A 57671-nucleotide genomic window follows, 5' to 3' on the forward strand; every position below is an offset into this window, starting at 1 on the left:
GGGCGTATTGACTTCGTTGAAGAGCCATACGTCAAAGCGGCGATTATCGTACCGAATGACTATGTAGGTGCGATTATGGAGCTATGTCAGGGTAAACGCGGTGAATTTATTAATATGGAATATCTCGATACAAACCGTGTTACGATTACGTATGATATGCCGCTGGCTGAGATCGTCTATGATTTCTTCGATCAACTGAAATCAAGTACGAAAGGGTATGCCTCCTTCGACTATGAAGTTTCTGGCTACCGTAAATCGAACCTGGTGAAGATGGATATCATGTTGAACGGTGAGCAGGTCGATGCCTTGTCCTTCATCGTACACAAAGACCGAGCTTATAATCGCGGACGTATCATTTGTGAGAAGTTGCGCGAGTTGATTCCAAGACAGATGTTTGAGGTACCTATTCAAGCTTCTGTAGGAACTAAGATTGTTGCTCGTGAGACCGTTAAAGCGATGCGTAAGAACGTCCTTGCAAAATGTTACGGGGGCGATATCTCACGTAAACGGAAATTGCTCGACAAACAAAAAGAAGGTAAGAAACGGATGAAGCAAGTCGGCAGCGTTGAAGTGCCGCAGGAAGCGTTCATGGCCGTTCTTCGAATCGACGAATAGCGTTAAGGATGAAGGGGAGCCTCGTGCTTCCCTTTTTGCAAGTTCAAACCAAGTGAGACATGAAAGGAAGGTGAATCAACATGACGATGATTCCCTCAACAGGGGTGCAGCATGCTGCGCCCAAGGCGCTATATATCCACATTCCTTTTTGTACGAATAAATGCTTCTATTGTGATTTCAATTCTTACGTGCTCAAAGGCCAGCCGGTTATGGAATACTTAGAGGCGATGGAAGCAGAGATGGCGCTTACGACGCAGATGCAGCCGCCCGAAATGATTGAGACCATCTTCGTGGGGGGCGGAACACCGACCGTACTAACGCCCGAGCAGATGGACTATTTCCTAGCATCTGTTCATCGCGCTTTTCCACACATGCATCCGAATCTTGAATTCTCTATGGAGGCGAACCCGGGAACGACGGATTTGGAGAAATTAAAGGTGATGCGAGCAGGCGGTGTGAATCGGATCAGCTTCGGTGTGCAATCGTTTAACAATCATCTTTTATCAGAAATCGGTCGTATTCATAATACGGATGATGTCTATCGCAGTATCGAGAACGCGCGTGCGGCAGGATTTGATAATATGTCGATCGATTTGATGTTCGGATTGCCGAACCAGACGCTTGAGATGCTGGATGACAGTATTACGAAGGCACTTGAGCTGGATCTTCCCCATTATTCGATTTACAGCCTGAAGGTGGAAGAGAATACGTTGTTCCATACGATGTATCAGAAGAATCAGCTGCCGCTTCCGGATGAGGATGTGGAGCTCGAGATGTATCTGCTCTTAATGAAGCGAATGAAAGAAGCCGGCTACGAGCAATATGAGATTAGTAATTTCGCGAAGCCCGGGAAAGCCAGTCGGCACAATATGAAATATTGGCTCAATGAGAGCTACTATGGCATCGGCGCCGGGGCGCATGGGTATGTGAATCGTCAGCGACACGTGAATATTAAAGGGGTTCAGGCTTATAACGATGCGGCGCGCAAAGGGCTCCCAAGGCTCGATCAGTTCGCAGTCAGCAGCGAGGAAGCAATGGAAGACTTCATGATGGTGGGTCTTCGTATGATGCAGGGGGTTGCACGTTCACACTTCCGCGAGCAATTCGGTGCGGAGCTGGATGAGGTCTATGCACCCCAGTTGAGCAAGCTGCTTCAAGCAGGACTGATCGAAGCGACAGCAGATGGATATAAGCTGAGCGATCGCGGCGTTCTCTTCGGGAATGATGTTTTCGCCGAATTTATCGACGCCAAATCCTAAGATAAAATATGGCAATTTCCTTCTTGCGTATTTATACCTTGTGATGTATATTTATTCTTATCATGTTAGGAATATATAAATTCAGGGTACATGAATTGTACTTTCCGATGAATTACATCCGGGATGGCGTAAGGGGGAGAACGCGATGCCTGCGGTTTGCAGAAAAGCGACGACAGACGATATAGAGACGTTATATGAATTAATTAAGGGATATGCAGAGAAAGGAATTATGCTGCCGCGTACGCGTGAAATGCTGCTAGATCAGCTGGAGTGGTTCATCGTTGCCGAGATCGAAGGCGATATTGTGGGTTGCGGGTCCCTCTGCAGGTTAGGTCAGGATCTAGTCGAAATCCGGTCACTCGGGATATCGGATGGTCACAAAGGCCAAGGCATCGGCTCGAAGATGGTCGACTATCTAGTAGAAGAAGCACGGCAGCTGGAGATTCCGAAAGTCATGGCGCTGACGTATGAGGCGAAGTTCTTCCAGAAGAACGGATTCGATATCGTGCAGAAAGAAATTTTCCCAGAGAAGGTCTGGAAGGATTGCATCCATTGCAAGAAGCTTCATTGTTGCGATGAGATTGCTGTGTTAAAAATGTTGGGCTAAATATGCCATGGATTGTATGGATATGCATTAAAGAATGAATAAACCAAAAGTTGAAGCTCGGTGACCGTACCTCCATTTCGGAGCGTGGTTACCGAGCTTTTGTTGTGCTTTTGCAACGTTTGACAATATTCAACATTTGCACTTAAAATACTACAAGGAAAATTGTGGAATTGGTGAAAGGTGTTGGATGAAGTGCGCGTGATAAAGACCACACAGAATACGGGCAATTTGGCCACTTCGAAAGGAGGGGGGTATGATGGAATATTCACCTGAGACATTATCTCCACAAGGCAAGAAGCGCAGCTATTACAAGCGACTTCTATGGATTGGCGTGTCGGTATTGATCGTGCTTGGCATCTTCGGTAATCTTTCGCACCGCAAACAGGAAGCCGAGCAGCAGGACAAACGTTTTCAGTCTACTATTGTAGAACTGATGGCCGAAATGACGCAAGGGACGACCATTACGCCTCGCACATTTACGGAGCAGGAATATGGCAAGTACTATGAAGTATTGAAGGCGTTTCAAACGTTCGCTACAGAGATGTCAGTCGCTATCATGGCGAATAATGAATGGATGGAAGAAGCGGTACCGGAAGGATTTTTTACGGAGAAGCTGTTGAAGGATGCGACAGGCTTAGCGGAATACAATGCGCTTGTCGATATGTATGACATACGGATGGACGTTTTTTTCACCCTCCGAAATGAGGCTAGGGACAAACTGCTCGCATCTATACAATATGGTTCCGAGCTGTCTAAGCAGGAGAAGGATGCATTTGTCAAACGATTCATGGCTTCGTATAAACAGGGGGCGAAGAAAACCGAAGAGGGGACGCGTGAATTGATTGCTCACCTCCGTGCTGTCCACGCCCTGCTGCTGCAGGCCGAAGGGCATTATGGTATCGAAGAGGGTGAAATTCAATTTGAAGAGCAGTCTATGGTTGATCAATATCAGAAACATATGGATCGGATCAATGCAATTTCCGAATCGTTTGAATCGAACTTGAACCAAGCATTGGATCAACTGCCCAAGTAGTTGGCTTAAAATTAATAAATGGGCGCGGGCTCGCGCGATAAAGGTACTGAACTGACTTGACAATTATCTTGTCAGTTTGGTATTTTTGTATTATTGGTTAGCACTCAATAGAGAGGAGTGCTAACGAGAGCGGAATCATCGATAAAGGGGAGGGGTTAGCATGTTAACGGAGCGTCAACGAATGATATTGAATGCCATTGTAGATGATTATATTCGTTCTGCCGAGCCCGTAGGGTCCCGTAGTATTTCGAAGCGTGGAGAAGTTTCCTACAGTCCTGCGACGATTCGCAATGAAATGTCTGACTTAGAAGAGCTTGGATTTCTCGAACAGCCGCATACGTCGGCGGGACGGATTCCATCTCACAAGGGTTATCGTTATTATGTTGATCATCTTGTACAGTTTGGCACATTACAGCCGTATGACTTGATGCAGATGAAGAATTTTTTCGCTGAGAAGCTAACGGCAACCGAGCAAGTGATCCAGCATGCCGCGACGATCCTGGCCAATATGACGAATTATACATCGATTGTATTAGGGCCTGAAATGTTCAACACGTCGCTCCGGCACTTTCAATTGCTGCCGCTAACGGAGACGACGGCAGTTGCCATTATCGTAACAAATACAGGGCATGTAGAGAATAAAACGGTGACATTGCCGGAAGGTGTATCGCCATCCGAATTAGAACAGATGGTTCATGTGCTGAATCACAAATTAGCAGGTGTCCCTCTATATAAATTAAAATCACAGCTCTTCAGTGAAGTTGGCGATGAGATGAAGCGCCATGTTAACCAATATGAAGAACTGATGGGCATCGTTGAGAATGTGCTGCAAGGGGAATCGGAGAATCGTGTCTTCTTGAGCGGTGCGACAAATATGCTGACGCAGCCAGAGTTCAAGGATGTTGATAAAGTGAAGACGATTCTGGATTTGCTGGATGAGACACCAACGCTTCTGAAGATGATCTCCTCGACGCAGAACCAGAACGGCATTCAGGTACGAATCGGTACTGAAAATAATCACCAAGCGATTAATAATTGCAGTCTCATCACAGCAACCTATTCGATTGAAGGGCAAGCGGTAGGGACGATTGGAATTCTCGGACCAACGCGAATGGAATATGGGAAAGTGATTGGACTATTGGATTTCTTAAGTAAGAATCTAACTCCCGTTCTTGAACGATGGAATAAATAAGTGGCACAACTCGCGTGGGTGCGGGCGAGAGAGGATCTGTGAAGCATGACGCAAGGCAATTCAAATCTGCTAGAAGGCGATGAACGTCATGCGACGCTCATCAATAATGCGAATGCCATTCGCGCAATATGTTCATCGGTTGAAGGAACGCTCGGTCCAAAAGGATTGGATGCGATGCTGGTCAGCCCCCAGGGCGACGTCATCATTACGAATGACGGCGTGACGATTCTGGAGAAGATGGATGTGACGCATCCTGCAGCGAAACTGCTCATTCAAGTTGCCCGTTCGCAGCAGCGGGTTGTAGGCGATGGTACGACAACGGCGACGGTGCTCGCGGGGGCGCTTGTGCAGGAAGGTGTCGCACAAGTCCTCCGGGGCGTGCCGGCTTCCAAGGTTGTAACAGGGATGCAGCAAGGGATCGCCTGGGTGAAACAGGCGATCGCGCAGCGTGCGATTCGCGTGACAGGGATTGACGATCCATTGCTTCGCCAAACGGCATTCATCGCAGGGCGTGAACAACAGGATATTGTAGACTTGGTGATGGAAGCGGCTGCCCGTGTCGGGCTAGAGCGATTACTGGATCCAGATTACAGCTTGTCTGAGTCCGTATTTGCACATGAGAAGGCAACGAGTGAAGTGTGGCATGGACTGCTGCTGAGACAACAACCGATTTATCGGCATGGGGCTGTTGAACGCAGGCATGCGCGGATTCTGGTCCTGCAAGATGCGTTGGAGCCGGAACAGCTCGATGAGGAGCTTCTCACAACAGAAGCTGGATTCGGCCAATACATGGAGCATCGTGCTCGGTTCATGCAGCAGCTCGAAGGCTTATCCAGATTGGATGTTGCTCTGATTGTGCTGGAGCGGGGGATCCATCCGGATGCCGAACAATTCTGTGCGGATCATAATATGATGGTGGTGCAGCGCGTCAGTCGGGAAGAAATACGGCGGATTTGCAATTCAACCGGAGCTATCCCAATCAAACGTGCTGCATTACATAAGCCGGAGGAGCAGTTGAAGCAGACCCTTGGCTATTCTGAGTATGTAAGGTATGATGAAAGGCTTGAACGCGTGCGTGTTGCTTGTGAATCAGCTGTCTCGATTATTATCGGCGCGAGTACAGCGGAAGTCGTCGGGGAACGTGCAAGAATTGCCGCTGACGCCGCTTCTGCGGTACAGACGGCAGTCCGTGGCGGGATTCTTCCTGGCGGCGGAACGACCGAGCTTGCTGTCTCTTATGAACTAGAGCGATTCCGGGAATCCTTGAGAGGAATGGAATCCTTCGGAGCTGCCGCGGTGTCTGCAGCACTCCGTAAACCGATGTCGCAGATTATTCAGAATGCCGGCTTTAATCCGCTTGAGAAGGTCGAACAAGCAAGGGCCGCGCAGCAGGAATGCGGGACAGACGCAATGGGGATCGACTGCGATACAGGGGCATTCATTGATTATATTCAGCAAGGCATCATAGATCCGGCAAATGTGAAGATCCATGCGATCCATGCGGCAGGTGAAGTTGCTGCTGCGATTCTAAGAATCCATACTGTAATCAAAATGCGATAGTCTATTTAAGGAGGTGAACGAATCGTGGAAGAGAGAGAGAATACGACGGAAGTGAGGGATGAACAGGACATGACTGATCATCAAGAACAAGAAACGATGTCATCACATACAGAAGCTGTTGAAGCAGAGCAAGAGACAGTTGAGAACACGGCTGCTGAACAAACCATTGAGCAACTTACCGCACTTGCGGAAGAGAACAATAATAGATACTTAAGAGCACAAGCGGATTTCGACAACTTCCGCCGTCGTACGGCGAAGGAGAGAGAAGAGCTTGCGAAATACGCATCGCTGAAACTCGTCGAGCAGCTTGTGCCGGTACTGGACAACTTCGAACGCGCCATTCAAGCGAGCGGCGAGAATCAAGACTTCGAATCCTTCTCGAAGGGCGTGCAAATGATTTTCCGCCAATTGTCCCAAGTATTGGATCAGGAAGGTCTGCAACAGATGAATACTGTAGGCCAGCCGTTCAATCCGGAATACCATCAAGCCATCATGCAGGTGGAATCGGATGAGTATGAGGAAGGCATCGTCGTAGAGGAAGTTCAGAAGGGCTATATGCTCAAAGACAAAGTGCTTCGCCCTGCGATGGTTAAAGTGAGCATGTAATATCCGCATTTTATGCGGTTTGATGATTGATAAATGGCAAGTTATTTCCGACAGGAAGAATTTAAGGAGGTTTACTCATGAGTAAAGTAATCGGTATTGACTTAGGAACAACAAACTCTTGCGTTGCAGTAATGGAGGGCGGCGAAGCTGTCGTTATCCCGAATCCAGAAGGTAACCGCACAACGCCATCTGTTGTCGGCTTCAAGAAAGACGGCGAGCGTATCGTTGGTGAGACGGCGAAACGTCAAGCGATCACGAATCCTGATCGTACGATCAGCTCGATCAAACGCCACATGGGTACGAACCATAAAGAATCGATCGACGGCAAAGACTACACGCCACAAGAAATCTCAGCAATCATTTTGCAAAAATTGAAAGCTGACGCAGAAGCGTACCTTGGTCAGACAGTAACGCAAGCGGTTATTACCGTTCCAGCTTACTTCAATGACAGCCAACGTCAAGCGACAAAAGATGCGGGTAAAATTGCAGGTCTTGAAGTCCTTCGTATTGTCAATGAGCCAACAGCAGCGGCGCTTGCATATGGTATGGAGAAAACAGAAGATCACACGATTCTCGTATTTGACCTTGGCGGCGGTACGTTCGACGTATCGATCCTTGAGCTCGGCGATGGCTTCTTCGAAGTAAAAGCAACAAGCGGTGACAACAACCTTGGCGGTGACGACTTCGACCAAGTGATCATTGACTATCTTGTCGCTGAATTCAAGAAAGAGCACAGCATTGATCTAAGTAAAGACAAAGCTGCTGTACAACGTCTGAAAGATGCAGCAGAAAAGCGAAAAAAGAATTGTCTGGCGTTCTTACGACAACAATCTCCTTGCCGTTCATCACGGTTGTTGACGGCGTACCTCAGCATTTGGAGCTTAACTTGACTCGCGCGAAATTCGAAGAAATTTCTGCAAACCTAGTAGAGCGTACTTTAGGCCCAACACGTCAAGCATTGAGCGATGCAGGGTTGTCTGCTAACGAGATAAACCGTGTTGTATTGGTTGGTGGTTCGACGCGTATCCCAGCGGTTCAAGAAGCGGTTAAGCGTTTGATCGGTAAAGAGCCACACAAAGGTGTTAACCCAGATGAAGTGGTTGCGCTTGGTGCAGCGGTTCAAGCAGGCGTATTGACAGGCGATGTGAAAGACGTTGTATTGCTCGACGTAACACCATTGTCCCTAGGTATCGAAACAGCAGGTGGCGTGTTCACGAAGATGATCGAGCGCAACACGACAATTCCTACAAGTAAGTCCCAAGTGTTCTCGACTTATGCAGATAACCAACCAAGCGTAGAAATTCACGTCTTGCAAGGTGAGCGTTCGATGGCTGCTGGCAACAAAACACTCGGTCGCTTTACGTTAGGTGAAATTCCTTTGGCACCACGCGGCGTACCGCAAATCGAAGTTACATTTGATATCGATGCGAACGGGATCGTTAACGTATCGGCAACCGATAAAGGTACGAACAAAACACAAAAAATTACGATCACTTCCTCCAGCGGCTTGAGCGATGAAGAAGTTGAACGTATGATGAAAGATGCAGAATTGCACGCGGAAGAAGACCGCAACCGTAAAGAATTGGTTGAAGCGAAAAACAACGCGGACCAGTTGGTATACCAAGTTGACAAGACGATCAAAGATCTTGGCGACAAAGTAGATCAAGCGGAAATCGATAAAGCAAATGCTGCGAAAGAAAAAGTGACTGCAGCTCTTGCAACAGACAACTTGGAAGAAATTAAATCCACAACGGAAGCTTTGACTGAAATCGTACAGCAGCTTTCTGTGAAATTGTATGAGCAAGCGGCTCAAGCACAGCAAGGTGCTGAAGGCGCAGCGCAAGAGAACGCAGCTCCGGGCAGAGACAACGTCGTGGATGCAGATTACGAAGTTGTGGATGACAACGAGAAGAAGTAATCATTCGTGAATGATGAACGTTTCACAATGTGAAACAACAGGTCAAAGAGAGGGGATTTCCCTCCCTTTGACTTTCCTTTTGTTGTCGAACACAGTACAATGTATACCAGCATGGGGGTGGAATAGTGGCGAATAAGCGGGATTATTATGAGGTTCTCGGTGTAGACAAGGGGGCGTCTGATGAAGAAGTCAAGAAAGCTTATCGAAAGCTAGCAAGGCAATATCATCCAGACGTGAACAAGGCTGCGGATGCCGAAGACAAGTTCAAAGAAGTGAAAGAAGCTTATGAAGTATTAAGCGATGATCAGAAACGCGCCACCTATGATCAATATGGTCATGTCGATCCGAATCAAGGATTTGGCGGCGGCGGAGCCGATTTCAGCGGCGGGTTCGGAGATATCTTCGACATGTTCTTCGGCGGCGGTGGAAGAAGGGATCCGAATGCGCCACAGCGCGGTAACGATCTTCAATATTCCATGACGATCGAGTTCAAGGAAGCTGTATTCGGTAAAGAAACGGATATTACGATTCCTCGTACGGAAAATTGTGATACGTGCCATGGATCAGGCGCAAAACCTGGTACGAAGCCGGATACATGTTCGACATGTCATGGGACGGGTCAGCAAGAAGTGGTTCAGAATACGCCATTTGGTCGTATGGTGAATCGCCGTGCTTGTCAGACATGCGGCGGTAAAGGTCAGATTATTCGTGAGCGCTGCTCGACGTGTAACGGTCAAGGAAAAGTGAAGAAGCAGCGTAAGATTCATGTTAAGATTCCTGCGGGTGTAGACGATGGCGCGCAATTACGGATGTCCGGCGAAGGCGAAGGCGGCCTGCGCGGCGGTCCAGCCGGCGATTTGTACATCGTGATTCGCGTGAAATCGCATGAGTTCTTCGAACGCGAGAACGACGATATTTATTGCGAAATTCCTTTAACTTTTGCGCAGGCAGCGCTTGGCGATGAGATTGAAATCCCGACGTTAACGGAGAAAGTGAAGCTGAAAATTCCTGCTGGTACGCAGACAGGCACTTACTTCCGTTTGAAAGGCAAAGGGGTTCCGCGCCTTCGTGGGATCGGCCAAGGGGATCAGCATGTTAAAGTGGTCGTTGTCACACCAACGAAGCTAACGGATGAACAGCGTGAATTGATGCGCCAGTTCGCAGGTTTAAGCGGCGAACAGACACATGAGCAGCAGCAGTCGTTCTTCGATCGGATGAAAAAAGCATTCCGCGGAGATTAATGCGCTAAAATAAAACGAGTGAAAAGATATAGAGCCTGAGTAGTTACGGTCCCTTCGTGCTATTCAGGCTCTTTGTCGTCCAGGTACGAATAGGTTCTATCGTTTACGCCGATCCTATAGCTGCAGATATCTAAGAAGGAGTGACTCGAAGTGAACAACAATCGAGATAACCAAAAGAAAGCGAACAACTTGCCTATCGCGAAAAATGAGGATGTTGAATTTGCTATGGATGAAGCAGATCAGGCAGATTTGGATGCTTTAGCGCGTGCAGAAGCAGCAGATGCGCGACAAGAGAATTCGTAGAGGTGGGTTGAGTAGCTATGCAGACGATAGAGATCAAGGCTAACTTTACGAGATCTTCTGACGCTGAAGCAGCACAGAATAAATTGCGGGCCCTCCGGATCGAGAATACGGCAATCAACGAGAAGACGCAAGGGGATGGGGGATTTCTGAATTACAATGGAGATCCGGCCTGGTTCAACTTGGGCAATTTGAGCACGATGTCGATGATGTCGTATTCAACCTCCATGATGACGGGGCTGTATGCAGCGGGGTATAACGCGATGAATGAAGCATCGCGTCAATTTCTACTCACTGCAGTTGTACCAGATTCCGTCTATGCACAGGCGAAGATGGTTATTGAAGCCGCGGGTGGATCGCTACAGTAGTTCGAAGGAGATCCGATGATGCAATTCCACTAAAAATGCAAGCCTCGATCCGATGGATCGAGGTTTTTTATATGGGTCAGCTGAATAAAGTCAATAAATCGGCTCTTATCGCGATCCCTATAAATCTTCTTTTCATATAAATAAAGTAGCTTGAACTAAGGAGGGAAGTCTGTCATTTGATTGTACCGGTCGTCGTTATTGCATAACAAATCTAATAAAAAAAGAAAGGAGGTGTCCGGAATGCAGAATAATAAAGTTAAAAATATGGAAGTTGAAATTATTGAATGTACCTGTGATGAGCATAAGGGCCATCATCAATGTGTGCCGAGAAAAGGTGAGTTGATCGTCAATGGCGGCTTTGAGGATCCAATAACTTTTTTTGGATGGCAGATTGATCCGAGTAATGACGGAGTTGACCAAGCTGCTCCCGATGAAGTTCATTCCGGCCTAAAGGCGTCTCGCCTAGGATTTAGTGATCTTGCGGGTAACCTTGAAGGCGATGGGGTTCTTCTTCAAGATGTATCAGGCGTGTGCCCTGGCAGACATTATGAATTACAATTTGAAATGAACGGTGAAGTCCAGAAAGGCAATGCTCCTGTTGATGTTCGTGTAATCTGGCTTGATGAAGATAAAAATGTAATAGGTCTAGGTCTTCTAATTACGGTAACGGCGAACTCTCTTCCCGACGATAATATTGGAGCCTGGACGACGTTCCAAGGCATTACGAGTGAATCCCCGAACGGCGTTCGATTCGCCCGGGTGAGATTCGAAATTCATGCAGCCAATCCAGAAACGCAACATGTTCATTTAGATGATGTATCCTTTGCTTAAAATGAAGTATGGGGTTAGTAAATTTATTATCTTGGACAAGTTAAGTATTGATATAGCAGGTGGCAAGAAAAACAAAAGCTGTTCTTTGCGATGTTCGGCGGCGGAGAATGGCTCTTTTTCTTTTGACGGTAAGGTCGTTCCTTTTCATTCTTGTCATTTCCTTTTTGCATATAGTATATTGAGGGGATACAAATGTTCATTGGGGAGGAAGCAAATCATGCAAGTGAAAGAAATCGTTCCATTCGGAGATCCGGTCCTACGCAAAGTAGCAAAGCCGGTAACTGAAATCAATGCCAAAATCATTCGTCTATTGGATGATATGAAGGCAACGTTGATGGATTCCGAATATGGGGCAGGTCTGGCAGCACCTCAAATCGGTATGCTGCGCAGAGTGATTGTCATGAATATTGACGATACGTATTATGAACTCATTAATCCGGAGATTGTTGAGATGTCGGGAGAACAAGTCGGCTATGAAGGATGCTTGTCCCTGCCAAGATATATTGGGGTTGTTAAACGATACAATGAAGTGAAGATTACGACCATGAATCGAGACGGAGAAACGGTGGAACTCAAAGCTTCCGGTTTCCTCGCACGCTGCATCCAACACGAAATCGACCATCTGAACGGCGTGTTGTTCATTGACCATGTTCAAGATAATTACCTCGTGCATGAGGATACCAATAAGAAGATGTCCTTGATCGACGCGTTGAAGCTTGCAGGAACGAAATAGAGGAGTGGAAATGGGCGTACAGGCGGATGATGCTTGTACGTCATTTCTTTTTTTGTGAAAAAAGTCTCCTTATAGTACAATAGATCGTAAACGATTTTTTTGGGAGGATATTCGATCAATGTTATGGCATGAATTAACGATACATACAACAGAAGAAGCGGTAGAAATGATCTCGAACTTTCTGCATGAGATGGGGGCGGATGGGGTCTCCATCGAAGAAACGGGTTCGCTGAATCGAGAGCGAGATACGACCTACGGGCAGCTATATGATAAACCATTCAACGATATCCCAGAAGGAGAAGCGGTCATTAAGGGATATTTCGCCGACGTAACGAATCCGGGGAACTTGATCGACGAGATTAAGCCGCGTATTGAAGAGCTTCGTACGTTCGATATTGATCCGGGTTCATACACAATGGAGACGCGAATTGTTAACGAAGACGAATGGGCGAATGCATGGAAGCAATATTTCAAACCGATCCGCGTATCGGAGAGATTGACGATCAAGCCGACGTGGGAGCCTTATGAAGCGGGTCCGGGTGAACAGATTATCGAAATCGATCCTGGCATGGCCTTCGGTACGGGTACGCATCCGACGACCTCCTTGTGCCTTCGTGCGTTAGAATCTGTAATTCAAGGCGGGGAAGAAATTATTGATGTCGGCACCGGTTCCGGGATTCTCGCCATCGGGGCAGTGAAGTTAGGGGCGAAGCACGTACTAGCGCTGGATCTGGATCCTGTAGCCGTAACCATCGCGGAAGAGAATACGCAGCTCAATCAGTTGGAGAACGACATTACAGTTCATCTTAGCGACTTGCTCCAAGTCATTAATCGGAACGAGGAAGAGAATGCTTCGACGCCGCTTGGCGTAACACTTCCAGTACAAATTGTGGTCGCGAACATTCTTGCAGAAGTCATTTTGTTGTTCATTGATGATGTATATAATGCCTTAGCGGACGGCGGCACGTATATTACTTCCGGCATTTATAAGAACAAGGAAGAAGTGGTGGAGCAGGCGCTGCTTGCGGCCAAATTTACAATCGTAGACCGCTATCGCGAGGATGACTGGGTTGCCTTCGTAGCGAGAAAGTTGTAGGTGACGAATGGATTTTTTGGATAAACTGATCGTTTTTCCTGTTGCGCATTTACCGTTTGTTCTTCTCGTCTTATTAATCTCTTTTACGGTGCATGAGTTTGCGCATGCGTATTTTGCGAATAAGTTCGGTGATCCGACGGCGAAGCTGCTCGGGCGCGTGACATTGAACCCTAGCCGCCATTTGGATGTATTCGGAACACTGCTGTTCTTGATCGCCGGATTCGGTTGGGCTCGTCCCGTTCCCGTGAATCGCGAGAATTTCCGTAACCCGCGGGCGATGGGGATCGTGGTCTCTGCAGTCGGGCCGCTGAGTAACTTGCTCGTAGCCTTTGTGGGGGCGCTTATCTACATTATTTTGTTGAAATACCATGTACAGGGCGCATTTACCAATGAGCGGGTTGGCGAAGCAATCAATATCTTCTTCGAATATTTAATCAATTATAATATTCTGCTGTTCCTCTTCAACTTAATTCCATTGCCGCCATTAGACGGGTACCGAATTATTGAGGACTTAGCGCCAAGAAGCCTTCGGATCAAGCTGCAGCAGTTCGAGAAGTGGTCGATCTTCATTTTCTTGCTGATCGTGTTCCTACCACCTGTTCGTGCGGTTACGATCAAGCCGTTGTTCGATCTGATTAGTCCGATGTATATCAGCTTTATGAAGTTCTGGGCGAATGTGATCGGCATCGGATAATCCATGGAAAATTCGATCAAATGTAGATTTTATGCGGTAAAAGAGGTATGATGTTTTCTGGACTATAAGAGTTTATAAGTTAAACTGATAAACGGATTAGGAACGATGAGATATGCAGAGATATTTTATTGCGCCGGAGCAATTTGGCGAACATTCAGTTATGATTACGGGCGATGATGCCCATCATATTAGCAAAGTTATGCGTGCTCGCGTTGGCGAGAAGTTTATTGTAAGCGACGGCGTGAGTCAAGAAGCCTTGGTCGAGGTGACAGATATTGAAGTGAGCGGGGTAACGGCGGTAATTGTGGAGCGAATCGAGCTCACGCAGGAGCCCCAGCTGCAAGTGACCGTAGCTCAAAGTCTACCTAAAGGCGACAAGATGGAGACCGTCATTCAGAAATGTACGGAGATTGGCGCGGTGCGATTCATTCCGTATATGTCAGAGCGTACAATTGTCCAATACGATGCTAAGAAAGAAGCGAAGCGGGTCGAACGCTGGGGCAAAATTGCGAAGGAAGCTGCTGAGCAAGCCCATCGCAATCGCGTGCCTGAAGTCGAGTCTGCGAGCACATGGAAGCAGATGCTAGGTCGATTGGCGTCGTATGATTTAGTGTTGTTCTGTTATGAGAAGGAAGAAGGGCTTCAGCTACGCGATGTGGTACAGCCATTCGTTGCAGACATCAGCCGGGACCGTGCCGTACAGGTCATGGTGATGGTCGGTCCTGAGGGCGGTTTTACCGTGCAGGAGATGGAGGCTGCCGAAGCGGCGGGCGCGAAGTCTGTTGGACTTGGAAGACGTATATTACGCACGGAGACGGCTGCTATGGTCGCGCTCACGTGCCTTTTCTATGAATCTGGAGAGATGGGAGGCGTGTAGAGAATGCCATCTGTAGCATTTTACACCCTGGGCTGTAAAGTTAACTTCTATGATACGGAAGCGATCTGGCAACTGTTCAAGAATGAAGGTTATGAACAAGTTGATTTTGAGACACAGACTGCTGACGTATACCTCATTAATACATGTACCGTAACGAATACCGGCGATAAGAAGAGCCGTCAAATTATTCGCCGTGCGGTACGCCGTAACCCGGATGCGATCATTGCGGTAACAGGCTGCTACGCGCAGACCTCGCCAGCAGAGATCCTGGATATTCCGGGCGTAGACCTCGTCATTGGGACACAAGATCGGGATAAAATTATGCCGTACATTGAACAGCTTCAACAAGAACGTCAGCCAATTAATGCGGTACGCAACATTATGAAGACGCGTGAGTTCGAAGAACTGGATGTACCGGATTTCGCAGAACGCACACGCGCATTCCTCAAAATTCAAGAAGGATGCAATAACTTCTGTACTTTCTGCATTATTCCATGGTCTCGCGGGTTGTCCCGCAGCCGTGCGCCGGAAAGTGTCGTTGAGCAAGCGAAGCAACTGGTCGCGGCAGGCTACAAAGAAATCGTCCTTACAGGCATTCACACGGGTGGGTACGGAGATGATTTAGAGAACTATCGTCTTGCTAATCTGCTGTGGGATCTGGACAAAGTCGAAGGACTTGAGCGTATCCGAATCAGTTCGATTGAAGCGAGCCAGATTACGGAAGAAGTGCTTGAAGTGCTGAAGAAGTCTTCCAAAATGTGCCGTCATCTGCATATTCCGCTGCAAGCAGGCGATAACGATGTCTTGAAGCGCATGCGCCGTAAATACACGGTCGAAGAGTTCGCGACCAAAATTGCTCGCATTCAAGAAGCGATGCCGGATGTTGCAATCACGACGGACGTCATCGTAGGGTTCCCTGGCGAGACGGACGAGCAGTTCCGTAAAGGTTATGAGTTCATGGAGAAGATCAAATTCTCGGAAATGCACGTCTTCCCTTATTCGAAGCGTACAGGTACGCCTGCAGCGCGGATGGAGGATCAAGTGGATGAGGAAGTGAAGCACGCACGCGTGCATGAACTGATCGACTTGTCTGAGAAAATGCAGTTTGCTTACGCCGAGCAATTCGTCGGCCAAGTGCTTGACATTATTCCTGAGCGTGATTATAAAGGCGCGCCAGGTACAGGAAAAGTTATGGGTTACTCTGATAATTACCTGCAAGTCATCTTCGAGGGTGACGAGTCCTTGATCGGTAAACTCTGCCGAGTAAAAGTGACCGAAGCGGGCGTGAACGAGTGCATGGGTGCGCTCGTACGTGTGATCGAGGAGCAGCAAGTGGGATAAATAATATCCACCCCCTAAATCCCCCTTATGCTTACGATGCCAGCTTTCTTTCAGAAAGCTCTTAGGAGGACCCCAGAGGGCTTGCCCTCTGGACTCCTGAAATTGAGTGTGGGATTTAGGGACGTGGTTGTGAGTCAATATGTGCAAGGATCGCTATCGTTTAGCCGAGATTCCCTCCGGGAACCTCGGCTAAACACGCTTTATGGCGTGCGTGCTTATTTCAGGGTAAAATAGTTAATGTGCTTTATTGCCTAGGAAATATCTTAGTCTGACCCGTAGATAGGTCCTTGTACAGTACAGCGTGACTCATGCGGTTTGACACTAGGGTCAAACCACATGAGTCGATAGCGCTCAATCTACAGACTCATCTAGATACATATAGCAGTACCTCCTTCGCCCCTTTCGGGAGTCCAGAGGGGTACCCTCTGGGGTCCCTCTCCTCTGGAGGGGGATTTAGGGGGAGGCAACAGTTTATTTTAGATAAAGAAACCAGAGAGGAAGTTATGCCATGCAAGAGATCAGCGCAGGCGGTGTCGTCTACCGCAAAAGCCCAGCAGGATTGGAAATTCAATTAATTCGAGATCGGTTCGGTAAAATTTCGCTTGCGAAAGGCAAGATGGAGCCCGGCGAGACGATCGAAGAGACAGCTCTTCGTGAGATTCAAGAAGAGACGGGCATGATCGGTCGTATCGTGGCACCGATCGATCAAATTTCTTATGTCTATACCCATCCTGTCCACGGGGAGACGGAGAAAATCGTTCATTATTATGTCGTGGAAGCGTTAGAGGGAGATCTGCAAGCGCAGGTCGAAGAGATCGACGGCGTATCTTGGTTCTCTCCGCAAGAGGCGTGGTTACAACAGAAACAGCAAGGATACGATAATAACGATCGCATTTTACAAAAAGCGTTGGAATGGTTGCAGGTAGAGGTGGATTTCGCATGATCAATGCTGTACAGCTAGCTCAATATGTAGATCATACCTTATTAAAACCGGATGCCAATGAGACGGACATCGTGAAGCTTTGCGAGGAAGCCAAACAATATCAATTTTACAGCGTATGCGTGAATGGTGTATGGGTTGCGAAATGCCGCGAGCTGCTAGAGGGCACGAATGTCCGTATCGCTGCGGTTGTCGGTTTCCCGCTTGGCGCGAATTCAAGTATCGTGAAGGCATTTGAAGCAGCGAAAGCGGTGGAAGACGGTGCGGCGGAGATTGACATGGTCCTACAGGTTGGATTGCTTCGAGCAGGTAAGCTTGAGGCGGTGCAAGAGGACATTGCCCAAGTCGTTCGGATGGTACAGGGCAAGGCAATTGTGAAAGTCATCTTCGAGACAGGCATGCTTACGGACGATGAGAAGATTTCGGCTTGCAGATGCGCTGAGCAGGCGGGGGCGCATTATGTGAAGACTTCGACTGGTTTTGGTAAAGGCGGAGCAACGGTTGAGGATATTCGGTTAATGCGTGCGCATGTATCGCCGCATATTGGTGTGAAGGCATCTGGCGGCGTTCGAGATCAAGAAACCGCGTTGCGGATGATCGAAGCTGGAGCAACGCGGATTGGCGCGAGTGCAGGTATTCAGATCGTGACAGGGAACAAGCCGGCAGAAGGCGGCACGTACTAGATTCATGCGTGCGTTAGATCTCTGAACGCATGCGTTGCCAGACGGGCAGGTAACATAGCGGCAGGGCAACGAGGGAGCTTACGACATTGAAAATAGTCTGGGCGTGCGCAACTTGAGCGGCCGGATCAGGTGTCATCCAGCTGGAGACGGTGTGAAGTTGTTCAAGAAAAGGATAGAAGAGGATCGCACCACCGACGTTTAATACAACATGTGTCCATGCGACTTGACGGCCCGAGCGGCTTCCTCCTAGCGATGCGATCAGAGCCGTGACGCAAGTCCCGATATTCGAGCCGATGACGATAGCGATCCCGAGTTCCACAGGAATCGCGTTCATAGAAGCTAAACCCATCGTCAGCCCGATCATCGCTGCGCTGCTATGAATTAAGGCTGTGATACAGGCGCCTGCTGCAAGCCCCCAGAGTAGACTTTGTGCCGACTGTTCCAGAAACCAGTTGAAGAGGCCTCGAGCTTGTAAGGCTGGAGCGATGGATTTCATTTTTTCGATACCGATGAGGATGAGAGAGAATCCAACGACGGCAAGGGACAAATATTGCGAGGTCCGAATCCAGGACGCAATTGAATGCAGTGTCCTCCATTTATATTCTCCCAGGGTTACCGCTAAGGCCCAAATGCCTAAGGATACGAGCAGCAGGGGCAGTGCATATTGATTGAGGTTAAGACCAATGAGCTCTGTCGTTAGACAGGTGCCGATATTGCTGCCGAGTATAATGCCTAGCGAGCTGGCGAACGGTAAGAGTCCCGCGTTGACGAGCCCGATGGTGATGACCGTGATTGCCGTGCTGCTCTGCAGGAGTGCGGTTATTCCGGTACTGAATAGTAAGCCGCGTAGCGGCGTTTTGGTCGAGACGGCGATGGCTTTGGTAAGGTATGGGCCAGCCCAGATGTGCAGTGCCAGCTCCATCAACTTCATGCCGAAGAGGAACATGGCGAATCCGTAACAAAGTGGAATAATAATCGATGTGAACATAAAAAGACTCCTTTAGAGAAGATAGGCATAACGCACTCTATATATAGGTCTTCTAAAAAGGTATGAATAGAATAGGACGACCATGACAAGCATTTTTGTCTGGGAGAGGAGAACAAACGAATGGCAGCAGTCATATTACAGAAAAATCGCAAGAAAAGGGTGGAGCAAGGCCATCCTTGGATTTATAATAACGAAATCGATCGAGTCGAAGGTGAAGCAAAGCCGGGCGATCTCGTGCAAATCATCAGCGAGAAGGGCAAGTTCCTCGCGGTAGGCTACTTTAACCCCGCATCGACGATTACTGTGCGCGTCGTATCCTATCAGCCGCTTACGACGATGGATCACGCGTTTTTCGTGAAACAATTTACCCAATGTCTAACGCACCGGGAACGGTTTCTTGGGGAAGCAAATGCCTATCGTCTTGTCTATGGCGAAGCAGATTTCCTACCCGGCTTGATCGTGGATCGGTTCGCAGATGTACTTGTCGTGCAGATTCTGACGCTTGGGATGGATGTGCATCGCGAAGCAATTGTCTCCGCCTTGGTCGAAGTGATGCATCCGCAAGGCATCTATGAGCGCAGCGATGTGCCTATCCGTGAATTGGAAGGACTAGAACAGACGACGGGGCTGTTGTACGGCGAATGTCCAAGACATGTGCAGGTCCGTGAGAATGATCTGATCGTCGAAGTGGATATTGTCCATGGGCAGAAGACGGGTTATTTCTTCGATCAACGCGAGAACCGCGCTTCGATTGAGCCGCTGATGAGAGGCTGGGGCCGCCGCAGCGGTATACACATGCAAGAGGTTGACGTGGACGGCGTGATGGAACGCAAACCCGTGAATGCTAACGGCAAAGTCGTTACCTTCCCATATTGGGACGGCGCGTCGGTGCTGGAATGTTTCTCGCATACCGGCAGCTTTACGCTAAATGCGTGCAAATACGGTGCCAAGAAAGTGACTTGTCTGGATATTTCGGAGCACGCCATTGAAAGTGCGAAAAAAAATGTGGAGCTGAACGGCTTTACGGATCGCGTCGAATTCGTCGTTGCCGATGCGTTTGATTACTTGCGTTCGCAGGTCAAAGGCGCCGAAGAACGTTCAGCCAGAGCGCAGCAGGATGTGAAGGTGGATACTTCGGTGAAGCTGAATGCACAGACGGGCCGCACATGGGACGTTGTCATTCTGGACCCGCCGGCCTTTGCGAAGACGCGCAGCGCAGTCGCAGGCGCATGCCGCGGATACAAGGATATTAATTTGCACGGCATGAAATTAGTAAATGAAGGCGGATATCTCGTCACGGCAAGTTGTTCGTACCATATGCGACCGGATTTGTTCCTGGAGACGATACAAGAAGCGGCGAAGGACGCAGGCAAAATTCTACGACTGGTGGAATGGCGTGCCGCAGGTAAAGATCATCCGCAGATTCTCGGTGTTTCGGAAGGGCATTATTTGAAGTTCGCCGTGTTCGAAGTACGCAGCAAGTAATAGATCAACCATTGGGAGGGGAAGACGAAGTGCAGCCAGAGTTAAAAGCCACACAGCCGAAAAGCATACTCACGGCGACGGGCGGGTTCCTGAAAGGATATTCACACTCTTTGAACCCTTACACGGGCTGCGCTTTCGCTTGCTCTTTTTGTTATGTGCGAAAGCTGCCCGTGTCTATATTTCGTAGTCAGCCTTGGGGTACCTGGGTTGATATGAAGCAGGGGGCAGCCGAGCTTCTTCGCAAAGAATTGATCCGTGCTAAGAAGAAAGGGCCGGTGACGATTTTTATGTCATCGAGCACAGATCCGTATCAACCAGTTGAATATGAAGCGCGCATCACACGCTCACTGCTTGAAGTCATGGCGGTAGAGAAACCGGATTTTCTATTCGTTCAGACACGCAGTCCGCTTGTAACGCGGGATATGGACTTATTCGAACAGCTACAGGATCGCATTCGGATCAGCATGACGATCGAGACGGACTTGGAGGCTGTGCGGAAGCAGTTCACGCCATCGGCACCGCCGATTATGGCGCGTTACAACGCATTACGTCAGTTGACCGAAGCAGGATTGCCAACACAAGCAACGGTGGCCCCCGTCTTACCAAGCTCGGAAGCATTTGGGGCATGGTTGTCACAGGCATCTCGCCGTGTCTGTGTAGACGATTATTTTATGGGTGATGGCAATCAAGGGAAACGTACCAAGGCGCTAGGTATTTCCAAGCTATATACGGAAGATCAAGCCGGATGGTATGATCCTGAGGCTTATCTCCGCGTGATCGCAACGCTTAAACCTCATTTTGATGAAGATCAGATATTCGTTAGCGAACAAGGTTTTGCTCCTACGTGTTAACCCTCGATTTTCCACTTCATTCGACATCTTCTTCCACAGCACAACAAATCGTCCAAATATGTTAATATAGATAGATAAAGCAGAACGGACGTTTGTAACTAAGGGGGAGCTGCATGTCAATTCAATTCGTAATCGGCCGCTCGGGCAGCGGCAAGACGCACTATATCCTGAACGAGGTCAAGGAGAAGCTGCGGCAGCAGCCGGACGGCGCGCCACTCATGATCTTGGTGCCAGAACAGGGGACATTTCAAGTCGAGCATGCTATCGTGAACTCGCCGGATGTGCAGGGAATGATTCGAGGTCAAGTCCTTAGCTTCAGGCGGCTTGCCTTTCGGGTCATGCAAGAAATTGGCGGTACAGCCTTGCTTCCGATTAATGATGAAGGCAAGAAAATGCTGCTCTATACTATTATCCACCGTCATCAGAAGGAGCTTCGTCTGTTCGGGAAATCGGCGGATCAGCTCGGTTTTGTCGATAAACTGAATGAACTCTACAACGAATTCAAGCGGTATTGCCTTGATGTCACGCAGCTCGAAGAGCATGAAGCATTCGCTGCACAGCATATGAGCAGTCAGACAATTGTGCAGGACAAGCTTCATGATATTACGCTGATCTATCGGGAGTTCGAGCAATCGCTTGCGAATCGTTATGTCGATTCGGAGCATTATCTTGCTCTCCTCGCTGAGGGGTTGCCGCAGATCGCGTCCATCGCGAATACGGAGATTTGGATTGACGGATTCCATGGGTTTACGCCGCAAGAATACCAGGTCTTGGAACAAATCGTAAAGTATGCGGCACGTGTAACGATCACTTGCTGTGTGGATAAGCCCTATGACGATGGAGTGCCGCCTCATGAACTCGAGCTGTTCCATCCTGCTGCGACGACCTATATGCAGATTCGTGCGCTAGCCGAGCAGCTGTCTGTTCCCGTGGAACCTTCGATTGTGCTCGAGGATTCGCCTCTTCCGCGCTACCTTCACAGTCCGATGCTATCCCATCTCGAACGGGCGTATGATCGCCGTACTCCCATGCGCATGGTTGATACAACGATCGTGCAGCCGGATAACCCTGCATGCGGGGTTACCCTGTATGGCGCTGTGAATCGCCGGGCAGAGGTTGAGGGTGTCGTTCGCGAGATGCTGAGACTATCTAGAGAACGCGGCGTCCGTTGGCGTGAGATGGCGATTATGGTACGTAATATTGCGGATTATGAAGAGCTGGTTACGACCATTTTTACGGACCATGATATTCCTTACTTCCTTGATCAGAAGAGAAAAGTACTGCATCATCCGTTAGTTGAATTCATTCGGTCCTCCCTTGAAATCGTGTCGAATCATTGGCGTTATGACGCTGTGTTTCGCGCGATCAAAACGGATTTTCTCTTGCCGGCAGATGGAAGCGTTGGCCGACATGAGATGGATAAACTAGAAAATTATGTCCTTGCAACGGGAATTCAAGGCTCGCGGTGGACCGATGGCCGGCCTTGGCGGAAGATGCATGCAGTCTCGCTGGATCCAAATGAGGATGCGAGCGCAACGGAATTAGAACTCGAGATGGATTCGAACGATGAGCTTGAACAATGCCGTGAACGAATTGTGCAGCCGCTGCATGCTTTTGAGAAGGCACTCAAAAATGCGCGTAACGTACGCGGTATGTGTGAAGCGGTGTATAGTCTGCTCGTTCGTGTTGAGGCGGCTAATCGGCTTGATCGCATGAGCCATGAGCAGGTGCTCGCAGGGCAGCCGCAGCGGGCCAAGGAACATCGGCAATTATGGGGCAATGTGATCGATATGCTCGATCAAATCGTTGAGATGATGGGTGACGAAGAACTAAGCATCGAGCTGTTCGCCGGCGTGGTGGAGACAGGCCTTGAGAGCATGAAGCTCGCCCTCGTCCCGGCTGCGCTGGATCAAGTCCTCATAGGCAGCATGGATCGTACACGTTCAGGTCAGATCAAACACTGCTTCATGCTGGGTGTAAATGACGGCGTCATACCGGCAAGGGCGATCGAAGATGGTGTCTTGACTGAGCAGGAGAGGGAGCGACTGGAAGAGATCGGGCTGCGACTTGCGCCCGGCATTCGTCGCAAATTGCTGGATGAGCGTTTTATTATTTATCAAGCCTTGACGACGCCTAGCGAGCATTTATGGGTGAGTTATCCGCTTGCCGATGAGGAAGGCAGAACGCTGCTTCCATCCGAGTTGATGCGTCATTTACGGACGATTTTCCCAGGAATTCAGGAACGGCTGCTCACAGGTGAACCGCATCCGCTTCAGTCTACGGAAGAGCAGCTCCGTTACATTGCTCATCCGGAACGGACATTGTCGTACCTGATCGTACAACTTCGCCAATGGCGACGCGGACTTGATATTGCGGAGTTCTGGTGGCAAGTATTCGATTGGTTCGCGAATCAAGAAGCGTGGCAGCCGAAGCTTCAGATGCTGCTGCAGTCGTTATTCTATCGCAATGACGTCGCTTCGCTGGGAGCCGAGACCAGTAGAAAATTGTATGGCGCGCATTTGAAATCGAGTGTATCGCGGATGGAGAAGTATGTCTCTTGTCCTTTCGCTCATTTTGCATCGCATGGGCTCAAACTGAAGGAACGGCAGTTATTCCGACTAGAAGCGCCGGACATCGGGCAGTTGTTTCATGCGGCGCTCAGCCAGATGGCCGTACAGTTCAAAGAAGAGAATCGCCATTGGGGCGATTTAACGCCGGAAGAATGCCGATTTGAAGCAGAGAAGATTGTGGATGCGCTGACGCCGCGCCTGCAAGGGGAAATATTGCTCAGCTCCAAACGGTTTGGATATATCGCACGCAAATTAAAAGAAATCGTGGGGCGTGCCGCAGCGATCTTAGGGGAGCATGCTCGACGAGGGTCGTTCGAGCCGATTGGTCTGGAGCTTGATTTTGGACCGGATAAGCCGCTCCCTTCACTGCAATTTACGCTGGATAACGGCTGTACGATGGAGATCGTCGGACGGATTGACCGCGTGGATAAGGCGGAAGGCGACAAAGGCGTCATGCTGCGCGTCATCGATTATAAGTCGAGTCAAACGGATCTCAAGCTGCATGAGGTGTATTATGGTCTATCCCTTCAAATGCTGACGTACCTCGACGTGCTCCTCACAAATGCGGAAGTGTGGCTAGGCGAGAAAGCATTGCCGGCAGGGACGTTGTACTTCCATGTACACAACCCGTTACTGCAAGCCTCGAACGGGCTGTCGCGCGAACAAGCGCATGAACAGACGCTCAAACGATTCAAGATGAAGGGGCTCGTGCTGGCAGATCGGGAGGCTGTGTCCTTAATGGATGCATCGCTCGACAAAGGCTATTCGCAGGTGCTGCCCGTTGCTGTGAAGGCAGACGGAGGCTTCTACAGCAATGCTTCAGTCGCGTCGATGGATCAGTGGGACACGCTGCGGACGGCGGTGAGATCTACGATCCGCCGTATCGGTACAGATATTACGAATGGTGAAGTAGCGATAGAACCTTACAAAATTGCGCAGACGACGGCTTGCGATCATTGCTCCTATAAGCCGGTCTGCCAATTCGATGAGTTAGTCGAAGGGAATCACTTCAAGAAGCTTGCGAAGCCGAAGAAAGATGACGTGTGGAATTTATTAGAGCAGAAGGGAGGGGCAAGCGATGACGATGAACAATAATGTTGTGCCGAAGCCGGAAGGCAGTCAGTGGACTGATGATCAATGGAGCGCGATCGTGCGGGGCGGGGAGAATATTCTTGTTGCTGCTGCAGCGGGTTCAGGAAAAACCGCGGTACTGGTTGAACGGATCATACGAAAGATTGCTTCTGAGGAAGAGCCGCTGAATGTCGATCAACTGCTTGTCGCAACCTTTACGAAGGCTGCGGCGGCGGAAATGCGTGAACGGATTCGGGAAGCGCTCGAGAAAGAACTGGATAAAAATCCGGACTCCGAGCACTTGCGGCGCCAGCTTGCCCTGATGAACCGGGCATCGATTACGACATTGCACTCCTTTTGCTTGGAAGTGATTCAGCGGTATTTTCAGTTGATTCCACTCGATCCGGCTTTTCGGATTGCCAATGAGACGGAGGCTGACTTCATTCGTCAGGAAGTGCTCGAGGATCTATTCGAAGCGCATTATGCGGAAGATGCCGAGGATAGCGATTTCCGTAAGCTTGTGGATTGGTTCAGCGGTGAACGCAGCGATGAGGCGATGGTACGACTTGTCCAGTCGCTCTATGATTTCTCTCGAAGTCATCCGTGGCCTCGTGAGTGGCTCTACACGATGGCAGATGCGTTCGCTGTTGAGGATGTATCGATGCTCGGACAGAGTGCTTGGGCGCAGAGCGTGGTTGCGGATGTGCGGCTGCAGTTGAACGGGATCGTTGGTGTTCTTCGGCAAGCCATGATGTTGATCGAGCAGCCTGGCGGGCCGGTGCCTTATCGGGATACGTTGATGGAAGACATGAGTATGGTACTATCGCTTCGTGATGCGGCAGAGGAAGCGCCATGGGAGATGCTCTATGAGCATTTTGCGTCGATGGCATTCGGGAAATTGAAGGCTTGCCGCGGAGAGCAATACAACAAGGAATTGCAGGATCAGGTCAAAGGGCTGCGAGATCAAGTGAAGAAGCTGTTAACAGCAATGCAGGAAGAATTATTCCGCAGGCCTCCTGAACTCTTCTTAGGAGAGATGCAGACACTTGCACCGCTCATGCGTACGTTGGCTGAGTTCGTCTTAAGCTTCGGCGAGAAGTACGAGCAGGCCAAACGGGCGAAAGGACTCGTTGACTTCTCGGATTTGGAGCATTATTGCTTGCAAATTCTAAGGCATCCAGCTTCTACGCTCGAAGAGACGTATCCTTCGGGCGCTGCGCTGGAGTACCAGACACAGTTCGCTGAAGTGCTGCTCGACGAATACCAAGATACGAATATGGTACAGGAAGCAATCGTATCCTTAATATCCAGGCCAGGAGCGGGTAACCGGTTCATGGTCGGCGACGTGAAGCAAAGTATTTATCGATTCCGTCTGGCAGAACCAGGCTTATTCTTGAACAAATATAAGTCCTACCCAGCCATGAGCAAGGGACAGGGACTACGTATTGATCTAGCGCGGAATTTCCGCAGCCGCCAAGAGATTGTAGATGCGGTCAACACGATTTTCCGCCAAATTATGAATGCCTCTGTTGCAGAGATCGATTACGACGAACGTGCTGAGCTTGTGTGCGGAGCAAAATATCCCGTAGGAGAAGAGGCGTTCGGACAGGAATACCCGGCAGAGCTGTGGTTAATTGATCGCGGCAATGGAGCGGGTACGCAAGGCGTTGAGCCGCTTGATGATGAGTCAGCTGATACAGAAGTCTCCAATGGCGAAGAAGAGGGTGGAGCGTCCATGCACCGTGCAGCGCAGCTGGATGCTGAGGAACTCATGACAGCTCAGCTTGAAGCGCGGTTGATTGCGACCCAAATTCGGCAGCTGATGGGTGAATACGGCACGCCGTTCCAAGTCTATGACAAGTTTCTGAAAGGCATGCGCAGCGTTACGTATCGCGACATCGTTATTCTGCTGCGGGCAACGCAGCAATGGGCACCTCTGATGATTGAGCAGCTGAGGTTGGAAGGGATCCCAGCCTATGCAGAATTGAATACGGGTTATTTTGAAGCGACGGAAGTGGAAGTGATGATCTCCTTGTTGAAGGTCATCGACAATCCGGTGCAAGACATCCCGCTCGCGGGCGTGCTTCGGTCTCCGATCGTGAATCTGACCGCAGAGGAGCTTGCGCAAATTCGTCTGCATGGCAAAGGACTTACTTTCTATGAAGCCATGGTGAAGCTGACGATGGAGGATGAGGTCAGGAGGGACGATCTGTCTGTCGAACGAGGGTTGCTTACGAAGCTGCGGCGCTTCATGGACCGGCTTGCGTATTGGCGAGATGAAGCGCGCCAAGGATCGCTGTCTGAGCTGCTGTGGCGAATCTATCGCGAGACAGGCTATTACGACTGGGTCGGCGGTTTACCGGGTGGAACGCAGCGCCAAGCGAACTTGCGTGCGTTATATGATCGGGCTCGTCAGTATGAGTCGACATCTCTCCGCGGATTGTTCCGTTTCCTTCGTTTTATTGAACGAATGCAGGACAATGGAGGGGATCTTGGTACAGCAAGGGCGCTCGGGGAGCAAGAGGATGTCGTGCGCATCATGACGATTCATAAGAGCAAAGGGCTGGAGTTCCCGGTCGTCTTCGTAGCAGGCTTATCCAAAATGTTCAATCAGCAGGATCTGAGCGCATCGTTCCTCATGCACAAGCAGCTTGGCTTCGGTCCGAGGTATATGGATCAGGAGCTGCGCGTGGCCTATCCGACGCTGCCGAGCCTTGCGATCAAACGGCAGATCAAGATGGAATTGCTCGCGGAAGAAATGCGGGTACTGTACGTTGCATTGACACGTCCGAAGGAGAAACTCTATCTCATCGGCTCGGTTCGTAATGTTGAGAAGCAATTGCAGACCTGGGGACAAGCGGTCGATCAAACGGATTTGCTGCTGCCTGATTATATGCTGGCACGTGGGCGGAGTTATTTGGATTGGATAGCACCGTCATTGATGCGGCATCGCGACGGCTCTGAACTACGGCGCTTAGGAGGGCTGCCGAACCGTGCAGGCGATTGTCTGGCGGATGATCCGTCGAAGTGGTACATCTCCGTCGTACCGGCGGAGGAAGTCCAGCAGTGGGCAGCCGTCGGACTTGAGACGGTCGATCAAGATGATGCATACATGGCGAAGTTAAATCTCGTCAGACAGATGGCGGAGGGTCAGGTGGCAGGACTGCAATCAGCGGTGTCAAACGCCTCTGCCTCAGTATCTGAAGAGACTGCACTCCAAGAAATTGTTGATGGACAGCTTGAATTGTGGTTGGACGAGCCAACAGCGGAGCCTTCAGATGTGGATGTAGATTCGAACGTGCTTATAGGCATTGAAGCTGTTGCACGCAACTTGATCTCGAAGCGGCTCGAATGGCGCTATCCCCATCATCTGGCAAGCGGCGTGGCGGCGAAGACGACGGTGACTGAGATGAAACGGATGCTGCAAATGCAGGAAGAGGATCCTGCGGAGGAGCTGTACCAAGAGATATTTACGAATGATGATGAGGACGAAGGGCAGTTAGAAATGCGTCAGACGTCGGAGGATGAATCGATCTTGTCGCTCCATCTTCGTCGTCCGAGGTTCATGGAGAAGAAAAAGCTAACGCCTACGGAGCGAGGAACGGTCTATCACTTAGTTATGCAGCATGTCCCCATCGGATCTGATCTGGGAATCGATGCGGACGGTGTGAGTTCTTTGTTGAACCAAATGGTGGAGCGTCGCTTGATTTCGGATGAACAGCGAAGAGCGGTTGATCCGGCAAGCGTCGCAGCCTTCTATGCAAGCGAGATCGGTTCAGAGTTAACGGCTGCGAAATGGGTCAAACGTGAGATACCTTTCAGCTTCGGGCTGCAAGCGACGGAGGCGATCCCCCATTTGAGGAAGATGCAAGAAGAAGCGGTGGTGCATCCGGACATGGATCGTCTTCAGGTTGAGGCGATGGATTTGTCATCGCTTGATGGGGAAACCGTCTTAATTCAAGGGGTGATCGACTGTCTATATGAACGTGAGGACGGCGCTCTGGTGTTGCTCGATTACAAGACGGACCGTATTCCCCCAGGGGAAAAGGGTTTGATGGAAGTGGCGGAGCGTTATCGATTCCAATTGGAGCTATACAAGTCGGCGATTGAGCGGATGTGGAGACGTCCCGTGGATGCCTTGGTGTTATATTTCTTTGATGGATGTCATGTCGTGCACTTATAGAGGTTGTTCAAAAAGTCATCATTTGATCACGAAGTGATTCGAGAAGTGTAATCGACATCGAATCTTGCGTTCACCTTCGAAGAGCATATGCTTACGGAGTATGTTTCCTTTGGAAACATTTCAGGTACTCATTTAGGTTTTGCCTAAACTCCGTTCCTCTAAAAGTTTTTTCGAAGAAAAACTCGCTACGGAAGCATGGCCACTTCAGGTTCTCGCAACCTTCTCGGTGCTGAAATGCCGACTTTTTGAACATGCACTTATAGAAACCCCGGCTGTTACTGATACAGTTCCGTGGTCGTAATAGGAAGTAGGAAGGTAGAGGAGGAACGCAGGATGCGGATATTGCATACGGCGGATTGGCATTTTGGCCGAACGCTGGAAGGCCGAAGCCGATTGGAAGAGCAGGCGGCATTCGTGGACGAATTGGTGCGGCTTACGGAGGAACAGCAAATTGATCTTATATTGCTCGCGGGAGATATTTATGACTCCGTCAATCCGCCCGCGGGTGCGGAGCAGCTCTTCTACGAAGCGATGGCACGCTTGTCCGCGGGCGGCAGCAGACCGATTGCCGTTATTGCAGGCAATCACGATCAACCCGAGCGGCTCGCGGCCGTAGGCCCGCTCGTCGCGCGAGCAGGCATCACGATCGCCGGTCTCCCGACCGGCGATGTGATGCGCTTCGCGGCGCCGCGCACGGGCGAGCGCGCGGTCGTTGCCGCGCTGCCCTACCCGTCAGAAGCTCGGCTCGCCGAGCTTCTGACGGGGGAGGATGCCGACGAATCCGGCATCCGCAGCGCGTACAGCGCGCGCGTTGGGCGTCTGCTGCGCCAGCAAGCGCAGCAGTTCGCCAAGGACACGGTAAATGTGGCGATGAGTCACATTTACGTGCTTGGGGGCGTGGAATCAGACTCGGAACGTCCGATTCAGGTGGGCGGTGCCTACACAGTAGACACCGCTGCACTTGCGACCGGCGCCCAGTACACGGCGCTCGGTCACCTTCACCGCCCGCAGATGGTGAAGGGCGAAGGGATGATTCGCTACAGCGGATCGCCGCTGGCTTACAGCTTCTCGGAAGCCGGACAAGCCAAATCCGTGACGATATTGGATATCGCACCGGGACAGGCTGCCTCCCCGCAAGAGATCTTCTTAAGCAGCGGACGCTCGCTGGTTCGCTGGCAGGCGCGGGGTGGCATGGAGGAAGTCTATCGCTGGCTTGACGAGGGCCGCGATGCACGGGCATGGATCGATCTCGAGATCCGATTGACGGAAGCGATGACGATGGAGCAAATCCAGCATCTTCGCAAGATGCACGATGGTATTGTGAATATTCGTCCCATCTATCCGGAAATGGAGTCTTCTGAGCTGCTCTTAGCAAATCGATCCGAGATGCCTATCGATGAATTGTTCCGTCGTTTCTATGAGCGGCAGACCGGGGGAGCGGAGCCGAATCCAGAGCTCGTGCAATTGTTCTTAGAGCTTATTCATCATTCGAATCCCTTAGAGAACGGAGGGGAATCGGCATGAAGCCAATCCATTTGAAATTATCTGGCCTTCAGAGTTACCGTGACGCGCAGGAGATCGATTTTACGGCGCTGTGCGAGACGGGATTGTTTGGGATTTTCGGGCCTACGGGCAGCGGTAAGTCGACGGTGCTCGATGCAATCACACTTGCGATGTATGGGAAGGTGGAACGCGCTGCGAATGGAACGCAAGGGATCATGAACCTGAACGAGAACCAGCTTGCAGTGTCCTTTACCTTTGAATTGTTGTCCGTAGACGGGCCGAAGCGGTACCGCGTTGAACGTCGATTCAAACGAATGAACGAGATTTCGATTAGTAATACGGTAAGTCGCTTCGTTGAGATTACGGCGGAAGGAGAAGCCGTTCTCGCCGACAAGTTGGCAGATGTGACGCGATGTGTCGAGGAGATTATCGGTCTGACCATTACGGATTTCACGCGTGCTGTTGTGCTGCCGCAAGGGAAGTTCGCCGAGTTCCTTGCTCTGAAGGGCAGTGAACGCCGACAGATGCTTCAGCGTCTATTCCATTTGGAGAAGTATGGCGATGAGTTAATGTTCGGGCTAAGCCGTCGTCTGAAGGAGACCGACGTACGTCTGAAGGAAGTTGCCGCAGAGCAGCAGGGACTAGGGGATGCTTCTGAAGCAACGGTAAGCCAAGCCTCGGAGACGCTTGAGCAGGCACGCCAGCAAGCAGAGGAACAACGGATGAAACGCAAGAAGTTAGAGACTGAAGTTGATCGCGTGAAGGCGACGCGGGACCAAGGTTTAGAATTATCGGGGCTTTTGCATAAGCAAGCTGAATTGACAACAAAGGATCCACACATCGCGGAGCTTGAGCAAATGTTGACTCGTGCGGATGCAGCAAGACGTCTTATTCCTTTTCTCCACGAATATGAACAGTCTGCGCTTCAATTGGCGGAACGCAAGGCAGTACTTGCAACGGTTACGCAGAAGGAACAGCATGCGCGCGAAGCTGCTGAACGGGCTGCAACGACATTTGATGAGAGACAACGACAGTTATCGGAACAGGAGCCCAAGCTGCTCCTGCGTCTGGACCATCTAGAACAAGCTCGTTCTTTAGAACAAGAATGCAAGCAACTGAAACAAGAGACAGCCGAGCTTGCGCAGCGGAACGCACAAAATGCAGAACAACAAGCTGGCGTAACCGAACAGCTCGCGAAGCTGCAACTTCAGCGTGAGAAGGCGCTCAAACGTCAAGCGGAGCTAACTGAAGCGCTAAAAGCGAATGAAGTGCGTCCGGAATGGCGCGAGCAGGTTCAACGCGCGGATCGTCTTCATCAATCCATCGAAGCTTTAGATCGCCAATGGCAGGGGGCAACATCGGAACTCGAAGCGATTGCTGAGCGGATGAAGCAAGCCGAACAAGCGCATCAAGCACAAGAAGCCTTAGAGCGGGAGATATATGATGAGAATCTTCGTACGTTGGATCGGATTCATAGCCTGTACGTGTCCTTGCATCGCGAACAGAAGCGGCACGCAAACCTACAACAGGTGCTCACGGATGAGATTACTCGGCTGCGGCGTGTAGAGCGAGAGCAAGAGATTGAGATGTTATCCGCCAAGCTTGCCGAACAATTGGTCCAAGGGGAGCCGTGTCCCGTGTGCGGTTCGACGGCGCACCAGAGCCACTCGCGAGATAAGCAGGATAAGGTGCTGCGAGATAATAAGTCTGCAGATATCTCCGCACAACTTACTGCGGCAGAGCCTCTAGTCCAAGCGCTGCATGAAATGAAAGCGGCGAGTTTGCAGCTTATCTCCAGATTGCATGCTCTTCCAACTGCGCTTGAAATGGAAGGGACAGGCATATCATCGCAGCTAGAAGCGGCTGTGACGCTGCAGGGAGAGCAAGGATCTCTCGAACAGGAGGAAGCCTCGCAGTCTATGACGGCCGAGCTAGATGGTCTGCAAGCAGCATATGCAAGCCAACGTACAGCGCAGAAAGAGTACAGCACGGAGGTTGAACAATTAGAGCAATTCGCAAAGCAGCATCGTGCACGTGTATCAGGGCTTCAGCGTCAGTCTTCTCAGCTTCGTGCAGATCGTCAAGCATTGGAAGAACTGCATCATAGCCAGCAGCGAATGATTCAATCGATTACGAACGAACGAGCTGTCTTGCTTGAACAGTGGGAGAAGCAAATTCCTACCGCTATTGCGCGGGTATCCATCGAATCGATCTTGCTGGAATTGAAGAACAAAGATGAGCAGCTGCATGATATTCAGGATCGATTGGAACGCAGCGTCCCTTTTATTGATGAGATGAATGCACAGCTGCTGGCGAAGAGTCAAGAACTTGCAGCGCTAGAGAAGGACGGCGTCTTGATCATGGCTCAACTCGAAGGGAAATCACAGCTAGTCCTTGAAAAAGAAGTCAGACTTCAACAACTTATCGGTCTGGATGCAGCTGTGCAGACAGTAGCAGGCTTAATTCTTGAGACAGAAGCGAAGTTGTCAACGCTTCGTGCCGATGCTCTATCCGCTAAGTCTCTAAGAGACCAAGCGAATACACTGCTCCAGACGTTATCAGCAGAAGCCGTTCAAGCCCAGCAGTCCGCATTATCCGCCGAAGAACGCGCGGCACAAGCGGAACGAATCTGGATTCAGCAAAGGTCGGATTCGATATTCACGCCGCAAGAGGATGTGCGTCGAGCGACATTGACGCAGGAGCAGATGGCTGATTATCAACAGGCCATTTCGTTACACCGACAACTTCAACAACAGTTTGCTTCTCAGATTCAGCGGCTTGAAGAGAAACTTCAAGGCGAGCGAGTCTCGGAAGACGCATGGGAGCAATTGATGCAATCTATGCAGCAGCAGCTGGCTCAGGATGAAGAGGCTGTACGTGCGAAAGCGAAGGCAGAACGAGATCTCGAAGAACTGACGCGAAGAGCAGAGCGATGGTCTGTATTAGAACAGCAGCGTATTGTCGAACAAGCGCTGCTCGAACGGTTATCACAGCTTCAGGCGGTCTTCCGCGGCAATGCCTTCGTTGAATTCATCGCGGAAGAGCAGCTGATGCAAGTTAGCCGCGCCGCTTCAGAGCGTTTACGCTTCTTGACCAAGCAGCGTTACGCTTTAGAAGTAGACTCCACAGGTGGATTCGTCATTCGAGATGATGCGAACGGCGGCGTTCGGCGCCCGGTATCGACCTTATCGGGCGGAGAGACCTTCTTGACTTCACTCGCACTGGCGCTAGCCCTATCCGCGCAGATTCAGCTTCAAGGCAAATATCCGCTGCAATTCTTCTTCCTCGATGAAGGATTCGGTACGCTGGATCCTGAGCTGTTGGATACCGTGATTACGGCACTTGAGAAGCTGCATCTGGATCGGTTGACTGTGGGGATCATTAGTCACGTGCCTGAACTTCGGGCCCGTCTCCCTCGGAAACTTGTCGTAACGCCTGCACAGCAATCAGGAGAGGGTTCGACGATTGCTCTAGAATCGATTTAGCGAAAACTGTTATACTCTGTGATACACTTCACAGAGTATAATGAATCCTGCTGTTATAATACAATTAACCGACATCCTTGTTGAGCACTTGTTAGAAATATACGCTGATCCTTACCACGGAAGGAAGCAACCTAGAATCGTCAGCAAGATTCTCGGCGTATATCTCTAACATGTGCTCTTTTTTTTCGTGTGGATTGGACTCTGGGCTAATTTTTTTGTATGATGGTATTATCGAAATCATCAGAACTGATACTATGCATGGGGGTTGCCTAGATGGATTGCATTTTCTGTAAAATTGTTGAGGGAACAATCCCTTCGAAGAAAGTATTCGAGAACGAACGCATTGTCGCGTTCTATGATATTCAGCCTTCAGCAGCACAGCATGTGTTGATCATTCCGAAGAAACATATCGCGACGATGAATGATGTGGAAGCGGAAGACCTTGCGCTGATCGGTGAAATCCATCAGGCAGCACAACAGATCGCTAGGGAGCTAGGCATCGCAGAATCCGGTTATCGCTTGATTAACAATTGTGGACCTGACAGCGGTCAAGTGGTATTCCATATTCATTACCATCTGCTCGGGGGAGAGAAATTAGGCGCCCTTGTAGGGAGCAGAGACTAATTTTTAGGCTCAGTAGAAATAGGAAATGGAGTCATAGTTGACACCATATTTCCTTTTCACATATAATGAAATTTGATGAACCGTGTTATCCGTCTTGGACGGTCTGGTCGGAGGGAGGGAAAACTGGTGTCTGAAACTAAAGTTCGCAAAAACGAAACAATTGATGCTGCACTTCGTCGCTTTAAGCGCTCCATTGCTAAAGATGGTGTATTGGCTGAAGTGAAGAAACGCAAGCACTATGAAAAGCCAAGTGTTAAGCGCAAGAAAAAGTCCGAGGCTGCTCGTAAGAGAAAGTTTTAGGAGGATCTAACTACCAATGAATTTAAGCGAACGATTGAACGAAGATATGAAGCAAGCGATGAAAAGTCAAGACAAGTTCAAACTCTCCACCATTCGAATGGTTCGCTCGGCGATTAAGAATCTTGAAATAGATTTGAAAAGAACTTTGAATGACGAAGAAGTGCTTGAAATTCTAGGTCGTGAAATCAAACAGCGAAAAGATTCCCTCCAAGAATTTACTAAGGCAGGTCGTGACGACCTCGCCACAAACTTAAAAGCAGAAATCGAATTGATTGGTCAGTACCTACCTGTCCAGCTTACTGAAGAAGAGATTAAAGTGATTGTACAGCAGACCATCCAGGAAACCGGTGCTTCTTCTAAAGCCGATATGGGTAAGGTTATGAGTGCTCTAATGCCGAAGGTAAAAGGGCGCGCTGACGGTAAAATAGTGAACCAAGCGGTATCACAGTTTCTGCAATAAACCTAAACATCCTACGTATGTGGAATGTTTTAGACTGCCGGCAACAATGTTGTCGGCAGTCTTTTTAATATGCACAAAATTACTGCTACGGACGGTTACAACGGCTGCGATTGATTTTCTTGAAACGAAAAATCTTCATCTACGTATAACTAGTATCAGTCTTTGACGATATTTGACAGAGAAAGGGGGAAACAGATTGCGTCATTTCTGGAAACATTTTATATCTTATGGATTGTTAATGGTGATTAGCATTGCGGCCATATCGGGCGCGGTGCTTGGGGGGATTCCAGACAAAGGTCACGCAGCGGCGGCAGGGAAACAGCTTGTCTATGTCATTCCTGTTGCGCATGAGATTGAATCGGGACTGCAGCGATTTCTAGAACGATCGTTTGAAAAGGCGGAAGAAGCTCAGGCTTCTCTCATCGTCCTTGAAGTCAATACACCGGGCGGCGTGCTCGGTAATGCGATGGAGATTGGGAAGTTAATCTTAGAATCGAAGATCCCGACGCTTGCTTATATCAAGGGAGAAGCGGCTTCAGCCGGCAGTTACATTTCGCTCTGTGCAGATCAGATTGTAATGGCTGACGGGAGTATGATTGGCGCTGCATCCATTGTTGATTCCTTAGGCAGACCGGTAGACAATCCGAAGTACACAGCGGCTTGGTCTAGCGTGATGGTTGCAGCTGCGCAAGCGAATAAGCGTAATGCAGATATAGCGGCAGGGATGGTGGATAAGGATCTTGTCGTTGATATGAAGGCGATTTCTCGAGTGAAGAAGCAAGGTGAGATTATCTCTCTATCTGCGCAAGATGCACTAGCTGTTGGTTATGCGGATCGCATTGTGAAGTCGATGGATGAAGCCGTACAATTTACGGGGATCTCAGATTACCAGCTCGTACAAGTTGAACAATCATGGATGGAGAAGCTGGCAGGCTGGCTTACGAGTCCTGTGGTCTCGACGTTGTTATTATTCCTTGGCATCGCGGGGGTAACGATTGAATTAATCGTTCCTGGCTTTGGTATCCCAGGGATCATCGGGCTGCTTGGCTTTGGGCTCTACTTCTTCGGTAACTATGTGGCTGGATTTGCGGAGCAGGAGTCGCTTGTCTTGTTCGTCTTAGGGATCATCTTGCTTGTTCTAGAGTTGTTTGTGCCAAGCTTTGGAATATTAGGTATACTAGGTTCAGGGTCCTTGATTGCTAGCGTCGTGATGGCTGCATTTGATACATCGAGTGCACTCGTATCCTTGGGGATTGCTTTTGTGGCGGCTGTGATTGTTGTCATCATAGTTGCGAGAATATTCAAGCATCGAGGGATATGGAATCGGTTCATTCTGAAGGATCGATTAACAGCCGAAGAAGGCTATGTCTCTGCGGAATCCCACTTGGAATTGTTGCATCAAGAGGGTGTGAGCCTAACGCCGCTTCGTCCTTCTGGTGCGGTTCAGATTGGCGAGGAACGTATCGATGTGGTCACGGATGGTACCTTTGTGGATGCGCATCGTAAAGTGGTTGTTACGCGAATTGATGGGACTCGAATTATCGTTCGTGAGATCGAAAAATAAATTTTGTGGAGGTAACGCTTTAAATGGATCCAACGTTGATTAGTTTTCTGTTAATTGCTGTTGTTGTTATTATCGTACTCTCGGTGTTCTTAAGTTTCTTCCCGATTATGTTGTGGATTTCGGCGCTTGCTTCGGGTGTGCGCGTAGGAATTATTACCCTTGTTGCGATGCGTCTGCGCCGGGTTACGCCTAGCCGGATCGTCAATCCGTTAATTAAGGCGACGAAGGCCGGTCTTGGGCTTACGATCAATCAGCTTGAGAGTCACTATCTTGCTGGTGGTAACGTTGACCGTGTCGTTAACGCGCTAATCGCAGCACAACGTGCGAATATTCCGCTTGAGTTCGAACGCGCTGCGGCGATCGACCTGGCTGGTCGTGACGTCTTGCAAGCTGTACAGATGAGTGTTAACCCGCGTGTTATTGAGACACCGACTGTTGCAGCTGTAGCGAAAGACGGGATTGAGGTTAAAGTTAAGGCGCGTGTTACGGTACGTACGAACTTGGATCGCCTTGTCGGTGGTGCGGGTGAAGAGACAATCATTGCGCGTGTTGGTGAAGGGATTGTAACGACGGTAGGTTCGAGCGGATCGCATAAAGACGTGCTTGAGAATCCAGATATGATCTCCCGTACCGTACTTGGCAAAGGTCTGGATGCAGGTACGGCGTTCGAGATCTTGTCTATTGATATTGCGGACGTTGATGTAGGTAAGAACATCGGTGCTCATTTGCAGACAGAACAAGCCGAAGCGGACAAACGCATTGCGCAAGCGAAAGCAGAGGAACGCCGTGCAATGGCGGTAGCGCAGGAACAAGAGATGAAGGCGCTTGTGGTCGAGATGAAAGCTCGCGTCGTCGAATCCGAATCCCAGGTACCGCTTGCTCTGGCTGACGCACTTCGCACAGGACATTTAGGTGTAATGGATTATATGAATTTGAAAAATATCGAAGCCGATACGCAAATGCGCGGAACCATCGGGAAGTCCGGTGAGACGGGCACAGGCGACATGAAAGACGGAAAATAGCCTATGAATATATCCGAATTGATTGAGAAGATCGTTCAATTTTTCGTACAGTCTCCAATCCTTGCGGTCATTCTGATTGGTATCGTGGGTAAGCTCATTGCAAGCAGCAAATCGGGGAAAAATCGGATGCCATCCTTCGGCGGAGATAAGCCGTTCGGTGCTCCGGATTCGCCTTCGCAGACGACGGAAGTTGAACGGCAGGATAGGCCCACTCGTGATTTATACGATGAGGAAGGGGCAGATTCCCCTGCTCCGATGATGCAGCCTTCTTACTCTCCATTCAGCGCTCCGGTTTCTGAGTCGGTAGAGCCGATTAGACCTAATTCGGTGACTGCAAGTGTAAGACCTCAGTTTAAAATGGAACCAGAGCCTTCAAATGCCCTTCACACGGCCGATGCGTTCGAATCGGGTGTATCACGTGAGGAGTTGGCCAAAGGCTTGATGTGGGCCGAAATATTAGGTCCTCCGCGTGCCAAGCGTCCATACGGCAGACGGTAGCTCTCTACCGTCACCAACCACACCCCATCGTTCATGAACGGTGGGGTGTTCTGTTCTCCCCTCCATCAAACCGTTCTCCTTGAGAACGGTGGAACCCGCTTGTGTGACGCTTGGATCATGCAACCGCTAGGAGGGGTGTCTCTCGGAAGAGTCTACGTTCGGCCTTTGGAAGCCCTTTGCAGCCTTCTAATCTTATCCGTGCAAAGGGCGGACAAGAGCCGACTGGAGGGAGACACCCCTCCCCAGCGTGAACAACATGATCCCACCGTGCTCGCATCCAAGCCCCGCCGTTCTCACAGAGAACGGTTTTTTGCGCTTCCCTCATAAATGGCTCGCACCCTGCATATTTTGTAAAGTACATCTCATAATTGGATGACTCATGATGTGCGATAGCTGCATCACAATGCAATAAATGCAAGGGGGGCACACCAAGGATGCGTCGTTTTGCTCGCAAAATTCGGAAGATGACTGCTGAATTATTGGATCTACCACAAGACGTCTTATTTGACCTGCCTCGGGTGACGATGATTGGGAATGCTCAGGTGCATATTGAGAATCATCGTGGTGTGCTTCATTTTTCGGATGAACGACTGAACCTATCGATTAGCATCGGGGAGCTTGAATTGACAGGCAGCGGTCTTGTGATTCGAGCGATTTGGCCTGATGAAGTCATCGTGGAAGGAAAAATATTAGGGATTCAATATATGCGAACGGAGGGATCTAATTGAACGGACCTACTGCTTTTATTCGAGGCTACGTCAAAATTACGATTCGCGGCGAACGGTGTGAACAGTTCGTCAATCTTGCCGCGAGTAAGCATGTCGAAATTTGGGACATGCGTCATCTTCCTGGTCAAGGGATACGGATGAAGATCTTGCTGTCGGACTTTTTTCGCATTCGTCCGCTTTTACGGCAGACAAGCTGTCGCGTGCATGTGGAAGCACGTTATGGACTACCTTTTGCTCTGCACAAGATGAGCCGCCGCAAAGCATTCATCGCAGGCTTTTTTCTCTTTTTTATCGGATTGTACTTGCTGTCTAACTTGGTCTGGAAGATCGATGTGCAAGGAAATGTGAATGTTACAGAGGACGAGATTCGCAAGGCAGCGAGCGCGGAGGGGATCTACGTGTTCCAGTGGTCGTTCCGTCTCAAGAATCAAGAAGAGCTCTCTAGACAGCTGACACATCGGCTTCCCGGCGTCTCCTGGGTGGGGGTAGAGAAACGTGGAGCGAATATTACGATCCATGTGGCGGAATCCACGAAACCAGAAGCGAAGCAGCTTATGAATCCGAGGCATTTGGTAGCAAAGGCAGATGCGGTGGTGACGGAGATTTTCACCGAACAAGGCCGGGCGAAAGTGCGGAAGAATACACGGGTTAAGAAAGGAACTATTCTCATTTCAGGAATTGTTGGCTCAGACCAGAACCCGCAAGCAGTCGTCGCAAAAGGCAAGGTCAAAGGGCTCGTATGGCATGAATATCAGGTCTCTGTACCTTTGCTTCAGAGGGAACGTACGTATACAGGTGCGTTTGAAAAACGAAACTATCTCATTACGGGCAATCGCGCCTTGCAAGTGAGCGGTTACGGTAAAGTGCCTTATGAGAAATACGAGATTATCACCGAGCGCAGCGACGCTCAAGTTGGACCTTATAAACTTCCGGTTGGGTGGATGACGGAGAAATTAATGGAGGTTCATGAGATCGAGCGCAATATAACGGAAGAAGATGCCAGAAAAATCGCCATTGAACATGCAAAATCTGACGCGCTTGCCAAAAATGGGCCAGGGGCACAAATCCGAGATGAAAATATTTTGCATCAAGAGGTCAAGAATGGTAAAGTTTATTTGAACATACATTTTGAAGTGGAGCAGTGGATTGCGGAGGAATTACCGATTATCCATCAATAAGGAGACTGGGATTATTGCCTGAACAACACTTATACACCGTAAAAATACCGCTACATAATCCTTCTGAGGGGCTGTCGTTATTTGGTCCACAGGATAAATTTTTGAAAATTATTGAAGAGCAGATTGACGCGCAAATTGGTTCGCGTGAAGCGGAAATTGTCGTCAGCGGGGGACGCCGCGAGGTGGATTCCTTGGAGCAGTTGTTTCAAGTTTTGCTGCAGTTGGTTCGTAACGGTTATATTTTGACAGATCGAGATGTACTCTACGCCTGTGATCTTGCGAAGGATATGCGGGCCGATCAGCTGTTAGATTTATACAAAGGCGAGATCACGACGACCTTCCGCGGGAAGCCAATTCGTGTGAAGACGATTGGACAGAAGCATTATGTGACAACCATCAAGAAGAGAGATGTGGTCTTCGGCGTTGGACCTGCGGGTACGGGGAAGACCTATCTTGCTGTCGTGCTTGCGGTAGCTGCGCTTAAGGAAGGTACCGTGAAGCGAATTGTGCTCACGCGACCAGCTGTCGAAGCTGGCGAGAATCTAGGGTTCTTGCCGGGGGATTTGCAGGAGAAGGTCGATCCTTACTTGCGTCCGCTCTATGATGCGTTGTACGATGTCATGGGACCGGAACAGACGGCGAAGGCGCTTGAACGTGGATTGATTGAAATTGCACCGCTTGCTTATATGCGTGGTCGGACCCTAGACGATTCCTTTATTATTTTGGACGAGGCTCAGAACACGACACCGGAACAGATGAAAATGTTCTTGACGCGCCTGGGGTTCGGCTCGAAGATGGTCATCACCGGTGATGTCACGCAAATCGATTTGCCACGGGGCAAAAAATCGGGACTCATCGAAGCGGCTACAATACTTCGGGATATCGAAGAGATCGGATTTGTACATTTTGCGGAGCAAGATGTTGTTCGTCATTCCTTAGTACAGAAAATTATCGTCGCATATCAGAAGGATTCCGAAAAACATGAATAGAGAGGACTGTCTCTATGTTCCAAAAAAAACTTTCCTCTGTGTTGGGGACTACATTTCAATATAAAATGACAGGATGGAAGTACAGCGTCGGCGTACGCTTTCTTCTGTTTTTGTTTTTAACGCTTCTTTTTTATTTTAGCTTGGCTTCTCACTTGGTGCCGGAGAAATATAACATTCAGGTCGGCTTGCCAAGCGACAAGCAGATTCTTGCACCGACGCAGGTCGCGAACAACAAAGCGACACTTAAGGCGCAGGAGCAAGCCGCAGAGCGAGTTCAACCGATCTATACGATTATTCCGCTGCGTAACCAAGAGATTACGGAGCAGATGATTGCTCGGATTGAGAGTCTGAATCAAGACGATGCGGTTTCTTTTACCGAGAAAGTAGGGATTTATCGCACGGCGATTCCGGATATTCATCAACAGTATATTACAAGCTTCATGAACAATAATCGTTCGAATTTCACGAGCAAGCTGCTCGAAGAGATGCGATCGAAGGTCAGCGAGCAGGAATACCGGATTCCGGAAGAGACCTATATCAAGATTGCAAGGTTGACGGCGGACGATATTGCCCAGATTAAACCTGTTGCGCGCGATATTGTCACGAAGTTAATGAATGATCAGATCACGGATGCAGAGTCGGTGCGTGCCAAAGTGGCGGAGCTCGTCAATACGAGTTCCCTGAACAAACGCGCACAGCGCGAGGTCGTACAGGAGCTTGCGAGATTCTCGCTCACACCAAACAAATTCTTCGATGAAGATAAGACGAGAGATGCGAAGGTACAAGCACGTGAGAATACACAGACCATCTTCATTAAGCAAGGGGATATCGTCGTTCATAAAGGGGAAGTGATTACCCAAGAGACGTATCAGCTGCTGGACGAGCTCGAATTGCTTAAGAATGAAGTGAACTATTGGCCGCAATTTGGTGTGCTTATTCTCTCGATATTGCTGTCGCTCGTGCTCTTCATGTTCATCAGACAAGCTGGCGGCGGGAATTTCAAATTCCATAATGCACAGCTGCTGATGCTCGTCCTGATCTTTTTCTTAAATATCATTGCCATGCAAATCGTCAGTCTGGCACAGTCCAAAGAGGTGCCTTATATCGGTTTCATTGCGCCGGTGGCGATGGGGGTTATGCTCGTAACGTTGCTGATTGATTTATCACTAGCTTATATTTGCGCATTTATCTTCAGTGTCATCGCGAGCATTATTTTTAATGTGGGACAAGGTCAAATCTTTGATTTTCAGTTCGGCTTCGTTACAGCCGTGATGTCCTTTGCCTCGGTATTTGCGATCCATCGCGCCAGCCAGCGTTCGACGATCTTGAAGGCGGGAATTATGATCTGTCTGTTCGGCGCGTTAACGGTCGCGATGCTCACCATGCTGAACGGTGATTCGTTCGCGCAGCGCGATGTGCTCTACGCGATAGGGTTCGCCTTTGCAAGCGGTCTGCTTACGGCGGTGCTCGTTATTGGCTTAATGCCCTTCTTCGAAGTGACCTTTGGCATTCTGTCAGCCCTGAAGCTCGTCGAGTTGTCGAATCCGAACCATCCGTTACTGCGTAAATTATTGACGGAGACGCCAGGGACATATCATCATAGCGTCATGGTAGGTAACTTGTCGGAAGCAGCAGCAGAATCGATCGGTGCGAATGGACTGCTCTGCCGCGTGGGATCGTTTTATCACGATATCGGCAAGACGAAGCGCCCAAGTTATTTCATAGAGAATCAGACGAACATTGAGAATCCTCATGATTCGATTGATCCGAAGCTTAGTAAATCCATTATTACGGCGCATCCGCGCGATGGGGTTGAAATGCTCAAGGATTACAAAATTCCGAAGCCAATTCGTGATATTGCGGAGCAGCATCATGGAACAACCTTTTTGAAGTATTTCTATCATAAAGCGTTGAAGCAAGCCGAAGAACAAGGGATCGAACCAGACTTTACCGAGGATGATTTCCGTTATCCTGGGCCCAAAGCGCAGTCCAAAGAATCCGCGATTGTCGGGATTTCAGACTGTGTCGAAGCCGCGGTACGCTCTTTGCGTAACCCAACGGTGGATCAAATTGAGACCTTAATCTCCAAAATCGTCAAAGACCGTCTAGACGATCAGCAATATAACGAGTGTGATCTAACGATGAAAGAGTTGGACACAGTGGCACACTCTCTGAAGGAGACCGTGATGGGGATATTCCATTCCCGGATCGAGTACCCGGAAGATGTCAAGGCCAAAACAAAATCATAGAGGTGTCGTTCATGAGTTTGCATTTAGAGTGGAATAATGAACAAGAGGAATTGCCAATCTCAGAATCACTGATTGCGCAATTGAATCAACTATTGCAGCTTGCTGCAGAAATGGAAGGCGTTACGGAGGGAGAAGTGGAGTTAACCTTCGTTGACGATGAACAAATCCATCAGCTGAACCGCGATTATCGCGGGATTGATCGGCCTACCGATGTGCTTTCCTTCGCTATGCATGAAGAAAAAGATGAAGAACTCGATATCATCTATGAAGTGGATTCAGAGGATGAGATGTCAGCTATTACCGATACGTTCGGGGATATTATTATCTCTGTGACACGCGCGCGTGCGCAAAGTGAAGAATACGGCCATTCCTTAGAACGCGAAATCGGATTTCTATTCGTACATGGATTCCTGCATCTGCTCGGTTATGATCACCAAGATGAGGCAAGCGAGCAGGAAATGATGGGCAAACAGGAAGCCGTGCTCCGCCAAGCGGGACTGACGAGATAATGAAAAAGCGACGGGTTGCAATTCATCCGTTCGTCGCGGCGTTCTCAGGTATTGCTCGCGCAGTTCGTACGGAGCCTCATATGCCGATTCATCTGATGGCTTCCTTACTCGTTACTGCGGCGGGATTCTTCTTCTCCATCTCAAAGATGGAGTGGTTGGTACTTCTGATCACCATGGCCCTCGTTATTGGGGCGGAGTTAATGAATACGGCGATTGAGTATGCGGTCGATTTAGCGACAGAAGAAATTCATCCGCTTGCTAAAGCTGCCAAAGACATAGCCGCAGGTGCCGTACTCGTCACTGCGGTTTTTGCCGTCATTATCGGGGTGATCATCTTTTATTCCCCTGTGCTGAAATGGATGGAGACGTTATTCTAAGGAGCGATGAACGATGCAAATCGATGGTCCTAAATTATTGGAACAGGCGGCAAACGCAAGATTACAAGCCTACGCGCCTTACTCGAAGTTCCAGGTGGGCGCTGCCCTCCTCGACAGCCAAGGACACATACATCTGGGCTGCAATGTGGAAAATGCAGCGTATGGTCCGACGAACTGCGCGGAACGGACAGCGTTGTTCAGAGCCATTGCAGACGGACATTCGCTGGGCAGCTTCAAGGCGATTGCTGTGATCGGCGATACGGACACACCAATTACGCCATGCGGCGTGTGTCGTCAAGTTTTAGTGGAGTTGTGCGATCGTGATATGCCCGTGTTTATGGGGAACGTTAAAGGAGATTGGACGCAGACGACCGTTGGCGAGTTATTGCCGGGCGCGTTCGATTCACGGAGTTTAGATCATTCATAATTTATAATACGGATTGGAGTATTTCCATGCAAAAGTCAAAACAATTTAAATCCGGCTTCGTCGCGATCATCGGACGGCCGAACGTAGGTAAATCAACCCTTATGAATCAGGTCATTGGTCAGAAAATTGCGATTATGTCGGATAAGCCGCAGACCACTCGGAACAAAATTCACGGTGTCTATACGTCGAATGATAGCCAAATCGTCTTCTTGGATACGCCGGGGATTCACAAACGTCAGTCGAAGCTCGGCGATTACATGAATACCGTCGCGCTCAATACGCTGAATGAAGTTGAAGCGGTTCTGTTCCTTGTGGATGTTGCCGAAGGTCTTGGCGGTGGGGATCGCTATATTATCGAGCAACTCAAGCGTATCAAGACACCGGTATTTCTGGTCTTGAATAAGATTGACCGCGTTGAGCCAGAAGCGCTGCTACCGATTATCGTTGCTTATAAGGATTTGTATCCATTCGCAGAAATCGTACCGATCTCGGCGATGAACGGGAATAATGTCAATACACTGCTCGAGCAAATCTCAAAATATTTGCCGGAGGGGCCGCAGTACTATCCAGACGATCAGGTAACGGACCATCCGGAGCAATTCGTTATCGCAGAGCTGATTCGCGAGAAAATTCTTCATCTGACGCGGGAAGAGATTCCTCACTCCATTGCCGTGGCCATCGAAGATATGAAGGTGCAGGAGAATGGTGTTGTAAATATTATGGCGGTCATTTATGTCGAGCGCGATTCGCAGAAGGGGATCGTAATCGGCAAGCAGGGTGCGCTGCTGAAGGAAGTTGGCAAACAAGCGCGCAAAGACATTGAGAACTTGCTGGGATCAAGAATTTTCTTGGAGTTGTGGGTAAAAGTGAAGAAGGATTGGCGGAATCAGGAGCGGATCTTGAAGGATCTCGGTTTCCGTCATGACGCTTAAGTCGCAGAGAATATTCCAAGATTAGGAGTCTCGCTTACCGTCATTTTGCAGGATAGTTCTACGTGTTTCGTACATCCTATGAAGGAGAGCATAGTCACTTCCGAACAGAAAGGATGAATACGAATGCGAGATTTTTCGTGGAAGTATTTTGCAATGACGGGGGATGTCGATGCGTATTTGCTGTACAACCAAGTAAATAATCAACACATCGAAGCGAAGCAAGAAGATGTAGAAGAAATCATTCTAGACGAAGCCGTTGAATAACGACGCCTTTAGGTAATTAATTGAGTAATCATGGGGGATAATACATGCTATATAGGGTGGAAGGCATTGTCATCCGCAGCATGGACTACGGTGAGGGGAACAAAATCATCACACTCTGCACGAAAACAAGTGGCAAAGTCGGCGTTCTTGTGCGCGGTGCGAAGAAAGTAAAAAGCCGGCATGCCGCAATGACACAGTTATTTACGTACGGGGAGTTCGTGTATTTCAAGACCGGACAGCTCGGGACTTTGAATCAAGGTGAGATTCTAGAATCTCACCATGTTTTGCGTGAACAGCTTCATTTGGCGGCTTATGCATCCTATGTCGCGGAATTATTGGATCGTGGGATTGAAGCAGGCGAAGTCGGAGCGTACCTATTCGAGCAGTTAAATGCTTGTTTAACCGCACTTGAGCAAGGCAAAGATCCGCAAATTACAACGCATTTATTCGAGATGAAGATGCTGCAGGCAGCAGGTTATCATCCGGAGCTTCAGACCTGCGTATCCTGCGGTCGCGATGATGCCCCGATGTTATTCAGCAGTCGACTCGGTGGCACGTTATGTCTTCATTGCCAGAACCGGGATCCCGCAGCGATCATGATTTCAGAAGGCACGCTTAAGCTGCTTCGGTTGTTCGATCGGATGGATATGCGGCGGTTAGGGAATATTTCAGTCAAGCCTGAGACGAAGGCGCAGATGAAGCAGTGCATGCGTTCATTCATGGATATGCATATGGGTCTTCATCTTAAATCACAGAACTTTCTGGATCAGATGGACAAATACAACATTTAGCGCTATAATAAATTAAGTTATGTGTTTTTTGAAGAAACTTTATAAGTGGTCGGAAAGAGTAGTTCGTTTGGGTTTGGTTTAGCGAGTCGGGGATGGTGAGAGCCCGATCCATCATAACGAATGAAAGGCACTCCGAGTCAAACCACATGGTATGAAAAGCGGATCAAGATTATTGATCAAGTAGGGTGGAACCGCGGGAAATATACTCTCGTCCCTATGTCTGTACAACAGGCATAGCGATGAGAGTTTTTTGTTGTACAGAAACCATTACAGAGAAGAAAAGGAGTATGGAAAATGAATTTTCAACAGATTATTCTGACCCTGCAAAATTTCTGGGCCGAGCAGAACTGTGTCGTTGTTCAGCCTTATGATGTGGAGAAAGGTGCCGGAACGCTGAATCCAATGACTTTCTTGCGCAGCATCGGTCCTGAGCCGTGGAACGTTGCATACGTTGAACCTTCCCGCCGCCCAGCAGACGGACGTTATGGGGAGAACCCGAACCGTCTCTATCAGCATCATCAATTCCAAGTCATTATGAAGCCATCGCCGGACAATATTCAAGAGCTGTATCTTGAAAGCTTGAAACGTCTTGGCGTTGACCCACTCGAGCACGACATTCGGTTCGTTGAAGATAACTGGGAGCATCCAGGTCTAGGCGCTTGGGGACTCGGTTGGGAAGTATGGCTCGACGGGATGGAAGTTACACAATTTACGTATTTCCAACAAGTTGGCGGGATCGAGACTAATCCGGTTGCCGTTGAGATTACGTACGGTTTAGAACGACTTGCTTCTTATATTCAAGCGAAAGAAAATGTGTTCGAATTGGAATGGGTTGACGGAATTACATACGGAGATGTATTCTTACAGCCTGAATATGAGCATTCCAAATATACGTTTGAGACTTCTGATGTGCCTATGTTGTTCCAATTGTTCAATACCTATGAGGAAGAAGCGCGCAAGACGATGGATCAGAACCTGGTATTCCCGGCTTATGATTATGTGTTGAAATGTTCCCATACATTTAACTTGCTCGATGCACGCGGGGCGATCAGCGTAACGGAACGTACAGGATATATTACGCGTGTTCGTAACCTATCGCGTCAAATTGCTGCGACATATTTAGCAGAGCGTGAGAAGCTAGGTTTCCCAATGCTTAAGAAAGGAGAGGTGTAGAATGACTAGAGAATTATTGCTCGAAATTGGGATGGAAGAAGTCCCGGCCCGTTTCCTTCGTAATAGTATGGATCAGTTGAAGGATCGTCTTGTCAAATGGCTGACTGAGGCTCGGGTTGAATTTGGTCAAGTCGAAGCTTATGCGACGCCAAGACGTATTGCCGTACTCATTCATCAAGTGGCTGAGAAGCAACAGGATATTAATGAGGAAGTTAAGGGTCCATCGCGTAAAATCGCTAAAGACGAGAGCGGCAATTGGAGTAAAGCGGCATTAGGATTTGCACGCAGTCAAGGTGTTGATCCAGAGCAATTCTACTTCAAAGAACTTGGCGGCGTTGAATATATCTATGCGAATAAGAGCAGCGCTGGTGTAGAGACTGCTTCCGTTCTGTCCGAAGGGCTCATGCATTGCATTTCGTCGATGAACTTTCCGAAAAATATGCGCTGGGGCGCTTACGATTTTAAATTTGTTCGTCCAATTCGCTGGATGGTTGCGTTATTCGGCTCTGAGATTATTCCGCTTGAGATTTGTGGTGTTGCGGCAGGGAATGTCACGCGTGGACATCGCTTCTTAGGTCAAGAGACGGTTGTTTCTTCACCATCGGAATATGTCGCTAAACTGCGTGAGCAATTTGTCATTGCTGATCTAGCAGAACGTGAGCAATTAATTTTGAACCAGATCAATGCGCTTGCTGATGAGAAGCAATGGAAGATTGCGATCAAGGAAGACTTGTTAGAAGAAGTCTTGTTCCTTGTCGAGTATCCGAGTGTTTTGTTCGGTACGTTCGATCCTTCATTCTTGGAAATTCCGCAAGAGGTGCTTATCACATCGATGCGCGAACATCAGCGATATTTCCCAGTGCTGGATGCAGCTGGCCAACTGCTGCCGTTCTTTGTTACCGTTCGTAACGGCGATCGTCATGCGATCGATACCGTGGCGAAAGGGAATGAGAAAGTACTGCGTGCCCGTCTGTCTGACGCGAAATTCTTCTATGACGAAGATCAGAACTTCCCGATCGCGGATGCTCTTGCGAAATTGGAGACGATCGTATTTCATGAGGAGCTTGGAACGGTTGGTGATAAAGTCCGTCGTATTCGCGCGATTTCGGATCAGCTTGCGGCGCGTCTGCATACCGATTCGGACACTTCCAAACTTGTTAGCCGTACCGCGGATATTTGTAAATTCGATCTTGTCACGCAAATGGTCTATGAATTTCCTGAATTGCAAGGTGTGATGGGTGAAGATTATGCGCGTAAAGCGGGAGAGCCTGTACAAGTTGCGGCAGCGATTAATGAACATTATCAACCGCGGTTCTCAGGCGACAATTCGCCAGCGTCACTTATCGGAGCGATTGTCAGTATTGCGGATAAAATGGATACGATCGTAGGCTGCTTCTCGATTGGCATTATTCCGACTGGTTCGGCAGATCCATATGCCTTGCGCCGTCAAGCCGCAGGTATCGTCCAAATCATTTTAGATCACAAGCTGCCAATCGGTCTCACAGAATTGTTCGATATGGCGATGGATATTCATGATTCTGCACAATTGTTGAAACGAAACCGTGATGAAATACGTATAGACTTATGTGAATTCTTCTCGCTGCGCGTGAAGAACGTGTTTACAGACAAAGTTCGTTACGATGTCGTGGATGCCGTCATGGCTAGTGGATTCGATCATCTTGTGTCGGTAGTAGCGCGTGGAACGCAATTGATGAAGGTTGTGTCAGAGCAATCGGAGTTCAAAGTTACCGTCGAGTCGTTCAACCGCGTATCCAACCTGGCATCCAAAGCAGAATCCTTTGCGATCCAAGCTTCGAAATTTGTAGAATCGGTTGAGCAAGATTTGTATGATCAACATCAATCGGTTCATGCAAAATATCACGAGGCGCTGCAGGCTGGAGACATGGTGTCTGCTCTTGAACAGCTAAGTAATCTTCAAAATGTGATCACTGCTTATTTCGATAAAGTCATGGTGATGGCTGAAGATACGGAAGTTCGTGCGAATCGCTTGGCGCAGCTGCATGCCATTGCAGAAGATTTGAAGTTATTTGCTGATTTCTCCAAAATTGTGTGGGCTTAAAGATAAGTTGTCGCTTTGAGCAGGATTTTTTAAATCTCTATCGTATATAATATGAGGGAGGAGAATGTAAGTTCTCTTTCTTCATATTATTTTTATGAATCAGGTGGTCTTACATCGCAATGACATCGTATCGAATCGTAGTGGATGCAGATGCATGCCCAGTGAAACAAGAAATCACTCAAGTTGCAAAGGTATTCTCGGTTCCCGTCTTGATGGTCGCTTCATTTGATCATCGACTGCAGCCGGCAGAAGGCGTTGAAATTGTCCAAGTCGATCGATCGGATCAATCTGTTGATCTCTATATTGCCAATCGAATTCAAGCGAAGGATATTCTCGTGACCCAAGATTTTGGTCTTGCGACGATCGGCCTTGCCAAGCGAGGAATTGTCTTATCGCCACGGGGTCAGCAATATACGGATGAGACGATTGATTTCCTGCTGGATCGCAGGCATACGCAAGCCAAACAACGCCGAAGCGGTAAGCATAGCAAGGGCCCTAAACCCTTCACAGATGAGGATCGACAAATTTTTCAACACAAACTGACAAAAGTTTTAAAGAACTTGCAGGAGAATGTGCTGGAATAGCGAATAAATATTACGTATGGATGAAGGTGGTTGTGATGAGTACCGGTAATGGCAACATTCCGGAGGACGTTATTGAGACGGTGCTGCGGCATCATGATATCGTCGATACCGTCGGCAAATATGTTCATCTAACGAAACAAGGGAAGTATATGAAGGGACTCTGTCCTTTTCATTCCGAGAAAACACCGTCATTTACGGTTACGCCTGTGAAACAGATTTTTCATTGTTATGGCTGCGGTAAAGGCGGAAATGCAATTAAATTCATTATGGAAATTGAAGGATATTCATTTCCTGAAGCTGTGCGAATGCTTGCCGAAGATGCGGAGATTCCGATCCAATGGAACGCTCAACTAGAGCACTCCCCACGTAATCAGCGGCGTGAGGATTTGCTGAAGGCTCATGAATTAACTGCTATGTTGTATCACTTTCTGCTTAAAAATTCGGATCATGGTCAACCCGCAATGGAATATTTGCGTGGCCGTGGATTTACGGATAAACTAATTGACCAATTTCAGATTGGTTATGCACCGAATCGTTGGGATACGTTGTCTCAATTCCTGACGAAAAGAGGGTTTGATCTCTCGGAGATGGAGAAAGGCGGATTATTATCACCTCGCTCCGATGGTTCCGGGTATGTGGATCGGTTCCGGGACCGTATCATGTTTCCGATTTGGGATCGCAACGGTAAAGTCATTGCTTTTGCCGGTAGGATCATGCATGATGGTCAACCCAAATATTTAAATTCTCCAGAAACAATGCTCTTTAACAAAAGCCGTGTGTTGTACAATTTGAATCATGCGAAATCTTCGATTCGCAAACAGAATCAAATTGTGTTATTCGAAGGATATGCGGATGTTATTCAATCTTGGGATGCTGGCGTCACGAACGGAATAGCAACCATGGGGACGGCACTAACAACCGAACATTTGAATCAGCTCAAGACGCAAGCGGAAGAAATCGTCATCTGTTATGACGGGGATGATGCTGGACAAGCAGCGGCAATGAAAGCCATTCCGATGCTCGAACAAGCGGATTTCCGAGTATCCGTCGCGATCCTGCCTGATCGAATGGATCCTGATGAATACATAAAAACACAGGGTAAAGAGCGTTTCCGTCATCAAATCATTGAATCAGCTGTTGCTCCAACGAAATTTAAGCTTATATATCTGAAAAAAAGCCATATACTGCTAGAAGACGGTGGAAAACAGCGGTATGTACGAGAAGCGACCAAATTGATCGCGGAGTTGCAGTCACCAACGGAACGTGAAGTGTACTTGAAAGATCTTGCAGCACAGTTCCCAATCTTTGATTATGAGACACTCAAGCAGGAATGTAATGAATTTCGAATCGCCTTGCAAAAAAAGAAACCAGTTGGGGATAATAACGACAATTGGTGGAATAATGTTATGAATGAAAAACGCGTAACGGAACCACCAAACTTACTGCCAGCATTTCATAATGCAGAACGCACATTGCTCGCGATGATGCTGCAGGATTTGGATGTGACTCGTTATGTAGAAGAACGTCTCGGATATGAATTTAACGTAGAGGATCATGCAGCGCTTGCTGCTTATCTATATGCATACTATGCGCAAGGTAAAGAACCAGATATTAGCCGCTTTATTGCTTCTTTGTCAGACGACCGGTTGGAGAAGATTGCAATATCGATCTCCATGATGGAAGTCCCGATGGACTTTAATACTCAAGTGCTTGACGATTATATTCGGGAAATTCATAAGGTACCCAAGCAGCTTGAAATTAAACGGAAGAAAGAAGAAGTGTTAGAGGCGGTGCGTGCTGGTGATTCTTCGCGTGCTGCACAGCTTGGAATTGAGATTATAGCCCTAGAGAGAGACCTGAAATGATGCACCAACGCAGTTTCTAGGGAGGAGGGAGTCGAATTATGGCGAATGATCAACATACTGAACTAGAAACAGAATTGACATTAGACCAAGTAAAAGAACAACTCATTGAAATCGGTAAGAAGAGATCTACCCTTAGTTACAAAGATATTATGGAGAAGCTCTCACCTTTTGACCAAGATCCGGAGCAAATGGATGAATTCTTCGAGCAGCTTGCTGACCATGGTATTGAGATTAACAATGAGACAGACGAAGATATGAGCATGCGAGGATCCGACGATCGAGAACGTGATCATGATCATGATGAATTTAATTTCGATGATGACTTAACACTCCCGCCGGGTATTAAGATCAACGATCCTGTTCGGATGTATTTGAAGGAGATTGGTCGTGTACCGCTTTTATCCGCAGATGATGAGGTTGAACTCGCGATTCGAATCGAGAATGGGGATGAAGAGGCGAAGCGGAGACTAGCTGAAGCGAACTTGCGTCTCGTCGTGAGTATTGCGAAGCGTTATGTGGGCCGCGGCATGTTGTTCCTCGATTTGATTCAAGAGGGCAATATGGGTCTTATTAAAGCTGTTGAGAAGTTCGACCATGGTAAAGGATTTAAGTTCAGTACGTATGCAACGTGGTGGATTCGTCAAGCGATTACGCGTGCGATTGCAGACCAAGCCAGAACGATTCGTATTCCGGTTCACATGGTTGAGACGATTAATAAGTTGATCCGGGTTTCCCGTCAATTACTCCAAGAGTTAGGACGCGAACCGACACCAGAAGAAATTGCTGCTGAAATGGAACTCAGTACCGATAAAGTTCGTGAGATTATGAAAATTGCTCAAGAGCCTGTCTCACTCGAGACGCCAATCGGGGAAGAAGATGATTCGCATTTAGGTGATTTCATTGAGGACCAAGAGGCATTAGCTCCAGCAGATGCTGCAGCATATGAATTGCTTAAAGAACAACTCGAAGATGTTCTTGATACGTTAACCGAGCGTGAGGAGAATGTGTTACGACTACGTTTCGGATTAGATGATGGTCGGACAAGGACATTGGAAGAGGTTGGTAAAGTATTCGGCGTTACACGCGAGCGGATTCGTCAGATCGAAGCAAAGGCACTCCGTAAACTGCGTCACCCAAGCCGCAGTAAACGTCTTAAAGATTTTCTTGAATAAAGCGCATTGTTCGGACCTTCTGCGGTTTGCAGTAGGTCTTTTTGTTAAAAAGGAAGCAATTGTGGATCTCCAATCGACTGCGGTTCTCACATAAGGGAGAGGTTAAAGGGCCATGTCAGCAGATAAACTGGATAAACGTAAAATTATTGTGCGTGAAATTCATCATTGGCGTGAAAGCCGATTATTGCCTGACCAATATTGCGATTTTCTACTCAATCTATATCAAGATCATCCCGATGAACAATCAAGTGGAAGTGCTTCGAAGTCATCCTCCTGGTTCCGCGCCGATCGTGTTATGCAATGGAGCTGGAAGCGGTGGTTGCTTGGAATTGTTATTTTTTCCTTGATTTGTTTTGTTGTACTTCATTTTAAAGGATTTCAACCGGCAATGCAAATTTTCACCGGGATCCTTTTTATTGTCTGTTGTTATGGATTTGGAGCGAAGATCAAGCGAAAGAATCAGACAACAGGGCTTATGCTGATTGGTGTTGGCAGCATGACGATGATTACCGTTGGTATGTTACTGCTGCGCTGGCATCAGGTAGATAATGAATTAAGTGTCGTCTCCCTTGTCATAGGGTGCAGTATTATTTGGCTGTTGATTGGTATATTTCTGCGTGTCCCACTGCTTCATTTCTGCGGATGGGCAGGTCTATTACTGATCTACGGCGCATTTCTTACTCGCTCTGTACCTGACCCAGCATGGTACGAAATGGAGCTGTTCTGGCTTCCGATTTCAGGCGTAATGCTCTGGTTAAGCTGGTATGTGCATCATAAGAATAAGACGGGATCAGCGGTGTTATTCTTGGTAGGCGCTTTATTATGGTTCGTACCTGAGCTGCACCAAATGTTATATGATCAAGCCTTATTAGGATTAACGCAGATAGCGTTGTTCGTCAAAATTGTGGTCGGTGCAGCGCTGCTGTTTACTTTACGAAAAAAATGGATTGTGTGGGTTGTATAAGATGACGAAACTTATTAAATTATCAGAACGATTAACAACGATTGCAAGGCAGGTACCACAAGGCTCTCGTGTTGCGGATATTGGTTCCGATCATGCGCTGCTTCCTTGTTATTTAATACAGAATGGACAAGCGGTCCATGCGATTGCCGGTGAAGTCAATGATGGCCCACTCGAAGCTGCACGCAAGCAAGTGCGTGAGGAAAAGCTGGAAGATCATATTGAAGTACGCGGCGGTGACGGACTTGCGGTCATTCAACCGGGTGAAGTTGATGTGATTACAATCGCAGGGATGGGAGGCAGCCTGATTGTAAAGATCTTATCGGCAGATCCATCCAAACTGCAAGGGGTTCAGCGGCTTGTTCTGCAGCCTAACGTTGGTGAAGATACCGTGCGTACATGGTTGTTACAAGAAAATTGGCTATTAATCGACGAGCATATTCTTGAAGAAGACGGCAAATTCTACGAAGTTCTTGTTGCAGTACGTCATGAGAATGCAGAAATCCAAAATGCAGAACTATACGCGAAGAATCCATTAGAATCATACGGTATCCCAGTATCCAGGGAGCAGATGATTTGGATGGGGCCTTTTCTCCTCACGGAACGTAACGAGGCATTCGCAAGAAAATGGGCATCGGAGAGGCAGAAATTCGAACGTATTATTCAGACTATGAAGCAATCGCAAGCTCAGGAAGCCAGAGAGAAGGAACAGGCATTTAGTGGACTTGTGAAGCAAATTGAGGAGGTACTGCAATGTATGCAAAAGGACAGACCGTAATTCAATACATGGAGCAATTTGCCCCTAAGCACTACGCGGTCGAAGGCGATAAAATCGGCCTTCAACTCGGTACCTTGAATAAGGAGATTCGCAACATTCTCGTCGCACTGGATGTGACAGATGAAGTGGTTGATGAGGCGATTGCCAAGGAAGTTGATTTGATCATCGCGCATCATGCGATCATCTATCGTCCGATCGCGCAATTGAACACCGATACGCCGATGGGCAAATTATATGAAAAATTGATCAAACATGATATTGCAGTATTTATCGCGCATACGAATCTAGATACCGCAGAAGGCGGCGTGAACGATTTGATGGCGGATGCGCTCGAACTGCAGCAGTGTACCTGCCTTGAAGAAATTCATAATGATCAATTGTTCAAACTCGTCGTGTTCGTACCTGAGACGGATCATGATAAAGTGCTCCGCGCCGTATTGGATGCTGGTGCTGGTCATATTGGTAATTACAGTCACTGCAGTTTCAATAGTCAAGGGACGGGTACATTTGTCCCGCTTGAAGGAACAAATCCTTACATTGGCAGTCAAGGGGTGATGGAGCGCGTTCCGGAGATTCGCATTGAGACGATTGTTCCGCAGAGCCTTCAGCGTAAAGTCATTCAGGCGATGCTCAAGGCCCATCCTTACGAAGAAGTCGCCTATGACCTCTATCGGATGGATTTGAAGGGACGCAGCTTCGGTCTTGGCCGTGTAGGCAAGTTAGAACAAGCGATGACGCTCGATGCTCTTGTCGCGAGAGTAAAAGAACGTTTCAACGTACCGCAGGTTCGCGTCGTGGGTGATCTCAATCGTGAGGTCAAGAAAGTTGCCGTATTAGGCGGCTCAGGCTCACGATATGTGAAGCATGCATTGTTCCGCGGCGCTGATGTCCTTGTTACCGGAGATATTGATTATCATACGGCTCATGATGCAATTGCGGCAGGCATAGCAATCATTGATCCAGGACATAATGTCGAGAAAATTGTCAAGCCAGCCGTAGCAGTATTGCTGCAAAAGAAGATGGATGAGAACAAATATGCAACGCGAGTGTTCGCATCCGAGCTGAATACGGAGCCGTTCCAATTCATCTAATCTTATTTGTATCCAAAGATGACTTTTTGAACCTTCTCTGGAAGGAGTTAAAGGTTGTGCTTTGACGGAAATGCGAGTATACTAACGTATGTTGTCGGAAAGTTTGACAGACAATCGCTGGTGATTTATTCACGAGAGGAAAGTCCGGGCTCCATAGGGCAGGATGCTGGATAACGTCCAGTCAACGCGAGTTGAAGGATAGTGCCACAGAAATGGACCGCCGATGGCCGCGCAAGCGGATCAGGCAAGGGTGGAACCGTGGTGTAAGAGACCACGAGGAACGCTGGTGACTTCGTTCCTGGTAAACCCCATCTGGAGCAAGACCTAATGAGACGCTGGCAGCTTTCGAGGCTGCAGCCTTAGCCCGAGGCGCGTCTGGGTTGGTCGCTGGAACCGTGCAGTAATGTACGGTCTAGATAGATGATTGTCACTCACAAGTGGGAGGGTAGCTCCGATCGCACCACGGTGAGTACAGAACCCGGCTTATGGCGAGCTTTCCACGCTAAATAAAACCCGCAAGACACGTTACCGTGTTTTGCGGGTTTTATTTCGTTTAGACATTTATTTGCGAGTATATTTTGCTTCTGCTGAATCCATGGACTTTTTAACGGAATAAGGAAAGAAATTGAGGGTGTGCGTTTGTTGATCGGCAGCTTGTAATGCCTTCGCCACATCGATTTGACCAAATCCAAAATCCACGTCTCTGCCTGCAGGTCCCAAATCGATTACACTTTTGCGCATTAGATCCATGACCTCTGTATTTTTGAGGGTAGGATTCACTGAGCGAATAAGCGCTGCTAGTGCTGAGACATGCGGGCAAGCCATTGATGTACCGGAAAGAGCAGCGTATTGGTTGTTCGGGAACGTGCTCGCAATATTTTCACCAGGTGCAACGACATCGACATAATCCCCAAAGTTCGAGAAGGAAGCACGGTGTTTTGATTTATTCGTCGCCGAGACGGCGAATACTTCCGGGTATGCCGCAGGGTATCCAGGTTGATCGGTATTATCGTTACCTGTGGCTG

The 57671-nt window shown here is 48.8% G+C and carries 50 protein-coding genes, 1 other RNA gene and 1 pseudogene (2 of these 52 running past the window's edge); 50 read left to right on the forward strand and 2 right to left on the reverse strand.

The genetic code is table 11. The annotated features are described in order from the left end of the window. From lepA to deoC, 19 genes and pseudogenes are all read left to right on the forward strand, one after another. Window positions 1–615 carry the end of a translation elongation factor 4 gene (lepA, locus tag GCU39_RS02835; RefSeq protein WP_152392120.1) on the forward strand. The gene continues 1200 nt to the left of window position 1, outside the view, so 615 of the gene's 1815 nt are visible here — the last part of the coding sequence; its start codon lies off the left edge, out of view; it ends in the stop codon at window positions 613–615. An 80-nt stretch (window positions 616–695) separates the two neighbouring features. After that, the gene (hemW, locus tag GCU39_RS02840) at window positions 696–1874 is read left to right on the forward strand and encodes a radical SAM family heme chaperone HemW (protein ID WP_152392121.1); all 1179 of its coding nucleotides are present in this window, start codon (window positions 696–698) and stop codon (window positions 1872–1874) included. A 145-nt stretch (window positions 1875–2019) separates the two neighbouring features. Continuing rightward, complete coding sequence (locus GCU39_RS02845; protein WP_152392122.1) at window positions 2020–2481, forward strand: N-acetyltransferase; 462 nt, start codon at window positions 2020–2022, stop codon at window positions 2479–2481. 253 nt (window positions 2482–2734) lie between these two features. Next, entirely contained in the window at window positions 2735–3514 is a 780-nt protein-coding gene (locus GCU39_RS02850) for a hypothetical protein (RefSeq protein WP_152392123.1), read from the forward strand. Between the two features lie 160 nt (window positions 3515–3674). After that, complete coding sequence (gene hrcA, locus GCU39_RS02855; RefSeq protein ID WP_152392124.1) at window positions 3675–4706, forward strand: heat-inducible transcriptional repressor HrcA; 1032 nt, start codon at window positions 3675–3677, stop codon at window positions 4704–4706. A 45-nt stretch (window positions 4707–4751) separates the two neighbouring features. After that, window positions 4752–6266, forward strand: a complete 1515-nt coding sequence (locus GCU39_RS02860) for a TCP-1/cpn60 chaperonin family protein (RefSeq protein WP_152392125.1) — start codon at window positions 4752–4754, stop codon at window positions 6264–6266. A gap of 24 nt (window positions 6267–6290) precedes the next feature. Continuing rightward, on the forward strand, window positions 6291–6872 hold the full coding sequence (grpE, locus tag GCU39_RS02865) for a nucleotide exchange factor GrpE (RefSeq protein ID WP_152392126.1): 582 nt from the start codon (window positions 6291–6293) through the stop codon (window positions 6870–6872). Between the two features lie 77 nt (window positions 6873–6949). Beyond that, a pseudogene (gene dnaK, locus GCU39_RS02870) lies at window positions 6950–8790 on the forward strand (molecular chaperone DnaK). Between the two features lie 125 nt (window positions 8791–8915). Further along, window positions 8916–10031 carry a molecular chaperone DnaJ gene (gene dnaJ, locus GCU39_RS02875; RefSeq protein ID WP_152392127.1) on the forward strand — a complete coding sequence of 372 codons (1116 nt, stop codon included), beginning with the start codon at window positions 8916–8918 and terminating at the stop codon, window positions 10029–10031. A 150-nt stretch (window positions 10032–10181) separates the two neighbouring features. Further along, entirely contained in the window at window positions 10182–10334 is a 153-nt protein-coding gene (locus GCU39_RS02880; RefSeq protein WP_152392128.1) for a YfhD family protein, read from the forward strand. Between the two features lie 17 nt (window positions 10335–10351). Next, entirely contained in the window at window positions 10352–10699 is a 348-nt protein-coding gene (locus GCU39_RS02885) for a hypothetical protein (protein ID WP_152392129.1), read from the forward strand. Between the two features lie 240 nt (window positions 10700–10939). After that, window positions 10940–11530, forward strand: a complete 591-nt coding sequence (locus GCU39_RS02890) for a hypothetical protein (protein WP_152392130.1) — start codon at window positions 10940–10942, stop codon at window positions 11528–11530. Between the two features lie 217 nt (window positions 11531–11747). Beyond that, window positions 11748–12263: a peptide deformylase gene (gene def / locus GCU39_RS02895; protein ID WP_152392131.1), complete on the forward strand. Its 516-nt coding sequence runs from the start codon at window positions 11748–11750 to the stop codon at window positions 12261–12263. 118 nt (window positions 12264–12381) lie between these two features. Continuing rightward, window positions 12382–13359, forward strand: coding sequence for a 50S ribosomal protein L11 methyltransferase (gene prmA / locus GCU39_RS02900; RefSeq protein WP_152392132.1), 978 nt, complete (start codon window positions 12382–12384; stop codon window positions 13357–13359). A 7-nt stretch (window positions 13360–13366) separates the two neighbouring features. Then, a complete protein-coding gene (locus GCU39_RS02905) occupies window positions 13367–14053 on the forward strand; it encodes a site-2 protease family protein (protein WP_152392133.1) in 687 nt (228 codons plus the stop codon). 112 nt (window positions 14054–14165) lie between these two features. Then, entirely contained in the window at window positions 14166–14930 is a 765-nt protein-coding gene (locus GCU39_RS02910) for an RsmE family RNA methyltransferase (protein ID WP_152392134.1), read from the forward strand. A 3-nt stretch (window positions 14931–14933) separates the two neighbouring features. Continuing rightward, the gene (mtaB, locus tag GCU39_RS02915) at window positions 14934–16271 is read left to right on the forward strand and encodes a tRNA (N(6)-L-threonylcarbamoyladenosine(37)-C(2))-methylthiotransferase MtaB (RefSeq protein ID WP_152392135.1); all 1338 of its coding nucleotides are present in this window, start codon (window positions 14934–14936) and stop codon (window positions 16269–16271) included. 508 nt (window positions 16272–16779) lie between these two features. Beyond that, complete coding sequence (locus GCU39_RS02920) at window positions 16780–17214, forward strand: NUDIX hydrolase (protein WP_152392136.1); 435 nt, start codon at window positions 16780–16782, stop codon at window positions 17212–17214. After that, a complete protein-coding gene (gene deoC, locus GCU39_RS02925; RefSeq protein WP_152392137.1) occupies window positions 17211–17894 on the forward strand; it encodes a deoxyribose-phosphate aldolase in 684 nt (227 codons plus the stop codon). The genes GCU39_RS02920 and deoC overlap by 4 nt, the downstream gene beginning before the upstream one ends. Before the next feature lie 13 nt (window positions 17895–17907). Here the strand turns inward: deoC and GCU39_RS02930 are convergent, their stop codons facing one another. After that, window positions 17908–18882, reverse strand: coding sequence for a Na/Pi cotransporter family protein (locus GCU39_RS02930; RefSeq protein WP_152392138.1), 975 nt, complete (start codon window positions 18880–18882; stop codon window positions 17908–17910). Between the two features lie 120 nt (window positions 18883–19002). Here GCU39_RS02930 and GCU39_RS02935 point away from each other — a divergent pair, with 120 nt between their 5' ends. The 31 genes from GCU39_RS02935 to rnpB all read left to right on the forward strand — a co-directional run bounded on the left by GCU39_RS02935 (window position 19003) and on the right by rnpB (window position 57147). Beyond that, a complete protein-coding gene (locus GCU39_RS02935) occupies window positions 19003–20367 on the forward strand; it encodes a class I SAM-dependent rRNA methyltransferase (RefSeq protein WP_152392139.1) in 1365 nt (454 codons plus the stop codon). A gap of 29 nt (window positions 20368–20396) precedes the next feature. Next, on the forward strand, window positions 20397–21218 hold the full coding sequence (locus GCU39_RS02940) for an SPL family radical SAM protein (RefSeq protein WP_152392140.1): 822 nt from the start codon (window positions 20397–20399) through the stop codon (window positions 21216–21218). Between the two features lie 113 nt (window positions 21219–21331). Beyond that, window positions 21332–24883: a helicase-exonuclease AddAB subunit AddB gene (gene addB, locus GCU39_RS02945; RefSeq protein ID WP_152392141.1), complete on the forward strand. Its 3552-nt coding sequence runs from the start codon at window positions 21332–21334 to the stop codon at window positions 24881–24883. Then, window positions 24867–29042 (forward strand): helicase-exonuclease AddAB subunit AddA, encoded by a 4176-nt coding sequence (gene addA, locus GCU39_RS02950; protein WP_152392142.1) that lies wholly within the window; start codon window positions 24867–24869, stop codon window positions 29040–29042. The genes addB and addA overlap by 17 nt, the downstream gene beginning before the upstream one ends. Before the next feature lie 333 nt (window positions 29043–29375). Continuing rightward, the gene (locus GCU39_RS02955; RefSeq protein ID WP_152392143.1) at window positions 29376–30566 is read left to right on the forward strand and encodes an exonuclease SbcCD subunit D; all 1191 of its coding nucleotides are present in this window, start codon (window positions 29376–29378) and stop codon (window positions 30564–30566) included. Beyond that, complete coding sequence (locus tag GCU39_RS02960; RefSeq protein WP_152392144.1) at window positions 30563–34030, forward strand: AAA family ATPase; 3468 nt, start codon at window positions 30563–30565, stop codon at window positions 34028–34030. The genes GCU39_RS02955 and GCU39_RS02960 overlap by 4 nt, the downstream gene beginning before the upstream one ends. Window positions 34031–34303: 273 nt before the next feature. Then, window positions 34304–34654 carry a histidine triad nucleotide-binding protein gene (locus GCU39_RS02965; protein ID WP_152392145.1) on the forward strand — a complete coding sequence of 117 codons (351 nt, stop codon included), beginning with the start codon at window positions 34304–34306 and terminating at the stop codon, window positions 34652–34654. Between the two features lie 126 nt (window positions 34655–34780). Beyond that, window positions 34781–34954, forward strand: a complete 174-nt coding sequence (rpsU, locus tag GCU39_RS02970; protein WP_005547957.1) for a 30S ribosomal protein S21 — start codon at window positions 34781–34783, stop codon at window positions 34952–34954. A gap of 16 nt (window positions 34955–34970) precedes the next feature. Then, entirely contained in the window at window positions 34971–35414 is a 444-nt protein-coding gene (locus tag GCU39_RS02975) for a GatB/YqeY domain-containing protein (protein WP_152392146.1), read from the forward strand. A 196-nt stretch (window positions 35415–35610) separates the two neighbouring features. Beyond that, a complete protein-coding gene (locus GCU39_RS02980; protein WP_152392147.1) occupies window positions 35611–36978 on the forward strand; it encodes an NfeD family protein in 1368 nt (455 codons plus the stop codon). 23 nt (window positions 36979–37001) lie between these two features. Continuing rightward, complete coding sequence (floA, locus tag GCU39_RS02985; protein WP_152392148.1) at window positions 37002–38000, forward strand: flotillin-like protein FloA; 999 nt, start codon at window positions 37002–37004, stop codon at window positions 37998–38000. A 3-nt stretch (window positions 38001–38003) separates the two neighbouring features. Continuing rightward, window positions 38004–38498 carry a hypothetical protein gene (locus tag GCU39_RS02990; protein ID WP_152392149.1) on the forward strand — a complete coding sequence of 165 codons (495 nt, stop codon included), beginning with the start codon at window positions 38004–38006 and terminating at the stop codon, window positions 38496–38498. Between the two features lie 434 nt (window positions 38499–38932). Beyond that, window positions 38933–39226, forward strand: coding sequence for a sporulation protein YqfC (gene yqfC, locus GCU39_RS02995; protein ID WP_152392150.1), 294 nt, complete (start codon window positions 38933–38935; stop codon window positions 39224–39226). Further along, window positions 39223–40404: a sporulation protein YqfD gene (yqfD, locus tag GCU39_RS03000; protein WP_152392151.1), complete on the forward strand. Its 1182-nt coding sequence runs from the start codon at window positions 39223–39225 to the stop codon at window positions 40402–40404. The genes yqfC and yqfD overlap by 4 nt, the downstream gene beginning before the upstream one ends. Before the next feature lie 14 nt (window positions 40405–40418). Next, window positions 40419–41393: a PhoH family protein gene (locus GCU39_RS03005; RefSeq protein ID WP_152392152.1), complete on the forward strand. Its 975-nt coding sequence runs from the start codon at window positions 40419–40421 to the stop codon at window positions 41391–41393. Window positions 41394–41407: 14 nt separating this feature from the next. After that, entirely contained in the window at window positions 41408–43642 is a 2235-nt protein-coding gene (locus GCU39_RS03010; RefSeq protein WP_152392153.1) for an HD family phosphohydrolase, read from the forward strand. 11 nt (window positions 43643–43653) lie between these two features. After that, the gene (ybeY, locus tag GCU39_RS03015; RefSeq protein ID WP_152392154.1) at window positions 43654–44151 is read left to right on the forward strand and encodes an rRNA maturation RNase YbeY; all 498 of its coding nucleotides are present in this window, start codon (window positions 43654–43656) and stop codon (window positions 44149–44151) included. Then, window positions 44151–44528: a diacylglycerol kinase family protein gene (locus GCU39_RS03020; protein WP_152392155.1), complete on the forward strand. Its 378-nt coding sequence runs from the start codon at window positions 44151–44153 to the stop codon at window positions 44526–44528. Before ybeY ends, GCU39_RS03020 begins: the two co-directional genes overlap by 1 nt. Window positions 44529–44541: 13 nt before the next feature. Continuing rightward, window positions 44542–44955, forward strand: a complete 414-nt coding sequence (cdd, locus tag GCU39_RS03025) for a cytidine deaminase (protein ID WP_407671630.1) — start codon at window positions 44542–44544, stop codon at window positions 44953–44955. A gap of 26 nt (window positions 44956–44981) precedes the next feature. Beyond that, on the forward strand, window positions 44982–45887 hold the full coding sequence (era, locus tag GCU39_RS03030) for a GTPase Era (protein WP_152392156.1): 906 nt from the start codon (window positions 44982–44984) through the stop codon (window positions 45885–45887). Between the two features lie 123 nt (window positions 45888–46010). After that, a complete protein-coding gene (locus tag GCU39_RS03035) occupies window positions 46011–46151 on the forward strand; it encodes a YqzL family protein (protein WP_152392157.1) in 141 nt (46 codons plus the stop codon). A 44-nt stretch (window positions 46152–46195) separates the two neighbouring features. Further along, window positions 46196–46942 carry a DNA repair protein RecO gene (recO, locus tag GCU39_RS03040; protein WP_152392158.1) on the forward strand — a complete coding sequence of 249 codons (747 nt, stop codon included), beginning with the start codon at window positions 46196–46198 and terminating at the stop codon, window positions 46940–46942. 294 nt (window positions 46943–47236) lie between these two features. After that, window positions 47237–48115 (forward strand): glycine--tRNA ligase subunit alpha, encoded by an 879-nt coding sequence (gene glyQ / locus GCU39_RS03045; RefSeq protein WP_152392159.1) that lies wholly within the window; start codon window positions 47237–47239, stop codon window positions 48113–48115. Between the two features lies 1 nt (window position 48116). Then, window positions 48117–50195: a glycine--tRNA ligase subunit beta gene (glyS, locus tag GCU39_RS03050; protein ID WP_152392160.1), complete on the forward strand. Its 2079-nt coding sequence runs from the start codon at window positions 48117–48119 to the stop codon at window positions 50193–50195. 119 nt (window positions 50196–50314) lie between these two features. Continuing rightward, entirely contained in the window at window positions 50315–50779 is a 465-nt protein-coding gene (locus GCU39_RS03055; RefSeq protein WP_193726744.1) for a YaiI/YqxD family protein, read from the forward strand. 35 nt (window positions 50780–50814) lie between these two features. Beyond that, the gene (gene dnaG, locus GCU39_RS03060; RefSeq protein WP_152392161.1) at window positions 50815–52644 is read left to right on the forward strand and encodes a DNA primase; all 1830 of its coding nucleotides are present in this window, start codon (window positions 50815–50817) and stop codon (window positions 52642–52644) included. 38 nt (window positions 52645–52682) lie between these two features. Beyond that, window positions 52683–53816: an RNA polymerase sigma factor RpoD gene (gene rpoD / locus GCU39_RS03065; RefSeq protein ID WP_152392162.1), complete on the forward strand. Its 1134-nt coding sequence runs from the start codon at window positions 52683–52685 to the stop codon at window positions 53814–53816. Window positions 53817–53928: 112 nt separating this feature from the next. Beyond that, the gene (locus tag GCU39_RS03070; protein WP_152392163.1) at window positions 53929–54780 is read left to right on the forward strand and encodes a hypothetical protein; all 852 of its coding nucleotides are present in this window, start codon (window positions 53929–53931) and stop codon (window positions 54778–54780) included. A gap of 1 nt (window position 54781) precedes the next feature. Continuing rightward, window positions 54782–55555 carry a tRNA (adenine(22)-N(1))-methyltransferase gene (locus tag GCU39_RS03075; RefSeq protein ID WP_152392164.1) on the forward strand — a complete coding sequence of 258 codons (774 nt, stop codon included), beginning with the start codon at window positions 54782–54784 and terminating at the stop codon, window positions 55553–55555. Next, window positions 55531–56646 (forward strand): Nif3-like dinuclear metal center hexameric protein, encoded by a 1116-nt coding sequence (locus GCU39_RS03080; protein WP_152392165.1) that lies wholly within the window; start codon window positions 55531–55533, stop codon window positions 56644–56646. Before GCU39_RS03075 ends, GCU39_RS03080 begins: the two co-directional genes overlap by 25 nt. A gap of 98 nt (window positions 56647–56744) precedes the next feature. Next, an RNA gene (gene rnpB, locus GCU39_RS03085) (RNase P RNA component class A) lies at window positions 56745–57147 on the forward strand. 60 nt (window positions 57148–57207) lie between these two features. Here the strand turns inward: rnpB and GCU39_RS03090 are convergent. Further along, window positions 57208–57671 carry the 3' end of a S8 family peptidase gene (locus tag GCU39_RS03090; RefSeq protein WP_152392166.1) on the reverse strand. The gene runs 1417 nt beyond the window's last position, so 464 of the gene's 1881 nt are visible here — the last part of the coding sequence; the start codon falls outside the window, past its right edge — the gene reads right to left on this strand; its stop codon occupies window positions 57208–57210.

The sequence above is a fragment of the Paenibacillus guangzhouensis genome, assembly GCF_009363075.1.
Taxonomy (GTDB): Bacteria; Bacillota; Bacilli; order Paenibacillales; family Paenibacillaceae; genus Paenibacillus_K; species Paenibacillus_K guangzhouensis.

Excerpts from the sequence above, each read along its gene's own strand:
- hemW (WP_152392121.1), top strand. The coding sequence starts at position 696 with ATGACGATGATTCCCTCAACAGGGGTGCAGCATGCTGCGCCCAAGGCG.
- GCU39_RS02845 (WP_152392122.1), top strand. The coding sequence starts at position 2,020 with ATGCCTGCGGTTTGCAGAAAAGCGACGACAGACGATATAGAGACGTTA.
- GCU39_RS02850 (WP_152392123.1), top strand. The coding sequence starts at position 2,735 with ATGATGGAATATTCACCTGAGACATTATCTCCACAAGGCAAGAAGCGC.
- hrcA (WP_152392124.1), top strand. The coding sequence starts at position 3,675 with ATGTTAACGGAGCGTCAACGAATGATATTGAATGCCATTGTAGATGAT.
- GCU39_RS02860 (WP_152392125.1), top strand. The coding sequence starts at position 4,752 with ATGACGCAAGGCAATTCAAATCTGCTAGAAGGCGATGAACGTCATGCG.
- GCU39_RS02885 (WP_152392129.1), top strand. The coding sequence starts at position 10,352 with ATGCAGACGATAGAGATCAAGGCTAACTTTACGAGATCTTCTGACGCT.
- GCU39_RS02890 (WP_152392130.1), top strand. The coding sequence starts at position 10,940 with ATGCAGAATAATAAAGTTAAAAATATGGAAGTTGAAATTATTGAATGT.
- def (WP_152392131.1), top strand. The coding sequence starts at position 11,748 with ATGCAAGTGAAAGAAATCGTTCCATTCGGAGATCCGGTCCTACGCAAA.
- prmA (WP_152392132.1), top strand. The coding sequence starts at position 12,382 with ATGTTATGGCATGAATTAACGATACATACAACAGAAGAAGCGGTAGAA.
- GCU39_RS02905 (WP_152392133.1), top strand. The coding sequence starts at position 13,367 with ATGGATTTTTTGGATAAACTGATCGTTTTTCCTGTTGCGCATTTACCG.
- GCU39_RS02910 (WP_152392134.1), top strand. The coding sequence starts at position 14,166 with ATGCAGAGATATTTTATTGCGCCGGAGCAATTTGGCGAACATTCAGTT.
- mtaB (WP_152392135.1), top strand. The coding sequence starts at position 14,934 with ATGCCATCTGTAGCATTTTACACCCTGGGCTGTAAAGTTAACTTCTAT.
- GCU39_RS02920 (WP_152392136.1), top strand. The coding sequence starts at position 16,780 with ATGCAAGAGATCAGCGCAGGCGGTGTCGTCTACCGCAAAAGCCCAGCA.
- deoC (WP_152392137.1), top strand. The coding sequence starts at position 17,211 with ATGATCAATGCTGTACAGCTAGCTCAATATGTAGATCATACCTTATTA.
- GCU39_RS02930 (WP_152392138.1), bottom strand. The coding sequence starts at position 18,882 with ATGTTCACATCGATTATTATTCCACTTTGTTACGGATTCGCCATGTTC.
- GCU39_RS02935 (WP_152392139.1), top strand. The coding sequence starts at position 19,003 with ATGGCAGCAGTCATATTACAGAAAAATCGCAAGAAAAGGGTGGAGCAA.
- addB (WP_152392141.1), top strand. The coding sequence starts at position 21,332 with ATGTCAATTCAATTCGTAATCGGCCGCTCGGGCAGCGGCAAGACGCAC.
- addA (WP_152392142.1), top strand. The coding sequence starts at position 24,867 with ATGACGATGAACAATAATGTTGTGCCGAAGCCGGAAGGCAGTCAGTGG.
- GCU39_RS02955 (WP_152392143.1), top strand. The coding sequence starts at position 29,376 with ATGCGGATATTGCATACGGCGGATTGGCATTTTGGCCGAACGCTGGAA.
- GCU39_RS02960 (WP_152392144.1), top strand. The coding sequence starts at position 30,563 with ATGAAGCCAATCCATTTGAAATTATCTGGCCTTCAGAGTTACCGTGAC.
- GCU39_RS02965 (WP_152392145.1), top strand. The coding sequence starts at position 34,304 with ATGGATTGCATTTTCTGTAAAATTGTTGAGGGAACAATCCCTTCGAAG.
- GCU39_RS02975 (WP_152392146.1), top strand. The coding sequence starts at position 34,971 with ATGAATTTAAGCGAACGATTGAACGAAGATATGAAGCAAGCGATGAAA.
- floA (WP_152392148.1), top strand. The coding sequence starts at position 37,002 with ATGGATCCAACGTTGATTAGTTTTCTGTTAATTGCTGTTGTTGTTATT.
- GCU39_RS02990 (WP_152392149.1), top strand. The coding sequence starts at position 38,004 with ATGAATATATCCGAATTGATTGAGAAGATCGTTCAATTTTTCGTACAG.
- yqfC (WP_152392150.1), top strand. The coding sequence starts at position 38,933 with ATGCGTCGTTTTGCTCGCAAAATTCGGAAGATGACTGCTGAATTATTG.
- GCU39_RS03010 (WP_152392153.1), top strand. The coding sequence starts at position 41,408 with ATGTTCCAAAAAAAACTTTCCTCTGTGTTGGGGACTACATTTCAATAT.
- ybeY (WP_152392154.1), top strand. The coding sequence starts at position 43,654 with ATGAGTTTGCATTTAGAGTGGAATAATGAACAAGAGGAATTGCCAATC.
- GCU39_RS03020 (WP_152392155.1), top strand. The coding sequence starts at position 44,151 with ATGAAAAAGCGACGGGTTGCAATTCATCCGTTCGTCGCGGCGTTCTCA.
- cdd (WP_407671630.1), top strand. The coding sequence starts at position 44,542 with ATGCAAATCGATGGTCCTAAATTATTGGAACAGGCGGCAAACGCAAGA.
- era (WP_152392156.1), top strand. The coding sequence starts at position 44,982 with ATGCAAAAGTCAAAACAATTTAAATCCGGCTTCGTCGCGATCATCGGA.
- GCU39_RS03035 (WP_152392157.1), top strand. The coding sequence starts at position 46,011 with ATGCGAGATTTTTCGTGGAAGTATTTTGCAATGACGGGGGATGTCGAT.
- recO (WP_152392158.1), top strand. The coding sequence starts at position 46,196 with ATGCTATATAGGGTGGAAGGCATTGTCATCCGCAGCATGGACTACGGT.
- glyQ (WP_152392159.1), top strand. The coding sequence starts at position 47,237 with ATGAATTTTCAACAGATTATTCTGACCCTGCAAAATTTCTGGGCCGAG.
- glyS (WP_152392160.1), top strand. The coding sequence starts at position 48,117 with ATGACTAGAGAATTATTGCTCGAAATTGGGATGGAAGAAGTCCCGGCC.
- GCU39_RS03055 (WP_193726744.1), top strand. The coding sequence starts at position 50,315 with ATGACATCGTATCGAATCGTAGTGGATGCAGATGCATGCCCAGTGAAA.
- dnaG (WP_152392161.1), top strand. The coding sequence starts at position 50,815 with ATGAGTACCGGTAATGGCAACATTCCGGAGGACGTTATTGAGACGGTG.
- rpoD (WP_152392162.1), top strand. The coding sequence starts at position 52,683 with ATGGCGAATGATCAACATACTGAACTAGAAACAGAATTGACATTAGAC.
- GCU39_RS03070 (WP_152392163.1), top strand. The coding sequence starts at position 53,929 with ATGTCAGCAGATAAACTGGATAAACGTAAAATTATTGTGCGTGAAATT.
- GCU39_RS03075 (WP_152392164.1), top strand. The coding sequence starts at position 54,782 with ATGACGAAACTTATTAAATTATCAGAACGATTAACAACGATTGCAAGG.
- GCU39_RS03080 (WP_152392165.1), top strand. The coding sequence starts at position 55,531 with ATGTATGCAAAAGGACAGACCGTAATTCAATACATGGAGCAATTTGCC.